This is a genomic window from Psychrobacter sp. PAMC 21119 (assembly GCF_000247495.1).
Taxonomy (GTDB): domain Bacteria; phylum Pseudomonadota; class Gammaproteobacteria; order Pseudomonadales; family Moraxellaceae; genus Psychrobacter; species Psychrobacter glaciei.
Window position 1 is genome coordinate 1 of sequence record NZ_AHVZ01000034.1, and the last position, 57671, is coordinate 57671.

At 43.6% G+C, this 57671-nt stretch carries 47 protein-coding genes and 2 CRISPR repeat arrays (1 of these 49 running past the window's edge); of the genes, 21 read left to right on the forward strand and 26 right to left on the reverse strand.

The features are described 5' to 3' along the window. The first annotated feature begins 558 nt into the window (after nucleotides 1-558). From RH96_RS11390 to RH96_RS11400, 3 genes are all read left to right on the forward strand, one after another. Nucleotides 559-1395 carry an amino acid ABC transporter substrate-binding protein gene (locus RH96_RS11390; RefSeq protein WP_010201058.1) on the forward strand — a complete coding sequence of 279 codons (837 nt, stop codon included), beginning with the start codon at nucleotides 559-561 and terminating at the stop codon, nucleotides 1393-1395. Nucleotides 1396-1448: 53 nt separating this feature from the next. After that, nucleotides 1449-2132 (forward strand): amino acid ABC transporter permease, encoded by a 684-nt coding sequence (locus RH96_RS11395; protein ID WP_010201059.1) that lies wholly within the window; start codon nucleotides 1449-1451, stop codon nucleotides 2130-2132. An 85-nt stretch (nucleotides 2133-2217) separates the two neighbouring features. After that, nucleotides 2218-2964 (forward strand): amino acid ABC transporter ATP-binding protein, encoded by a 747-nt coding sequence (locus tag RH96_RS11400; protein ID WP_010201060.1) that lies wholly within the window; start codon nucleotides 2218-2220, stop codon nucleotides 2962-2964. 190 nt (nucleotides 2965-3154) lie between these two features. On the opposite strand, the gene RH96_RS11405 is transcribed toward RH96_RS11400, so the two are convergent. The 5 genes from RH96_RS11405 to RH96_RS11425 all read right to left on the reverse strand — a co-directional run bounded on the left by RH96_RS11405 (nucleotide 3155) and on the right by RH96_RS11425 (nucleotide 7526). After that, complete coding sequence (locus RH96_RS11405; protein WP_010201061.1) at nucleotides 3155-4102, reverse strand: DMT family transporter; 948 nt, start codon at nucleotides 4100-4102, stop codon at nucleotides 3155-3157. A 187-nt stretch (nucleotides 4103-4289) separates the two neighbouring features. Continuing rightward, nucleotides 4290-5024, reverse strand: a complete 735-nt coding sequence (locus RH96_RS11410; protein ID WP_157999886.1) for a lysozyme inhibitor LprI family protein — start codon at nucleotides 5022-5024, stop codon at nucleotides 4290-4292. Nucleotides 5025-5040: 16 nt separating this feature from the next. Continuing rightward, a complete protein-coding gene (locus tag RH96_RS11415; protein WP_010201064.1) occupies nucleotides 5041-5688 on the reverse strand; it encodes an anthranilate synthase component II in 648 nt (215 codons plus the stop codon). Between the two features lie 62 nt (nucleotides 5689-5750). Beyond that, complete coding sequence (locus tag RH96_RS11420) at nucleotides 5751-7163, reverse strand: anthranilate synthase component I family protein (protein ID WP_010201065.1); 1413 nt, start codon at nucleotides 7161-7163, stop codon at nucleotides 5751-5753. An 87-nt stretch (nucleotides 7164-7250) separates the two neighbouring features. Continuing rightward, a complete protein-coding gene (locus tag RH96_RS11425) occupies nucleotides 7251-7526 on the reverse strand; it encodes a Trp family transcriptional regulator (RefSeq protein ID WP_010201067.1) in 276 nt (91 codons plus the stop codon). A 386-nt stretch (nucleotides 7527-7912) separates the two neighbouring features. On the opposite strand from RH96_RS11425, the gene pdxH reads away from it, so the two are divergent. After that, a complete protein-coding gene (pdxH, locus tag RH96_RS11430) occupies nucleotides 7913-8566 on the forward strand; it encodes a pyridoxamine 5'-phosphate oxidase (RefSeq protein WP_010201068.1) in 654 nt (217 codons plus the stop codon). A 144-nt stretch (nucleotides 8567-8710) separates the two neighbouring features. Here the strand turns inward: pdxH and RH96_RS11435 are convergent, their stop codons facing one another. The 7 genes from RH96_RS11435 to RH96_RS11465 all read right to left on the reverse strand — a co-directional run bounded on the left by RH96_RS11435 (nucleotide 8711) and on the right by RH96_RS11465 (nucleotide 16942). Next, a complete protein-coding gene (locus RH96_RS11435; protein WP_010201071.1) occupies nucleotides 8711-9997 on the reverse strand; it encodes an HlyD family secretion protein in 1287 nt (428 codons plus the stop codon). A gap of 89 nt (nucleotides 9998-10086) precedes the next feature. Continuing rightward, nucleotides 10087-11775 carry an MFS transporter gene (locus tag RH96_RS11440; RefSeq protein ID WP_026037320.1) on the reverse strand — a complete coding sequence of 563 codons (1689 nt, stop codon included), beginning with the start codon at nucleotides 11773-11775 and terminating at the stop codon, nucleotides 10087-10089. Between the two features lie 193 nt (nucleotides 11776-11968). Further along, nucleotides 11969-12604 (reverse strand): glutathione S-transferase family protein, encoded by a 636-nt coding sequence (locus RH96_RS11445; protein ID WP_010201074.1) that lies wholly within the window; start codon nucleotides 12602-12604, stop codon nucleotides 11969-11971. A 31-nt stretch (nucleotides 12605-12635) separates the two neighbouring features. Then, nucleotides 12636-13313, reverse strand: coding sequence for a type 1 glutamine amidotransferase domain-containing protein (locus tag RH96_RS11450; RefSeq protein WP_010201076.1), 678 nt, complete (start codon nucleotides 13311-13313; stop codon nucleotides 12636-12638). 174 nt (nucleotides 13314-13487) lie between these two features. Then, complete coding sequence (locus RH96_RS11455; RefSeq protein ID WP_010201079.1) at nucleotides 13488-14537, reverse strand: NADP-dependent oxidoreductase; 1050 nt, start codon at nucleotides 14535-14537, stop codon at nucleotides 13488-13490. A 319-nt stretch (nucleotides 14538-14856) separates the two neighbouring features. After that, complete coding sequence (locus RH96_RS11460; RefSeq protein WP_010201081.1) at nucleotides 14857-16068, reverse strand: iron-containing alcohol dehydrogenase; 1212 nt, start codon at nucleotides 16066-16068, stop codon at nucleotides 14857-14859. 271 nt (nucleotides 16069-16339) lie between these two features. After that, nucleotides 16340-16942 carry a TetR/AcrR family transcriptional regulator gene (locus RH96_RS11465; protein ID WP_010201082.1) on the reverse strand — a complete coding sequence of 201 codons (603 nt, stop codon included), beginning with the start codon at nucleotides 16940-16942 and terminating at the stop codon, nucleotides 16340-16342. Nucleotides 16943-17317: 375 nt separating this feature from the next. Here RH96_RS11465 and RH96_RS11470 point away from each other — a divergent pair, with 375 nt between their 5' ends. After that, nucleotides 17318-18802: an aldehyde dehydrogenase family protein gene (locus RH96_RS11470; protein ID WP_010201083.1), complete on the forward strand. Its 1485-nt coding sequence runs from the start codon at nucleotides 17318-17320 to the stop codon at nucleotides 18800-18802. 124 nt (nucleotides 18803-18926) lie between these two features. Here the strand turns inward: RH96_RS11470 and RH96_RS11475 are convergent, their stop codons facing one another. Beyond that, complete coding sequence (locus RH96_RS11475) at nucleotides 18927-19175, reverse strand: hypothetical protein (RefSeq protein WP_010201084.1); 249 nt, start codon at nucleotides 19173-19175, stop codon at nucleotides 18927-18929. A 487-nt stretch (nucleotides 19176-19662) separates the two neighbouring features. On the opposite strand from RH96_RS11475, the gene RH96_RS11480 reads away from it, so the two are divergent. The 4 genes from RH96_RS11480 to RH96_RS11495 all read left to right on the forward strand — a co-directional run bounded on the left by RH96_RS11480 (nucleotide 19663) and on the right by RH96_RS11495 (nucleotide 23588). Continuing rightward, nucleotides 19663-21045 carry a DASH family cryptochrome gene (locus RH96_RS11480; RefSeq protein ID WP_010201085.1) on the forward strand — a complete coding sequence of 461 codons (1383 nt, stop codon included), beginning with the start codon at nucleotides 19663-19665 and terminating at the stop codon, nucleotides 21043-21045. A gap of 69 nt (nucleotides 21046-21114) precedes the next feature. Then, on the forward strand, nucleotides 21115-21552 hold the full coding sequence (locus RH96_RS11485; protein WP_010201086.1) for a DUF3429 domain-containing protein: 438 nt from the start codon (nucleotides 21115-21117) through the stop codon (nucleotides 21550-21552). Between the two features lie 211 nt (nucleotides 21553-21763). Beyond that, nucleotides 21764-23005, forward strand: coding sequence for an NnrS family protein (locus RH96_RS11490; protein ID WP_010201087.1), 1242 nt, complete (start codon nucleotides 21764-21766; stop codon nucleotides 23003-23005). Between the two features lie 70 nt (nucleotides 23006-23075). Next, the gene (locus tag RH96_RS11495) at nucleotides 23076-23588 is read left to right on the forward strand and encodes an Rrf2 family transcriptional regulator (protein ID WP_010201088.1); all 513 of its coding nucleotides are present in this window, start codon (nucleotides 23076-23078) and stop codon (nucleotides 23586-23588) included. A gap of 113 nt (nucleotides 23589-23701) precedes the next feature. On the opposite strand, the gene RH96_RS11500 is transcribed toward RH96_RS11495, so the two are convergent. The 7 genes from RH96_RS11500 to csy1 form a co-directional block, all read right to left on the reverse strand. Beyond that, nucleotides 23702-24448 (reverse strand): hypothetical protein, encoded by a 747-nt coding sequence (locus tag RH96_RS11500; protein WP_010201089.1) that lies wholly within the window; start codon nucleotides 24446-24448, stop codon nucleotides 23702-23704. Between the two features lie 462 nt (nucleotides 24449-24910). Then, nucleotides 24911-25657: a hypothetical protein gene (locus RH96_RS11505; protein WP_010201090.1), complete on the reverse strand. Its 747-nt coding sequence runs from the start codon at nucleotides 25655-25657 to the stop codon at nucleotides 24911-24913. A gap of 146 nt (nucleotides 25658-25803) precedes the next feature. Continuing rightward, nucleotides 25804-26745 (reverse strand): dienelactone hydrolase family protein, encoded by a 942-nt coding sequence (locus RH96_RS11510; protein WP_010201091.1) that lies wholly within the window; start codon nucleotides 26743-26745, stop codon nucleotides 25804-25806. 204 nt (nucleotides 26746-26949) lie between these two features. Next, a CRISPR array of direct repeats spans nucleotides 26950-28719; the repeat unit is 28 nt; unit sequence TTTCTAAGTCACCTGAGCGGTGATGAAG. Between the two features lie 98 nt (nucleotides 28720-28817). Beyond that, nucleotides 28818-30045: a CRISPR direct-repeat array (repeat unit 28 nt; unit sequence TTTCTAAGTCACCTGAGCGGTGATGAAG). 178 nt (nucleotides 30046-30223) lie between these two features. Further along, entirely contained in the window at nucleotides 30224-30841 is a 618-nt protein-coding gene (gene cas6f, locus RH96_RS11515; RefSeq protein WP_010201099.1) for a type I-F CRISPR-associated endoribonuclease Cas6/Csy4, read from the reverse strand. A gap of 3 nt (nucleotides 30842-30844) precedes the next feature. Further along, nucleotides 30845-31888, reverse strand: a complete 1044-nt coding sequence (gene csy3, locus RH96_RS11520) for a type I-F CRISPR-associated protein Csy3 (RefSeq protein ID WP_010201100.1) — start codon at nucleotides 31886-31888, stop codon at nucleotides 30845-30847. A gap of 85 nt (nucleotides 31889-31973) precedes the next feature. Next, on the reverse strand, nucleotides 31974-32921 hold the full coding sequence (gene csy2, locus RH96_RS11525; protein WP_010201102.1) for a type I-F CRISPR-associated protein Csy2: 948 nt from the start codon (nucleotides 32919-32921) through the stop codon (nucleotides 31974-31976). Continuing rightward, nucleotides 32918-34276, reverse strand: a complete 1359-nt coding sequence (gene csy1, locus RH96_RS11530) for a type I-F CRISPR-associated protein Csy1 (protein WP_010201103.1) — start codon at nucleotides 34274-34276, stop codon at nucleotides 32918-32920. The genes csy2 and csy1 overlap by 4 nt, the downstream gene beginning before the upstream one ends. A gap of 312 nt (nucleotides 34277-34588) precedes the next feature. On the opposite strand from csy1, the gene RH96_RS11535 reads away from it, so the two are divergent. Together RH96_RS11535 and RH96_RS11540 are read left to right on the forward strand one after the other, a co-directional pair. Beyond that, on the forward strand, nucleotides 34589-34870 hold the full coding sequence (locus RH96_RS11535) for a type II toxin-antitoxin system RelE/ParE family toxin (protein WP_010201104.1): 282 nt from the start codon (nucleotides 34589-34591) through the stop codon (nucleotides 34868-34870). 10 nt (nucleotides 34871-34880) lie between these two features. Further along, nucleotides 34881-35234, forward strand: coding sequence for a HigA family addiction module antitoxin (locus RH96_RS11540; protein WP_010201105.1), 354 nt, complete (start codon nucleotides 34881-34883; stop codon nucleotides 35232-35234). A 5-nt stretch (nucleotides 35235-35239) separates the two neighbouring features. Here RH96_RS11540 and RH96_RS14650 read toward each other — a convergent pair whose 3' ends face one another. The 3 genes from RH96_RS14650 to cas1f form a co-directional block, all read right to left on the reverse strand. After that, the gene (locus RH96_RS14650) at nucleotides 35240-36397 is read right to left on the reverse strand and encodes a hypothetical protein (protein ID WP_051000751.1); all 1158 of its coding nucleotides are present in this window, start codon (nucleotides 36395-36397) and stop codon (nucleotides 35240-35242) included. Between the two features lie 85 nt (nucleotides 36398-36482). Next, nucleotides 36483-38801, reverse strand: coding sequence for a type I-F CRISPR-associated helicase Cas3f (gene cas3f, locus RH96_RS11545; RefSeq protein WP_051000752.1), 2319 nt, complete (start codon nucleotides 38799-38801; stop codon nucleotides 36483-36485). Beyond that, nucleotides 38802-39797, reverse strand: a complete 996-nt coding sequence (gene cas1f, locus RH96_RS11550) for a type I-F CRISPR-associated endonuclease Cas1f (protein ID WP_010201107.1) — start codon at nucleotides 39795-39797, stop codon at nucleotides 38802-38804. It abuts the gene before it with no gap. 501 nt (nucleotides 39798-40298) lie between these two features. Here cas1f and RH96_RS11555 point away from each other — a divergent pair. The 9 genes from RH96_RS11555 to mmsB all read left to right on the forward strand — a co-directional run bounded on the left by RH96_RS11555 (nucleotide 40299) and on the right by mmsB (nucleotide 53759). Beyond that, the gene (locus RH96_RS11555) at nucleotides 40299-41432 is read left to right on the forward strand and encodes an MFS transporter (RefSeq protein WP_202801464.1); all 1134 of its coding nucleotides are present in this window, start codon (nucleotides 40299-40301) and stop codon (nucleotides 41430-41432) included. A 209-nt stretch (nucleotides 41433-41641) separates the two neighbouring features. Beyond that, nucleotides 41642-43312 carry a fatty acid--CoA ligase gene (locus tag RH96_RS11560; protein WP_010201109.1) on the forward strand — a complete coding sequence of 557 codons (1671 nt, stop codon included), beginning with the start codon at nucleotides 41642-41644 and terminating at the stop codon, nucleotides 43310-43312. A 245-nt stretch (nucleotides 43313-43557) separates the two neighbouring features. After that, a complete protein-coding gene (locus RH96_RS11565) occupies nucleotides 43558-45603 on the forward strand; it encodes a propionate--CoA ligase (protein WP_010201110.1) in 2046 nt (681 codons plus the stop codon). A 160-nt stretch (nucleotides 45604-45763) separates the two neighbouring features. Beyond that, nucleotides 45764-47152, forward strand: coding sequence for a GntP family permease (locus RH96_RS11570; RefSeq protein ID WP_010201111.1), 1389 nt, complete (start codon nucleotides 45764-45766; stop codon nucleotides 47150-47152). Between the two features lie 531 nt (nucleotides 47153-47683). Continuing rightward, nucleotides 47684-49168 (forward strand): CoA-acylating methylmalonate-semialdehyde dehydrogenase, encoded by a 1485-nt coding sequence (locus RH96_RS11575; protein ID WP_010201117.1) that lies wholly within the window; start codon nucleotides 47684-47686, stop codon nucleotides 49166-49168. A gap of 176 nt (nucleotides 49169-49344) precedes the next feature. Next, nucleotides 49345-50505: an acyl-CoA dehydrogenase family protein gene (locus RH96_RS11580; RefSeq protein WP_010201119.1), complete on the forward strand. Its 1161-nt coding sequence runs from the start codon at nucleotides 49345-49347 to the stop codon at nucleotides 50503-50505. A gap of 105 nt (nucleotides 50506-50610) precedes the next feature. Continuing rightward, nucleotides 50611-51393 carry an enoyl-CoA hydratase gene (locus RH96_RS11585; RefSeq protein ID WP_010201121.1) on the forward strand — a complete coding sequence of 261 codons (783 nt, stop codon included), beginning with the start codon at nucleotides 50611-50613 and terminating at the stop codon, nucleotides 51391-51393. A gap of 57 nt (nucleotides 51394-51450) precedes the next feature. Then, entirely contained in the window at nucleotides 51451-52683 is a 1233-nt protein-coding gene (locus tag RH96_RS11590; protein WP_010201122.1) for an enoyl-CoA hydratase/isomerase family protein, read from the forward strand. A gap of 140 nt (nucleotides 52684-52823) precedes the next feature. Then, entirely contained in the window at nucleotides 52824-53759 is a 936-nt protein-coding gene (gene mmsB / locus RH96_RS11595; protein WP_010201123.1) for a 3-hydroxyisobutyrate dehydrogenase, read from the forward strand. Between the two features lie 89 nt (nucleotides 53760-53848). Here the strand turns inward: mmsB and RH96_RS11600 are convergent, their stop codons facing one another. Then, the gene (locus RH96_RS11600) at nucleotides 53849-54607 is read right to left on the reverse strand and encodes an IclR family transcriptional regulator (RefSeq protein WP_010201124.1); all 759 of its coding nucleotides are present in this window, start codon (nucleotides 54605-54607) and stop codon (nucleotides 53849-53851) included. 618 nt (nucleotides 54608-55225) lie between these two features. Between RH96_RS11600 and RH96_RS11605 the strand changes: the two genes are divergently transcribed. Further along, entirely contained in the window at nucleotides 55226-56107 is an 882-nt protein-coding gene (locus RH96_RS11605) for a hypothetical protein (protein ID WP_010201126.1), read from the forward strand. A 143-nt stretch (nucleotides 56108-56250) separates the two neighbouring features. Here the strand turns inward: RH96_RS11605 and RH96_RS11610 are convergent, their stop codons facing one another. Then, nucleotides 56251-57045, reverse strand: coding sequence for a 4'-phosphopantetheinyl transferase family protein (locus RH96_RS11610; RefSeq protein ID WP_010201127.1), 795 nt, complete (start codon nucleotides 57043-57045; stop codon nucleotides 56251-56253). A gap of 172 nt (nucleotides 57046-57217) precedes the next feature. After that, nucleotides 57218-57671, reverse strand: partial view of a peptidoglycan-associated lipoprotein Pal gene (gene pal / locus RH96_RS11615; protein ID WP_010201128.1) — the 3' portion only. Its footprint extends 65 nt past the window's final position; 454 of the gene's 519 nt are visible here — the last part of the coding sequence; its start codon lies beyond the right edge, outside the window — the gene reads right to left on this strand; its stop codon occupies nucleotides 57218-57220.

Genomic DNA, 57671 nt, shown 5'->3' on the forward strand with positions numbered 1-57671 from the left:
CCCCTGTGTGCCTTGGCAGTCTCAGCTTTCACAGTTGGGTGACACAACTCCTATCCCCTGTGTGCCTTGGCAGTCTCAGTGTTATTGTCATGGACAATGCCACCTTCCACAAACGGCTTGATACCAAAGTACTTCTTGAAGAGGCAGGACATACTATTTTATGGCTGCCTCCATATAGTCCAGACCTAAATCCTATCGAGCAGATGTGGGCTTGGGTGAAAAGAAAACGTAAGGATTGGCAAATAGATTGTATAGATACGCTGTTCTTTTATTTTCTTTGGATCTGTGATTGCTTTACTTTGCCTTGACTATATATCCATAAGCTGGTATTTAATGAGCAGCAATTACTATTTATTGAATAGTAATAGGATTTGGACAAGCGTTAAAAATTCAAAAATAAACTAGAAGTAGCATTGAAAAATCGCCTAAATAACCTCAAATTGGGCAGTCAAAGCCGAATATTGCAGGGCAGTTTATACTGTTCTCTTGTGCCGGCTTTCCCTATTTATTAGCTTTATGCGTTTTCACTTTATTCATTCACTCTTATAAGGACGTCTTATGAAACGTCGTACTCTTTTAGCCCTTGCCGCCAGCACTATGTTCCTTGCCGCTTGTGGTCAATCTACTACCAACGAAGCCGATACCACGGCAACTGATAGCGCTGCAACAGGCGGTTCTGATTTGCTACAGCGTATCAATAATGGCGGCACCATCAACGTCGGTACAGAGGGTACTTATCCTCCGTTCACGTATCATGATGAGAGTGGCAAACTAACGGGTTATGATGTCGAAGTGACGCGCGCAGTGGCGGAAAAACTGGGCGTAGAGGTTGAATTCAAAGAAACCCAGTGGGATGCGATGCTGGCAGGTTTGGATTCAAAACGCTTTGATATGGTGGCCAACCAAGTCAGCTTGACGACGCCTGAGCGCTTAGCTAAGTACGATAAGGCTCAAGCTTATAGCTGGTCGGGTGCGGTTGTATTGGCACCAACGGACGATAATCGTTATAGCTCGTGGGAAGGTCTAAAAGGTCTACGTACGGCGCAATCACTCAGCAGTAACTATGGTGAACTTGCAGAGCGTTACGGTGCAGAGATTGTCCCTGTGGATGGTATGGCGCAAGCAATCCAGTTGGTCAAACAAGACCGTGCTGACTTTACGATGAATGATAACCTTGCAATATTAGATTATCTAAAAAAATTCCCAGACAGCGCGCTTGAGATTAAATTGGTTGCTCCTGCTAGCGAGCAGACTGGTTCAGGATTAGTCTTGATTAAAGGCGATGATGCTGTCGTAGCAAAATTAAATGAAGCAATGGCTGAGCTACAAGCTGATGGTACGTTGACCAAGCTTAGTCAAGATTTCTTCGGTGCTGATATAAGTCAACAAAAATAATGCTAGCTTCTATAACCTCATGGATAGCTGAATTGCTGGCACTGTTGCCATTCATGGATCCGGATCGGGCGCAGATTGTCATCAATTCATTTTGGCCAATGCTCAAAGGCGGTATCTATTATTCGATACCGCTAGCGTTGATCTCATTTGCGATTGGTATGGCGATTGCGTTGACAGTGGCGCTGATTCGTATCATTCCGCGTGCCAGCTGGTCCCATGAGATTGTCTACAGGCTTGCTCGTATTTATGTGTCTGCGATTCGCGGTACACCGATGCTGGTACAGTTGTTTATCATCTTTTACGGACTGCCTAGTGTTGGACTGAAACTTGATCCGTTTCCTTCCGCGATTATTGCCTTTTCGCTCAATATTGGTGCTTACGCGTCGGAGACGGTGCGTGCCTCTATTTTGTCCATCCCAAAAGGACAGTGGGAAGCAGGATCGACTGTTGGCTTGACGTATCTACAGACTTTCCGCCATGTTATTTTACCGCAAGCACTACGAGTGTCGGTGCCGCCGTTGTCTAATACCTTTATCAGTTTGGTAAAAGACACGTCGCTTGCGTCATTGGTGCTCGTCACTGAGCTGTTTAAACAAGCGCAGATTATCACGGCTCGTAACTATGAGTTTATGCTGGTCTATACAGAGGCAGCGGTGATTTATTGGGGTATTTGTTTATTCTTGACCTTTATCCAAGGCAAGCTTGAAACTAGGCTCGATCGTTACGTGGCGAAATAGCGCCAGATAGCAATAGGTTAGTATGACATTGCTTACTGGCCTATTGCAGGATAGCTTTAGCATCATCAGCACAACAGGAACCTTTATGATTCAAGTCACCAATATTCACAAAGCCTTTGGTAGCAATCAAGTGCTCAAAGGCATTGATTTGACCATCGAAAAAGGCAAAGTGGTCGTGATATTAGGACCATCTGGGTCAGGTAAAACGACTTTTTTACGTTGTCTTAATGCGCTGGAAATTCCAGATCAAGGCGTGATTGCCTTTGACGATGACAGCCTTACGGTCGATTTTGCCACTAAACCTAAGAAAAAAACCTTGCTCGCACTGCAACGTAAGTCAGGTATGGTTTTTCAGTCTTATAATTTGTTTCCACATAAGACAGCCATTGAAAACTTAATGCTTGGACCAACAGTGGTGCAAGGACAAAGTAAAGCGCAAGCCCGCGAGCAGGCAGTGGTCTTGCTGGAGAAGGTTGGTCTGTCAGATAAAGCCGATCTGTATCCGTTTCAGCTATCTGGTGGTCAACAGCAGCGTATTGGTATTGCTCGTGCGTTAGCTATCGAACCGTCGTTATTGTTATTCGATGAGCCAACGTCTGCGCTTGATCCAGAGCTGGTACAAGACGTCCTTGAAACTATGAAACAACTGGCGTCTGAAGGCTGGACGATGGTCGTAGTCACGCATGAGATTAATTTTGCCCGTGATGTCGCCGATCATGTGGTTTTAATCGAAGATGGTGTTGTCGTCGAAGAAGGCAGTGCCAAGCAGTTGTTTGAGGATTCAAAGCATCCTCGTACGCAAGCATTTTTACAGCGTATTGATCAGAAGTAGGCTTGAGATAATTCAACAGACCCTAGTTCTTCTTATCGTAAAGTGTTCGTCTTTAAGCGATGAAACCAAAAAGCCCCAATCATGATGTCATGGTTGGGGCTTTTTTATAGAAACGGATAGAATGTATTTTAAATGAGCAAGCAAGAAAAATTGATATCAGCAGTCCTAATATTTGAATGTTCAACAGACCCTATATCTTTTGCCGTTGTTTTAACCAACGAGGTACGCGCGTAGCAGTACCGTTCAACACCGCATTTAATAAAGCCGCGAGCAAAATAAGCGCCACGCCCAGATATTGAATCCAAGACAAAGATTGATGTAGTAACAGCACTGCAAGGGCAATCGCAGTCAACGGTTCAAAAATCGTAAAGACTGATGCGCGAGTGGCGGGTAATTTTTCTAACGCTTTCATGTATAGCCCGAAAGGCACCACGGTACCTAATAACGACAACCCTAAAACATAACCCCAAGTCAGTAAAGGTAAAGTGAGTAGCTGCTCATAGGTATTATAGGTGTCAGGCAAGAATAGTAGTACACCAGCACTAATGATAATGGAGGTAAAGAATACCAAAGGGGCAGGGTGAGCATCGTGCATCGCGCGCTTGCCCAACACACCATATAAGGAGTAGCACATTCCTGCTGACAAGCCGAGTAAAATACCCCAGTTGACTTGCGCTTGCTCGCCCAGCATCGTTAAGCCGACACCAAACACCGCCATTAATGCCAGCAAGACTGATTTGCGAGTAATGGACTCACTAAGTAAGAATTTTGAAAATAATAAGCTAAAAACGGGTGCGGTATATAGCAAGGCGACAGCAGGGCCAGCACCGACGTAAATCACCGCAAAAAAATAGCATAACGACATACCAAGCACACCTATTAAAGACTGGAGCGCCAGTCCGAGCCACTGCTTCGCACGCAGTTTAATCAGGTGTGGCCACAGTTTTGGTAGCATGGCTAAAATGATAAATGCCGCCGTGACGATGCGTAATATGGTCACTTGCCAGCCGCTAAAGCCAATCTGATTGAGATAGGTGGAAAATATGCCCAACGTGCCCCAGCAGACAGCTGCCGTAATGATTTGGATAGTGCCTATCCATGATTGCCGCGCTGACATGACGCTATCGGTGTTTGCCATATTATTTTCTTCTTATTATCTAAGTGACACAAGGTTTTGTAAGATTGCCAGCGACTCAAGTCAAGCGCCTGAGCAATACTGAAAGTCGCGCAAATAACAAAAGACAACCTGATGAAAGGCTGTCTTTTGTTTGTTTTTTAGTCTATCACTAAAAGAGAAGAAATGGCTACTAGGGCGTACCCTAAATTTAATCAATCCACAAAAACCACGCTTGTTCTCGGGTATCATTTTGCTGAATAAAGCACACTTTTTCAGCTTGGGTTCTTGGTTGATGTTTGACGTCGGCACCACAGTCTTTTGAACGCTGCTTTATCCATTGTAGCTGCTCTTGTTTTAAATCGTCTGCCATCTGTTTGCCATATAGCCGTCTGACCGCCTGCCGTGTATTAGTGTAGCTACTATTTAATGCTTGGTCAGATGTTTTATACATCGTATCAATTAGTTTGGCTTGCGAGACCAATGGCAAATACGTGCGGTTTTCTGTGTAGAGAAAAGTATCGCTATCGGTTGTCCAGTTACTGGTTATGTATAGCTCATTATTTAAGGGATCTATAAGTCCGTTGAAGTCTTCACCCTTGAAAGTATAGCCCTGAAACCCACAAGGGGTCACGCCATCTTTGCATAAGCTATGCTTGGTCTTAGCAGGATAAAGCTTAATGGCATATGGTGATTTATCCAGTCTTTCATTGAGCAGTTTCGTTTGCAATAACTGTCCTAAATCTGGAGCGACCAATAGCATGTCATCGCAAGTCACATGCCCTTCTGTGCAGCCTTCATAGAGGTTCAAACGTTGACCTTGGATGTCCATACCTAATATAAATGTTGCTTCTAAAGGTGCTACGGCTGAGCTAAAAGAAGCGGCTAACATTAGGCCAGAGAACAGTGTGATACGTCTGAGTGAGCAAGCTGCAATTAAGGACATGACAAACATAATGGGTTTATACCTGCATTAAAAAATTACTCAATAGACGCTTAGCACCTTCAGTGGCAAATGACTCAGGGTGAAACTGTACGCCTTGAATTGGATAATCTTTATGCGCCAATCCCATAATCTCATCACCGGTCAATGCGGATTCATCAAAGCTCAAATCCGCACGGCTGTCATTGGCGACCACAGATGTGATCGTAAGGCAGCTTGGTATGGTATCGGCTTTTACGATCAGTGAGTGATAACGCATAATCTCAAGCTCTTGCGGCAAGCCTTGATAGATACCTAAACCATTATGGCGAATCGATGAGACTTTACCATGCATCGGTACGCTGGCACGCACCACATCACCACCGAACACATGAGCGATACCTTGCATACCCAAGCAGACGCCTAGTAGTGGGACGGTTTTACCCAGTGTCTCGATGACCTCGCTACAGATACCAAAGTACGCTGGATCATCAGGGGAGCCAGGGCCAGGTGAAATGATGATTCTATCCAGATTCATCGCTTGCACATCTGCTAAGGTAATCTCATTGTTACGTTTAACGATGACGCTGGCTTCTTTATCACTGTCTAAGGTTTGCAAAATCTCGCCCACATATTGGTAGAGATTGAAGGTAAACGAGTCGTAGTTATCAATAATTAAAACATTCATGGGTCATAAACTCTTTAATAAAATATAGTCAATTTACGCAGTACGTTTGGTATCAGTTATGATTACATAAAGCTGTCTAATACAACTTTCATCGCAGACAGTTTACGCTGAATCTCTAAGTATTCATCGGCTGGGTTTGAGTCATAAACGTTGCCACCACAAGTTTGGGCATAGGCAGACTCACCACTGATAAATAGGCTACGAATAGGAATGGCAAAGATACAATCACCATTAAAATTAAACGACCCTAATGCACCGCCATAAGCACCGCGTCCGTCTGGCTCTAGCTCATTAATCACTTTGATGGCTTCTACTTTAGGCGCGCCTGATAATGTGCCAGCGGGGAAATTGCTAGCAAGGGCACTAAACATATCCTCGTTAGGGTGCAAGATACCGACGATTTCAGAAGAAATGTGCTGTACATGAGAGAAGCGTTTGATATCCATCAGGCTACGTACTTTTACCGTACCAAATCGTGCCACACGGCCGATATCGTTACGATGTAAGTCGACCAGCATATTGTGTTCAGCAATTTCTTTGTCGTCGTTGAGTAGTGCGCGAGCAAGCTTACGGTCTTCGATCACATCGACGCCGCGCTTGGCAGTTCCTGCGAGTGGATAGGTTTCCATTTCACCTTGGCGCAAGCGGAATAGCAACTCAGGGGAAGCACCAATGATGCACTGCTGAGCGAATTTCATAAAATACATGTGCGGTGATGGGTTTACGGCACGCAGCTTTTCATAAATGGGCATCTTGTCACCGGCGATACGATATTTAGACTTAAAGCCTACCTCACACTGAAAAATACGCCCAGCGATGATGTCTTCTTTGACTTGCATGACGACATTGGCATGCTCCTCTTGACTCATACCATCACCTAGGAACTCGACTGTGGGCAGCTCATAGCTAGGAGTTGCCTCATCGAGTAGGGCTTTGATTTGCTCAATACGGTTTTCTTGCTGAGCGGTCGGGTAATAAAAATAGAAGATTTCCCCCGTCATTTTATCTAACGTCAATCCATCTAAATACACGCCAAACTTAAATGGCTCAAAATCTTCGCTGGCTTTTGCATTTAGGCTGGGTTCAAAGAAGTTCACGCAGTCATAACCCAAGTAACCGACCAAACCGCCACTTTGATCGCGAGCGATGACATGCTGCGGCGTTATTTCGCGCAGCAGCTGGTAAGGGTTGTCAGTTTGATAACGGCTGGTTTCAGCGGTTTTATTATCGGTAATGGCAAGCGTAGTGCGGTCTAATGCTGCGATGGTCGTGACAGGATCAAAACCTATCGCATGATGGCGTGAGATATGGCTGTCTTCGCCCAATGATTCGAGCAAATAGCAGGTATCAAAATCGCTCTCGATGCGTTTGAATAACGCAAAGAAATCAATATCTTGCGTGAGCTTAATACGCTTTGGTTTGCTTGGAATATCAATAGGAGCAGGCTTGGTCTGTATGCGAGTAATAGAGGTCATAACAAAGTCCGAAATTCATCAAATGTGTGTCGATTAATAAGTAAGAAAGTAGCAATTAAAAAAGTGGATAGTGCTGAAATAAGTGGCTTAAGAGCGGCTTCTATGAGTGGTCAGCAACGCGCTCACGTCATGGCTTTGCTTGGCCTTGGCACCGCGAGAGACAGTGGCGATACCAACGCCTAGCTGCTCAGAGATATCACGTTGCGTGATGCCGCGATCAAGCAAGTCAAAAATGCGAATACGGTTGGCGATGTCGTGCTGCTCTTTATCTGTCAGCAGTGCGCTGAGCAGCTTGTCGATATCTGAGCTATCAGTACAGTTCGTCAAATGTTTCACTAAGCTATGATAAGGATCGGTAGTCATAATAGGTAATCTTAGCCAAAGAAAGTAGATAAATCGCTCTCAAGCAATTTTTCGCTGAGAACTATCTTGTTTCAGTATTCTAGTACAGTAGTACAAGAAACACAAGTGCTAGACCATATTGTTATTATTGATCAAGACAATCATTAGGGCGTGTCTTCAATTCACTCGATAGTCATCTGAATGGGCTAAAAATGGCTAAATCTTGCCAAACATCGTCAAATAGCTGGTTAATATCCCGATATTATCTGCGCTATTTTTCTTGTTTGACTGCAATTTATCTCATTTTTATCACCATTTTTGAAATGAAGATACGCCTTAATAGTCTCGATAAATGGGTCATTAAAAAGGGCTTAATAATATAACGCAATCAAGGAATAGTTATGAGCATGGACTTTACCGATCAACGTTTATCGTACGAAAAAGGCGCTCTTGACCAGCAGTCGATTCCTACATCACCATTTGAGCTATTAAAAAGTTGGATTAGCGATGCGACCGAGCAAAAAGTGCAAGAGCCTTATGCGATGAGCCTTGCTACTTGCGGGGCAGACAACAAGCCCAGTGTGCGTATTGTATTAATGCGCGAGATTACTGAGACTGGTGTGGTATTTTATACCAACTATGAAAGTGCTAAAGGTCAAGATATCGCTGAGAACCCCAATGCAGAAGTGCTGTTCTTTTGGCATGAGCTTGAGCGGCAAGTCCGTATCAGTGGTAGCATTGCAAAAATAGATGCCAATAAGTCAGCTACGTACTTCCAAAAGCGTCCACACGACAGCCAAGTAGGCGCATGGGTCAGCCAACCACAAAGCGGTGAAGTTGCTAACCGAGAAGTTATGGAACAGACCTTTGACCAGCTACAAGCTGATTATCCCGAAAACAGCCAAGTGCCAACACCAGCGTTTTGGGGTGGCTATGAGATTACGATTCAACAAATTGAATTTTGGCAAGGTCGTGCCAACCGCATGCATGACCGTATTGTGTACACCCAAGATAGCAACGAGGACAAGGCAGGTTGGACAACTAAGCGCTTATTACCTTAGATGTTAAATCAATAGGTATAAGGCTGATAGATGTCAGCTTGTTTTAACGCTAAACAAAAACCCCTTTAAATCCCTTTATACTGGTATTTAAAGGGGTTTTTTATGCAGAGGCGTACTTAATATGCCCCAGTTTTTCGCTTTAATCTAGCTTTTTACTTTGATATTAGTATCTACATCGACAGAGACCGACATACCAGGACGTAATTGAGCAAGCTCAGCCTGATTTTGATCTAAGTCAATGCGCACGGGGATACGCTGGGCAATTTTAATATAGTTGCCAGTCGCAGGGTTTGCCGCGCCTGCGCTAAATTCACTACCAGTCGCTGGTGAGATATTGCTGACATGACCACTGAATTTGGCACCACCAAGCGCGTCAACATGGATAGTTGCAGGTTCACCAACTGCCATATTAGCGACTTGCGTTTCCTTAAAATTCGCGATAATCCAAACGCCTTTAGGAACGACATACATCAGCTGGGTGCCAGCACTAACGTATTGACCTTCTTTGACACTGACCTGACTCAACTGTCCCGCTTCAGGCGCGGTGATGATGGTATTGTCTACATTAATTTGTGCTTGCTTGAGACCTGCTTCAGCATTTTTTATGTTCGCGTCCAAAGAGGAGCGGCTGCCACTGGTTTTTTTGCGGTTCTCACGAGCTGCTTGTAAATTAGCTTCAGCTTGCTGGACGCCTGCCTGTGCTTGCGCAAGTTGTGCTTTTGTATGAGCAACTTCTGCCTTTGATACTGCACCGATAGCATCCAAACCTTGATATCGATTGACATCTTCACGAGCACTTTCGACACTCACTTTGGCACTATATAAGTCAGCTTCACGTGCTTCAATTTGTGCTTGGCTTGATTGAGTATCTTGAGTGTTGCTAGAGCGGTTGGTAACGGCCACTTCTATATTGGCCTGCGCTTGCTCAAGCTGTTGACGGAAGCTACGATCATCAATTTTTATTAGTAAGTCACCCGCTTTTACGTTGGCAAAATCCTGTACGGCTACTTCGGTGACGTAGCCGGATACTTGCGGGCTAATAATGGTGGTTTGTCCTTTTACAAAGGCGTTGTTGGTTTGCTGCACAGTAGGTGTGAAGGGTGGCAGCTTCCATGCATACAAAATCAATGCCACACCAATGACAATCATTACAACCAATAATCCTAAATTCAGATAGGATTTTTTCTTTGGCGACCAGCCAGTAGCCGCTGCGATAGGTTCTTTTGGTGGCATAGGCGTCTCATCATCTGAGCCTTTTTGTATGTCAGTAGCTGGATTTGCCTCAGAGGTATCCGTTTGCTCTCTTATAGGATCTTGGGCAATTTCGGCCTGATTGGTATCGGTATTTGACGCAATACGTGCGTCTGTTATGGGAGCATCAGTTGACGTCTGAGGTGTTTGATTCAGTTCACTGGGTTTCTTTTGGCTCATGACGCGCTCCTAAATGTTTAATTAGCAAATACTTAAACGGTGTGGCGATAAATCAATAAAGTGAAAAATCACTCATGCAATAAAAGGCGTTATTTTGGTTCACGCATTTTTGCAATAACAGCAAGCTCTTTGGCCAGAGGATTGCGTTTGTGATAACGATAGTAAAAATAATTGAGCAATAGCATAGCAGTAGCCACAGTTGATAGAATGGCCATGATAAAAAACAAATCACCATAAGCGTAGACTGTTGCTTGGCGCTGAATACCTTGTAATACTTGGCTCACTGCTCCAACATTCGCTTGTGCTATGTCTGTCGTTTGCTGAGATAATACACTACGAGTACCCGCAATTTGGGCACTGAATGCAGGATCACCCAAATTCAGTGAGCTGACCATATCTGCATAATGCACTTGCGTACGAATGGTTGTAAATGCCTGAATTGCCGCCGCACCTGCCAAGCCGCCCACCGTTTGTGAAATACCAAAAATAACGGAGAAACTAATAATATAGGCAGGACCACTGGCAATCGCACGCAAAAATCCTTCAAAAACCAGAGGCCCCATAAAGTACACCGCGGCAAATGCAATCAAAAATTGGCTGAGATAAAACATGTAAGGTGCAGAATTGATAGACACACCCACATCCATCCAAGAACCCACGGCAATCAATGCCACGGCAAAAATAACGGGTCGACGTAAATCCATCGGATTGGTGCTAAAAATACTAATCACCAAAGCCAACACACTGGCAGCCAATATGACCGCATAAAAAGTAATGAGCTGATCATTACCATAGCCTAAGTTGGCAAGTAATCCTGCCGCACCGACATTTTGCTCAGACAGCAAAATTCGCATGACCGCGCCCGTAATCATAAAAGCGATTATATTGCGGCTACGCATCCAGCGAACTTGTAGCATTGGGTTTTTGCGATGCGTTTCAATCCATAAGGCGATGCTGATTCCCACAATGGCAATCATCAGTGGATAGACAAGCCAAGGCGTCGTCCACCATAAAATCCTACCTTGTACCAAAATGACCGCTAATGCAGCCAGACCGCTCGCAAAAAACCCAAAGCTGAGAAAATCGAGTTTCTCAAACACTTTTTCTGTATTACCTGGTGGTAGCTCTAAGATGTTAATCAGTCCAAAGCAAATCAGCGCCAAACCAAATTGGAATAAAAATAAGTTTTCAAGCTGACCATCGATGGTGAGGTAGGGCGAGATGATGCGTGATAGTGGAATACCGAACTGTACCAAGCCAAAGCCCAATATGAGGCCACTAGTACGTTTGACGGTTGGCATACCTTGCAAGCAATAAAATAAGCCCAATATGGTCATGCCACTGGCCACCATACCGCTAAGTCCCCTTGCGACAATCTCTAGGTAATAGGGCTCGATGCCAATGTTGGGCGTATCTAATAAGTGACTACTGATCAGCCACTGTAGACTCGTGGCGGCTAACAGAAAAAATAGGGTGATTTTACTAAACAGTGACATGCCAAATTGTTGGCGAATTTTGTACAGTAGAACGGTGATACAGGCATTGGTCATATTGTAGCTGACAGATATCCAACCCCCTTCGGCGGGCGTTAACCCCAATTGGCCTTGAATTTGAGTGAGATTTGCGACAAGTAGACCGTTTTGGAAGCTGGCTGTGAGACCAACGAAAATTCCAATCAGTAAATAAAATACTTTACGGCGTGCAGGATGGTCAGGGTTGGCTGGAGAGCCCACCATCATTGGTTGTTCGTGGGGTTTAAACTGGTATTCGTTACTCATGGTCGTATGATGATTTGTGTGAATGAATAGAGTAAGGACATGGTACAGCTCCCCTATGATTGGCGGCGTTAGCTGCGCGTGTCAGTAACTGATCTTAGTACAGTTATTAATGGAATAAAACAACAAAAATAGCCCAAGATAGACTTGGGCTATTTTATCATATTTTTTATTGAGCATTTATTATGAAGCATGTTTACGCTTGCTTTGACTCGTCATGCTCAGCTTCAAGATTCATCGCACGTTGATAGCTATCAAGACTGGCCAGCTTTTCAGCATATTGTTTAATATGTGGATAAGCGTCTAGTTTTTGACGTTGAGCAAGAATGATCAAGTCAAACGACAGCATAAAATCAGCACCGCTCAATTTATCACCCACAATAAACGACTTACCCTCAACTGAGGTGTCTAGATATTTGAACAGTCGGGTTTTTTCTATCTCTATATAACCGTTCAAAAACTCATTGTCATTGATACCTGCTTTTTTGGTAAACAATTCAAGCATCAATGGCAACATCAGCGAGCTTTCAGCAAAGTCAATCCACTGTAGATAATGCCCATAATCGGCGCTATCAGGAGCAGGTCGCAGACGATCTGGCGCAAAGCGTTCGATCAATAGCTCAGTAATGGCCCCTGACTCCGAGTATATTTCACCATCCATTTCAATGACCGGTGATTTACCAAGAGGGTGCACAGCTTTTAAGCTATCAGGTGCCAGATGCGTTTTAGCATCGCGCTGATGACTGACGATCTCATAAGGGACGCCAAGCTCTTCTAAAAGCCATAAAGTACGTAGCGACCGTGATTGGTTGAGATGGTGTAAACGAATCATAATAGTAGCCTTTTTTACTTCGTTAATTGGATCAACCGTTAAGCTTTGCCATTAGACGCTTAGCTGCTTCTTCTGACGATGCTGGGTTTTGACCTGTGATTAACAAGCCGTCTTCTACCACAAACGATTCCCAATCAGCCGCTTTTTCGTAATTACCGCCATTGGCTTTAAGCGCATCTTCTACTAAGAAAGGCACTACATCCGTAAGGCCAACTGCGTCTTCTTCTGAATTGGTAAAACCAGTAACGGTTTTGCCTTTCACTAGGTACTCACCATCAACTTTGACGTTTTTAAGCGCGGCAGGAGAGTGACAAACAAAAGCAACAGGCTTATCTTGTTTTACAAAGGTCTCGATCAGATTGATAGAGTTTTCATCAACTGCCAAATCCCACAATGGGCCGTGACCACCAGGGTAAAAGACTGAATCAAAGTCTTCTGCTTTCATATCAGCCAGTTTTTTGGTGTTGGCTAAATGCTCTTGAGCGTCTTTATCATCTTTAAAACGGGTGGTATCTTTTGTTTGCGCATCTGGTGTGTCGCTACTAGGATCTAGTGGTGGCTGACCACCAGCAGGAGAGGCGATCGTGACATTGGCGCCAGCATCAAGAAAAGCATAGTAAGGTGCGGCAAATTCTTCTAGCCAAAAACCTGTTTTCTTACCAGTATCGCCCAATTTATCGTGTGAAGTTAGTACCATTAAAATATTCATGATTGTCCTTATTTATTATTAACGTTGTTTTTAAATGATTGATGGTTAGCAGCCATCTTTAACCAATCGTACTTAGTCAATAATAGCGATGACTGCCAATAGTATTCATGGTTAAGATGTCATTTTCAGTGGTTGTCTTAACAAATTATGTTGTTAACTCGTTATCTAACCGATTTATTCGACATCAGATACTTTTACGACGGTCTTACCAAAGTTATCACCATTGAGCATGTCAACGAAGGCATTCGGTGTGTCATCCAAGCCATCAGCAATATATTCTTTGGTTTTGACATCACCTGATTCTACCCATTTGCTCATGGTTTCTAAAAATTCTGGGAAGTGATCGCCATACTCTTCAAAGATGATGAAGCCTTTGACGGTTAAACGGTTGGCCAATACTTGACCCATTAGCATACCCAAGCGGTCTTTACCGTCAGGTAAGTCAGTGGCGTTATATTGTGATACTAGACCACATACTGGGATACGGGCATGCGCGTTCAATAGTGGTAATACTGCATCGAACACTTTACCGCCAACATTTTCGTAATAGATGTCGATACCATCTGGACATGCTGCTTTTAGTTGCTCAGCGAAATCATCGGCTTTGTGATCGATACAGACATCAAAGCCAAGTTCATTGACCGCAAAATCACATTTTTCTTTGCCGCCTGCGACACCGACAGTGCGCAGACCATATTGATTACCCACTTGACCAACCGTTGCACCGACAGGACCAGTAGCCGCTGCGACAACCAAAGTTTCGTCTTTTTGTGGTTTGCCGATATCGGTCAAACCCATATAACCAGTAAAGCCTGGCATACCTAACACGCCTAAGCCGTAAGACGGGTTTGACATATTTTTATCAAGCTTAAGGACACCTTCGCCATCGCTGACACTGTAGTCCTGCCAGCCTGAATTTGATACGACCAAATCACCGACAGCAAATCCATCAATATTTGACTCGACCACTTGAGCGACTGTGCCGCCCATCATAACATCACCAACTTCTAAGGGATCAGCGTAGCTTTTGGCATCGCTCATACGTCCGCGCATATACGGGTCTAATGATAGATAGACCGTACGCAGTAGCATCTCATTGTTATTGGGTGGTGGGATGTCGCTGGTAGCCATGTCAAAATTTTCAGCTTTTGGCTCACCAGTAGGACGACTGGCCAGTTTGATTTGACGATTTTTTTGTTGGTTTTGTTGTTTTTCAAAGCTCATAGTAAAGCTCCTTTTTTATTTATTGAGTGTTGATTGTCAGTTAATGACTAATACTTAGAAACTTAACTGTTTAATCATTGGGTATTGCATAGCCGTTTTTTAATAGTTATTGGCTAGTTACTGATTGAAAACTAATTACTGATTAAGAGGGCAGTAACTACTCACTGTTGAATAGTTACTGTTATTTTCATGATAATTTTATTTTGACGATACTTTTATCTTCACGACAATATCATTTCGGATAGTGTCACTTAAAGGAGGACAATCACAAACAAATACTATTTAACCTAACATCACATTTGTTTGCTGTATTCGTTGGTTACGAAGCCTTGCTAGTAACCGCACGGTCCAAGATACGACGTGATACGTCAAGATCGTTTTTGCCGTGCTCACCCAGTTTGACCATGTTATGTACTTCAAGCTGTTTGATGATTGGATCAATGGCTGATTCAGTCAAGTCAACGTCTTCTAGGCTAACTGGCAAGCCAAGCTCGCGGAAGAAGTTTTCGGTATGAACAATGGCCGTTTCGATGATGGCATCGTCGTCTTGATCTGTATCAGTAAGGTTCCATACATTACGTGCATACTGAAGCAATTTCTCTTTTTTGCTTTCTTTTAGCTCGCGCATCACTGATGGTAAAACGATGGTTAATGTACGTGCATGATCGATGGCGTGCAATGAAGTCAATTCATGACCAACCATATGCGTCGTCCAATCCTGTGGCACACCAGTACCAATCAGACCATTCAGTGCCATGGTCGCTGTCCACATGATGTTTTTACGCGTTTCCATGTTTTCTGGGTCTTTTTTGACTGCTGGACCTTCTTCAATCAGAATTTTCAGCAAGCTCTCAGCAAAGGCATCTTGCACTTTTGCATTGACTGGATACGTTAAGTATTGCTCCATCACATGGACGAAGGCATCGGCAACGCCGTTCATTACTTGACGCTCAGGCAAAGTCAATGTCTTAGTAGGATCTAAGATTGAGAACTTAGGGAAGGCAAGTGGGTTACCAAACGGTAGTTTTGCTTGGCGTTCGCTATAGTTGACAACGCCGCCAGAGTTCATCTCTGAACCAGTCGCTGGAATCGTTAAGACTGCACCTAGATCAACGGCAGAGTCGATATTTCTGCAATAGCTTGTCAAGGCATCCCATGCTTGATCGCGTGAGACAGTACCGTCTTCTTCTGTTAATGAAGCCACAAGCGCCACGAACTTACTGCCATCAATGACCGAACCACCACCGACTGCTAATAAGAAATCAATGTTGTGCTCATTCACCATGTCAGCAGCTTTTAATAGTGTGACGAATTCTGGATTTGGCTCAATACCACCAAACTCAAAGACAGTACGGTTTCCGCTCGCAGACAAAGCATCTTTTACTTCGTCTAATGTACCAGTGCGCTGTGCTGAACCGCCACCATAAGTAATAAGAACACGGGCATCAGTAGGAACTAGATCTGATAATTGCTCGATTTGACCTTCGCCAAAAACGATACGTACTGGGTTGTAATATTGAAAGTTATTCATAATTTTCCTAAAAGTTGTAGAGTGTATGTCTGAAATTAAAAGCTAAAATTCGTGATGCTTGTTTTAAACATCTGCAGGCATTGTACATTAATTAGACCGGTCGTCTAGTATTTTCTTTAAATAATTACAAAAGTATCGTAAACCAAATGATATGAATCCAATGAACTGTTATTTACTATTAAGGTACTTTTCACTTAAGGCGCTTTTCATTGAAAACACCTAGTGATGAGAGTGGTGATTTAGACTAATGATTGACAATAGCTAACGGCCGTTAGCGCCCCATTTGCGAAGTCGTCATTTGCCAGACTTCCGCAAGCGGCGTATTGGTTTGACTGGTCTTAGCGATTAAGCTGGCTCCGAGCCATGCAAAATACCAGCGCTTAGCCATACTCTCAGCAGCGATATTGTCAGGCTGTGGTACAGAGCCATCGACCCAGCCCGCTTTTATTTGTGTGGCTAGCCAAGTGACAGTCTGCTGATAGCCAGCATTTAACGCCTCACGCATCGTCTCTGACATGTCTGCCACCTCGGCGCTAAGCTTGACGACCAAGCATTTCTCGTGGTCACAGCCATTCTGTTGGGTGTCGTACCAATTCTGAAAATAGTTATACAGTTTTTGCTGCGCACTCACATCTTGCACGCCGATCGCTTCTAAACGATTCTTATAATTGACAAAATAGTGACTGATAATCGACTCGCCAAAGGCTTCCTTTGAGGCAAAATAATGATAAAACGAGCCTTTGGGTACCCCTGCAGTATCCAATATTTGCTTGATACCAACAGCGGTAAAGCCTTTTTTGGCTATTAATTGGTAGCCAGTCGCAAGTAAATGAGCTTTGGTATCAGGTGTAGTAGTGTCTGTTATGTTAGACATAGGTAGGATGTTCTCCTTTAGTGGCAGTATATATAAGATAGTCAGCGTTCATTTAAACGTCATGTTGATAGCGTATTGTAATAGGATATATTTATAGGTGTTACGTTTTATCAACAATATTTACTGACAAAGTAGTCTTGTTTTATTGATAGCTATGGTAGCATTAGACCAGTCGTCTAGCAAGGTAGGTTTTGTTGTTATCCGTTATCACAGCGTCTCTATTCTAATTGATGGCTTTTAACTAATTGTTTAACCATAACTTCACACTTACTACTTATAAGATATGCTTTTAATTAAGATATCTCCGACTTAATAATTTTATTCAAATAATCGAAAATAAACATTCAGCACAACAAACCAAAAATAAGGCTAATTATGTCAACCAACAATACAACTACCAGTGCATATACTGACTTCCATTTGCAGTTCATCGCTGGTGAATGGCAGACAGGTAAGGACGATAGCAGCAATACTAATACCAATCCCTATAATGGCGATACGCTTGTAGAAATTCAGCAAGCGACCAAAGATCAGCTTAATGAAGCATACGATGCTGCGAGCCAAACTCAAGAAGCATGGGCTAAGCAAACGCCTGCAACGCGAGCCGCAGTGTTATATAAAGTGGTCAACATACTGGATCAGCGCCAAGAAGAAATCGTTGATTGGCTAATCAAAGAGTCGGGCAGCACACGTATCAAAGCGATGGTCGAATTCAGTGCGACGCGTGCGATTACCCTTGAAGCAGCGACGTTCCCTAACCGTGTACATGGTGAGATTCGTCCATCGAACACGCCTGGTAAAGAAAACTTTATTTATCGTGAGCCTATCGGTGTGGTAGCAGTTATTAGCCCATGGAACTTTCCGCTACATTTGACTCAGCGCTCTATCGCACCAGCCCTAGCGCTTGGTAACGCAGTGGTGCTTAAGCCTGCTAGCGATACGCCAGTGACCGGTGGTCTACTGCTAGCCAAAGTGTTTGAAGAAGCGGGTCTACCAAAAGGTCTATTAAACGTAGTGGTCGGCTCAGGTAGTGAGATAGGCGATGCAATCGTTGAACACAAAGCGCCAAGCCTAGTGTCGTTCACAGGTTCGACTTCAGTAGGCAAACATATCGGTGAGTTAGCGAACGGCGGCGAATACATTAAACAAGTGGCACTTGAGCTAGGCGGCAACAGTCCATTTGTTGTACTAAAAGATGCTGACATTGAGCAAGCGGTAAAAGCAGCTGCCTTTGGTAAATTCTTGCATCAAGGCCAAATCTGTATCGCGATTAACAGAGTCATCGTAGAAGATGAGATATATGATGATTTCGTGGAGCGTTTCTTAGCACACGTCAAAACATTAAACGTCGGTGATCCTAATAAGCAAGACACCGCTGTTGGTCCAATCATCAATGAAAAACAAGTCAAATCACTCAAAGAAAAAATCGCTAAAGCGCAGGAAGAGGGCGCAAAAATGATATTAAGTGGCGAGATTGAAGGCCAAGTCGTACCACCGCATATCTTTACTGAAGTGACTCGCGAAATGGACCTATCACGTAATGAAGTGTTTGGACCACTGGTCGGTATCATCCGTGCCAAAGACGAAGTCGATGCACTATCGATCGCCAATGATTCTATGTATGGTCTGTCTAGTGCCGTGTTCACTGCTGATATGCAAAAAGGTCTGCGCTTCGCTCGCGGTATCAGAGCTGGCATGACCCATATCAATGACATCTCGGTCAATGATGAAAGCAACACGCCGTTTGGTGGTGAGAAAAACTCAGGCATCGGCCGCTTCAACGGTGAATGGGTACTAGAAGAGTTCACTAGAACACATTGGATCTCAATGCAAAATGAGCCACGTGAATATCCATTCTAATTGTCTTAAACTAATTATTACATCTAGCTGATAGCTAATAAAAAAGACCGCTTTGATAGCGGTCTTTTTTTGTGTGATGTTCAGCATTTTACTGAACATAATGTATTTGAAATTGGTCAATTACTCATCTGGCATGAAAGCCCAGTAATCCTTCAATCTCTTCAATAGTCATGCGTCTTACCAGTGCTTGTTCTTCTACTGACAAGCGATTGGTATGTTCTTTTATCATCGTATGAATACTCCGTGATATCTCAGAGGTAGTCGCGTAATACATTTGAGGCTGCTCTTTTGTCAGTCTCATCAAAAATCGATTGATAAGTTTACGCTTTTCATCTGATTTATTTTCTTCAGTCGTAGTATTATTTTGAGTCATGATGTTCTCCTAGAGGTAAGCCATTTAAGCAGTCAGACACATGAGAGTCAATGCTTATAAGTGGTTTCTGGGGCTGAGCGCATTGCCTTACAAGTATTAGGCTAGCATCAAAGCTGAATGCCAGGGCGTGTTGAACATTCACAAATAGGCACTGCTGATCGCTAAAACTGTTTCAGACAAGGCGTAAAACGACGGTAATGCTCATGCCTTAACTAGGTTTACAACGCACTGCTTATATAGATCTGGGGGGCAGTTTTAGCATCAGCTCAAAGAGACAGAACTATTTTTTGCCATTTCATGGTTAAAAATAGACGCTTAGAATGACTAAACTTACTATTTTTAACGTCGAACTGTCTAAAAAATAGTCTCTGTCAGAGCCATGGTCGAATGTTCAACACGCCCTAAGTATGTGTTATACCGTATATGATATTTTAAGATTAAAAATTAAAAATAATAAATCATCGCTAAACAGCCAGAAGGATAGGGTATGTCAAATCAAGCAGTGAACAACTCAGAGAATAACAATGTCACATTGGTACTATTTCATAATGACTTGCGGGTAGCGGACAACGCAACTCTGCTAAAAGCATCTGAAATATCCACTAAAGGCAAATTGTTGCTAGTTTATGCGTCATCGTTGACAGATATATTAGATAGTAAAGACCATTACGATGCCTATCGTTACGACAGTATTGGCCAAGCCCGCCAGCAGTTTTTGCATGAGAGCTTGGCTGATTTAAATGCGTCACTGATACAGCGTGGTAATAGGTTGCTGTATTTACAGAAAGGCAATGAAGCATTGAACGTCTTTACTCAGTTGAGTAATCTAATAGCGCAGCAACAAGTGACAGATATCTGCATCAGTCAAACGGCAGATTATAATCAAAACAAAGTATATGACCTTCTACAGGCGAAATATCCAGAGATACATTGGCATATAGATACAACAGCTACTTTATTTGATGAGTTGCCGTTAGAGCAGTTGCCCAAAAGCTTTACGCAGTTTCGTAAACAAATAGAAAGTGATTATGATTTGCTGCATGCCGAAAAAGACATAGCGATTTATCCAACGCCAGAATCACTTGCTCCATTGCCTGAAAGTATGCAGAGTAGGGACGAGTACTTTTTTGAATCTCAGTTGTCTAATCAGGCAGGGCGTGATGAGCCATCACAGCAGCCATCCAGTTTTAGAGGTGGGGAGTTAAATGGCCTCAAGCACTTAGATGCTTATTTCTGTTCCGATGCACCCAGCACTTATAAAACAACCCGAAACGCGTTAGATGACTGGACACATTCTACGAAGTTCTCCGCTTGGCTTGCAAACGGCTCGCTGTCTGTAAACACAGTATTGAATCGTCTACGTCGCTATGAGCGCGATATCATCGCAAATGACTCTACTTACGGGATATGGTTTGAGCTGCTGTGGCGTGAGTATTTCTACTGGTATGCTACTACCCATAAAGAAAAACTATTTTGGTTTAAGGGCATCGCTCAGCACGCGCCTTCAACCCAATTGGACGAAAATCTGTTAGCGCAATGGAAGAGTGGTACAACACAATATCCTATCGTCAACGCTTGCATGAATCAATTGAGTACGACAGGCTATATGTCGAATCGCGGGCGACAACTGGTTGCTAGCTGCTTTATCCATGAGCTAGGGCTTGATTGGCGTTACGGGGCAGCTTACTTTGAGCAACATCTTGTTGATTACGATGTTGGTAGCAATTGGGGTAATTGGCAGTATCTGGCAGGCGTGGGTGCTGACCCAAGAGGATGTAGGCAATTTAATCTCAACAAACAAACCCAGCAATACGATCCAAACGGTGAGTTTATCCGTCAGTGGCAAGGCAACACTCAAAAGAGTGATTAATGTATGTTGAAAACTTCCACTCAACAGGTGACAGCTATTATTAGATTAATCATAAGATAGGTTCGAACAATGAAAAAACCCAGTCCTTATTTGACTTTTGCAGGTGTTATTCCATTTATAGCCTGTGCATTTTTATTGATGATAGACGTTGTTACCGTGCCTATACTTGGCTCAGTAGCCAATATATTGAGTGCTTATGGTCTAGTGATTGCATCATTTATGGCAGGCGCGCATTGGGGTAATCATTTAGATTTAGCTGATGGCAATAAGTGGGCTGTTAGGCTGCCTATATATAGCAATGTGATTGCGCTTGGCCTTTGGCTTGGTTTTTTAATCTTATCAGCCATTAGTTTTATTTGGCTATTAGTGATTGGGTTTATAAGTCTGTTGGTTATCGATTATAGTCTGCATCGAGTGCAGATTATCAGTCATGCTTATTTTAAAGTAAGGCAGTATGTCACGGCGATAGTGGTCGTATCGTTAGTCATCGCGGCATTACAGTTGTAAGTGGTATTGACTAGGTCATGGCCAAATACTAGCTAAAGAACAGCCAGCTTGCTTTCTCTATTTTTATACTTGGGACGCAGATTTTAGAGATTCCCGTAGGCACTACACTTTAATGGATAGAATATTTCAATAATCAGACTAAATAACTATAACATTCATTTAAAATGAATGTTATAGATGAAGCCATCTATATTCTTTTAAGAAGATGGTTATGCAATCTATCAAGTTACCTAGCAAACCACCAAGCTCTCCGCATCCTATTCTTAACCTCAGCTTTCGCATATTTTTCAGTGCTGCTGCGCTATTTGCTGTGGCAACGATGCTGCTATGGGCTTTTGTGTTTACTGGTCATACAAATATCGATGCACAGGTATTGAACCCGTTGTATTGGCATGGTCACGAGATGATTTATGGTTATGCACTCGCAGTGATTGCTGGGTTTTTGCTAACCGTGGTGAAGACTTGGACAGGGGTGATGATGCCGCATGGTTATAAGCTGTTAGGTATCTTTGTCTGTTGGCTAATGGCGCGTTTAGCATGGTTGGCTTTTGGGCTTGGTGTCGCTATTGCGGGGAGTAGTGTGTGGTTACTATATGCAGCGGCACTATTTGATATGTTGTTCATCGGAGCGATGGCCTTTGTCATATGTCGTGCAGTGCTACAAGTTAAGCAATATAAACAAATGGGAATTTTGGCAAAGCTGGCGCTATTAACACTGGGCAACGGGCTGTGCTACTGGGGCATTATCAGTGCTGATATGGCCATTACCAGAGTAGGTATATATCTAGGCTTTTACTTAATCATTGGTCTGGTATTGACCATCGGGCGACGGGTCGTTCCTTTCTTTATTGAACGCGGATTAAGTGGGAATAGTACAGACAATGTAACGCTACGTAATAGTAAAATTCAAGATATCGCCAGCTTAGTGTTTTTCTTCGCTTTTTTTATGACTGATTTGTTTTATCCTAATAAGTACTTGCTGACGATCACGGCACTTGGCGTAGCCGTGGTCAATATCATTCGTTTGCTAGGATGGTATAATCGCGGTATTTGGCAAAAGCCATTGTTGTGGTCATTGTATATTGCGTTTTTAGGAATGTGTCTGAGTTTCTTATTGTATGCATTACAGCCTTGGCTAGGTTATCCGCACAGCATCGCTATGCATGGACTGGCGATTGCTGGTGTTGGTATGATGACCGTGGCGATGATGACGCGGGTATCGCTTGGACACACGGGTCGCAGTATTCATCAACCACCAAGAACCGTCAATGTTATGTACGGTTTGATGGTATTGGTATTTATCAGCCGAGTGTTATTACCGCTGGTCGATATGAGTCATTATCTATTATGGATTATGGTGGCTCAAAGCGCGTGGATTGCTTGCTTTGTATTATTTTGCATCAGTTATTTGCCGATGTTGACACGACCGAGACCAGACGGCTTATTCGGGTAATGTGCTTTAGCTCATCAATGTTGAAACCGTAAAATTTTAATACTCTCAAAACAGACAGGAGCGTGAATCAATGCGATTAACCAATTATAGTGACTACGCACTGCGCTCATTAATTTACTTAGCAGTGAAGCCAGATCAGCACTCATTGGCTAATATCAGTGACATAGCAGACAGCTATCATATCTCTAAGAGCCACTTAACCAAGATTATTCATCAGTTGGGTCAGCTCGGGTACATTGATAGCGTCCGTGGCAAAAATGGCGGTATTCGGTTGGCGTACGCCCCAAAAGATATCAACTTAGGCGTACTGATTAAACAAATCGAACCAGATTTTGCGTTGGTAGAATGTTTTGCCGCGCAGTTGCCCAATACCGAGACAAAACCTCATTCAACAGGCTTACCCATCACCTTGATAGCGGAATCAGCACCGACGCCTGCTTTGGGCTGTGTAATTAGTCCAGTCTGCCAATTAAAAGGGGTGTTTTTTGAAGCGCTCACCGCATTTATTAATGTGCTCGAGCGTTATACATTGGCAGATATTCTGAACAATGAAGATGAGCTGGCGACATTGCTGTTTCGATAATCGCATGTTTTATAAAGTCATTGGCTTAAAAAACGGGTCGCTACATTAGTAAATACAGTAATAGCGACCCGTTTTTATGTTTATCAAAGACGTCGGTCAAAATGCGATAAAAGCTATGCTGTTTCTAGTTTGGGACGAGCTTTCTTAATGGCTTTTAATAAGGCCTTTTCAAACTCGCCTTCTTTGAACTGAACCAGATAAGAATGCGCCGCGCAGAAATTGCGAACATCGCGCCATTCGTGTGCCAAGTTGGTCGCCCAATCGCAATATTGTGCACCAGAATTTGGCTCGTTTGTGAGGGCTTTTTTGGTAGTAGGGTGCAATATCAGCTCAGGTAATACTGCCTCTAGTAATTTCATTGGGGGACTCATAAAAGTGTCATCAACGTGTAAGCTCTGGCTGGCAGGGTGATAAGCCAATAAAGAACCTGCATGGATCATCTCGTTAGGCGAGATATAGTGGACACCTTCAGATAACGAAAATTTTAATTCAGGGTAGCGCTGTGCTACTGCTTCGCTCTCAACCAAATCCTCTGCCCACTTAATCTCTGGCATTTTTTTATGATGACGGCTGCTGCCATACATAGTGGCTTGCGGAAAGTCCTTTGCCATTTGTGCACAGTGTACCGTATGGAAGGGATGAACATTGAGCACGGCTTCAACATCTTGACCATTATTGGTTAGTGCCATGACTTCATCTCGAACGTCACCCGTCAAGGCGTAACTGTCCAAAAATATAAAGCGTCCCGATGCCAGCTTGACCAGTGAGCATTGAGTGCCGATATTTAGCACGCCACCTATGCGAAAGCTTCCGCGTATGTTCCAAAATCCTGAGCCTAAATCTATAATTTTGTCTGTCATAAATATTGTTCCTTAATTGATCAATGATGAGGTGTAGCAATTTAATAGGGTAGTTATGGGTGGCTATAAAAATAGTAAATCACTAAATATAAATCACTAAATATAAGTCACTAAATATAGTCAGTGAAAAGTAATATCGATACATTACGCACTACTGATATCATTTTTTTTGCTTGCTGTGCCTGTGCAGACAGAGGCTACAAAAAATTGATATCAGCAATATCGTCGCGTTTTGGGGTATTTTGACTATACAAGCAACTATAAATACCAAGATATGGATAATGACGTATGACAGGCGTAAAGTCTGTTATAAAAAGGATGTCAGAGAGGGCAATATTCCATCGACACCATGAGTTCAATAGAAATTGTGATGAACCACCCATATTTTTTCAGAATTTTTTGATGTTGATAGCTTTTTTACGCTTGTTATTTATTATTGTTTCTTGGATTTTTTTAAGTCATTCAAGCTTTTTCAAGCTCAGGACGGGCGCTGTCAATAGTAGCCAATAGCGCCGCTTCAAATTCACCTTCTTCAAACACTACTAAACCTGAATGCGCACTACAAAAATTACGCACGTCACGCCAGTCATGCGCCAAGTTGATGGCCCAATCACAATAATCTTTGCCAGCATTTGGCTCATCTTTGAGTGCTTTTATGGTTGTAGCATGTAAGTTTATACCTGCTTGTACCGCATTAAATCGCTTCGAAGGTGGCGTCTGGATGGTATCGTCGACATATAGACTTTGGCTAGCAGGATGAAATACCAAGAGCGAGCTTGAGTGCACAGAGTCATCAGGGGCAATATAGTGAATGCCTTTTGGCAGTGAAAATTCAAGCTCAGGATAACGCTCGGCGACCGCTGCACTTTCAACGTAATCTGCGCTCCAATTCACTTCTGGCACTTCCTTATGGTGACGTGCACTGCCATAAAATAGAGCATGTGGAAATTCTTTTGCTACTCGCGCACAGTGCACCGTATGAAAAGGATGCACGTTGAGTACCGCTTCTATGTCCTGCCCATTATTGGTCAGCGCCATCACTTGCGCGCGGACCTCCCCAGTGAGCGTATAGCTGTCTAGCATTACAAACTTTCCAGAGGATAGTTTGACCAATGCTGATTGATTGCCTATATCGATCATGCCTTGTCTGACGAACGAGCCGCGAATATTCCAAAAACCTGCACCCAAATCATGTATCTGGTCTTTCATTGTAGACAGTCTCCTTTAAGTCATAGCCAATTTAAAAGTCATCGCTAAATTTAAATTTTCTTAAGCCGTATTAAGTTTTCTTAAGCCATAATAGTACGCAAATAAAGGAGTAATTAAAGCAAATGTCACCATTCCTATACACCGCTTTACGAACAGTCTTTATAATCATAAGCGGAAATGCGAGGGTTCTTGCTGTAGTTTTCGTTGGCACATAAAAATTTATCGAAGCGTGTGTCATTATTGATATAGCGCTGCATCCACGCGATGCCAGGCTTACTCAGCAGTATCTCGTTAAAGCGGTAGGTTGGACAAAAATGACTGCCATTGTTCACCTCAATCTTCATCTTGGGGCCGGTGGCATTATGATAAAAAACGTTGGTATATTTCTCATTAGTGGCAATACGGTCACGCTCGCAGGCGATGACTAAAGTTGGTGTCTTTACCTCGCCATAGCTTTTGTCATGATAGGGTGCGAGTGGCATAATGGCTCGTACTGTGCTGCGCTCCTTTGCCAGCTTAAGCGCACCGCCACCGCCCATAGACCAGCCGATAGCGCCCAATCGCTTAGGATCTATCTTATTGCCAACGGTATCATCAGCAATTATGTGGTCTAGTGCGGCATTCAATTGAGCCGCTCTACTATCCGGATCGTCGTAGATAGAGTTGGTATCGATAGTGATAACGACGAATCCCCAAGAAGCCAAACGCGGTCCCCACCATTTGATAGCAGCCTCGTAAGACACGTAACCCGGAACCACAGCGATAGCACCTGACAAGCCGCAACCGATAGCATCGGTCGGGTAGTGAATCGTGCCACCACCGAAGCCCTTTGCTGATTGGCGCGCAACGTGTTTGGTACTGACAGAGAAGGGACCGTTATCACGAGTATCAGAAAGCGCCGCTGCCGTGATTGCGCTATCTGCAATACAGTCTGATGGCACTGTTGGTAATGTTGGCACTGTGGGTAATGCTTCGTTTGCTGAAATAGTCGTGGTTTCTGATAAGCTGACTTCAGCCAAAATTGGCATAGAAAAAATCAGCGCGCCCATGGCGATAGTGGCTTTTTTAAGCCAAGCATTTTTTATCATGATAAACAGTCTTTTGTATGAGGGTTGTGTCGTAATGAAGGGTTTTAAGTCACCTAAATTGATATTATAGCTATTGGCAAATCCTATTTAAAGGTGAGTAAGGATAAGTAAGTGTCTGGGAGGTACTTACCCGCAGCGAAAGGCGAAAAGCTATGCTTTGAGTAAACTGCGCATCTAAAATTGACATGCAATTTTTTAACGATGCTCATAAGTCACCTGAGCGGTGATGAAGACGGCTGACAGTGTTGCTAAGCTTGGCGTTTTTTTCTAAGTCACCTGAGCGGTGATGAAGAGAAAACACAGCGTTCGACTTGCTAGAGATTATTTCTAAGTCACCTGAGCGGTGATGAAGACGGCTGACAGTGTTGCTAAGCTTGGCGTTTTTTTCTAAGTCACCTGAGCGGTGATGAAGATCAAGTTGTTGCTGTCTTGTCTGCTGTGATATTTCTAAGTCACCTGAGCGGTGATGAAGTCTTGTCAGCAATGCGCTGTGCTGTGGCTTTGTTTCTAAGTCACCTGAGCGGTGATGAAGGCCTCCTTTTGAACGTGAACGTGGCAAGCGGTTTTCTAAGTCACCTGAGCGGTGATGAAGGCTGGTCAATGTACCCATTAATCCGCGACCTTTTTCTAAGTCACCTGAGCGGTGATGAAGATGACGGTCTTTGTTGTAAAGGCGCATCATATTTTCTAAGTCACCTGAGCGGTGATGAAGAGCGATATCACTATGACCAACTTCTTTACTACGTTTCTAAGTCACCTGAGCGGTGATGAAGTCGGAGTAGGAGTGGGAGTGGGTGTCGGAGTGTTTCTAAGTCACCTGAGCGGTGATGAAGAAAAGCTAGAAGCCAAGGAGCAACCTGAGAAATTTCTAAGTCACCTGAGCGGTGATGAAGACAATAAATCAAACGCTGTTCATTAACAGATATTTCTAAGTCACCTGAGCGGTGATGAAGATCTTAATAAGTCTTTAGACTTGATGAGTCAATTTCTAAGTCACCTGAGCGGTGATGAAGTCAGCTAACGCCTTAACGTGGACGTGGTAAGTTTTCTAAGTCACCTGAGCGGTGATGAAGTGAGCCATAGCTTGGATAATGCTGTGGTCATTTTTCTAAGTCACCTGAGCGGTGATGAAGATGCTACGCTTATCTGGCATCAGGCTCATTTTTTTCTAAGTCACCTGAGCGGTGATGAAGACTCTGCTGTTCTTCTTCATAGCTATGCACCATTTCTAAGTCACCTGAGCGGTGATGAAGATAGAACCCGGATACGCTTCTTTTGTTGAAACTTTCTAAGTCACCTGAGCGGTGATGAAGATGGTGTACGGCTAGATTCAACGCAGCCGAACTTTCTAAGTCACCTGAGCGGTGATGAAGTTACAGCTCTCAGTAATAATTGCAGCGTAAAATTTCTAAGTCACCTGAGCGGTGATGAAGATTCATCATAATGACCATAAGTAATGTAATCATTTCTAAGTCACCTGAGCGGTGATGAAGGTTAAGTATGCAGATTGGGCGTGGGAGCAAGGTTTCTAAGTCACCTGAGCGGTGATGAAGGATGACTGAATAATGCTATCACCCCAGCCTCGTTTCTAAGTCACCTGAGCGGTGATGAAGTTGCACAGCTCCCAAGCTATGTGGTTTTAACTTTTCTAAGTCACCTGAGCGGTGATGAAGAAGGTTTACATCCCACTGCTGCCTCATTGCTTTTTCTAAGTCACCTGAGCGGTGATGAAGCATTCCTTGACTGTAGACGACCTATTGTTGCATTTCTAAGTCACCTGAGCGGTGATGAAGAGAAATACCGAGCTAGCGAACTCTTATCGCTTTTTCTAAGTCACCTGAGCGGTGATGAAGTAGCCTCGTCGAACTCTAACAAGGTTTTACGATTTCTAAGTCACCTGAGCGGTGATGAAGAAATACGCCAGTTTCTCAGCGCGTCCTTAGCTTTTCTAAGTCACCTGAGCGGTGATTTCTTTCTATTCAAATTTACGTTGATATTCTCACTATCAGCAAATCCTATTTAAAGGATTTGCTCTTGCGCATCTAAAATTGACATGCAATTTTTTAACGATGCTCATAAGTCACCTGAGCGGTGATGAAGTTTCCTCGTAAGTCTGACAGTCTAAACAACACTTTCTAAGTCACCTGAGCGGTGATGAAGGTCATATTGCGAGAGAGCTTACAAAGGAATTATTTCTAAGTCACCTGAGCGGTGATGAAGAACCTATGTGCTTACGTCATGTCGATGTTTCATTTCTAAGTCACCTGAGCGGTGATGAAGCGTTAGGCAGCTTCTTTTTTCTTTTGCTGTATTTTCTAAGTCACCTGAGCGGTGATGAAGTAACCTTTAACGCTAAACCTGTAAAACTGGTATTTCTAAGTCACCTGAGCGGTGATGAAGTTAAATTAATCACACTAGGGAGTGATAAAGATTTTCTAAGTCACCTGAGCGGTGATGAAGTACTGGAGAATATTTAATGCCCGTCATTCTTTTTTCTAAGTCACCTGAGCGGTGATGAAGTGAATGGTCTTGATGGTAGCGACGGCGCTAAATTTCTAAGTCACCTGAGCGGTGATGAAGTATCCGAGGGAATAGGACTAACATCTTTTAAGTTTCTAAGTCACCTGAGCGGTGATGAAGGTAAATAATACCCCTCAGGTGGTGGGTTTTCATTTCTAAGTCACCTGAGCGGTGATGAAGTTACTTTCATGGCTATGCCAGTAAAGCTTGTATTTCTAAGTCACCTGAGCGGTGATGAAGTCGGTCATCGCTTGCCACCTTTTTTGTCGTGCTTTCTAAGTCACCTGAGCGGTGATGAAGGATGACGATGAGTATCAAGACATTATTTCTATTTTCTAAGTCACCTGAGCGGTGATGAAGCTACATCACCAAAATGCGAGGCGTTTTTGATTTTTCTAAGTCACCTGAGCGGTGATGAAGCGTGCCGCTTGTACCTGATTCGCTTAACTCGTTTTCTAAGTCACCTGAGCGGTGATGAAGCGCTGTGCATCAGGTTTGGTGTGAGCAATTAATTTCTAAGTCACCTGAGCGGTGATGAAGGTCATGTGCGACCACTATTCGGGCGTTTTCATTTTCTAAGTCACCTGAGCGGTGATGAAGATAGGTTATTAGGTAGCTCCTGATAACTGGTATTTCTAAGTCACCTGAGCGGTGATGAAGGTCAAAAAAGATTTTGTTGTTCTTATCGTTAATTTCTAAGTCACCTGAGCGGTGATGAAGCTTGACCTTGCATAATAAGGTGGATAGCTTATTTTCTAAGTCACCTGAGCGGTGATGAAGAGGAATTATACCTCGAAAAAATTAGCCATAACAAGGCATGGAGGGCAAAATACCCTAATTTACCCTCCATTTTTAGCCTTATCGTAACTATTTGATAAATAAGTAAATTTTTAAATAGCTCAAAAAAAGGGTTTTTACGCCTAGTTTTTGGGTAATTCGTCATTACCATAAGTACAAATCACCAATGCGGCACGGTGACGCTGTCAACTTTGTTGTTCATACCATAACTATTGAACGATCCTTTACAAGCGCTGTCAGTTACTTCTTGAATGATTGCCAGTTTATAGGGTTGTTGATTGGTCTCGCTTTTTAAGTTGATATGAGGGTAGGGCTTATTGTCCTGTTTGTGTGCAGCACAGTGTACAAGCGCTGCCTCTAAGCTGATGTCTTTGTATTTAGCAAATTCTTCAGCTTGCTTGAGCGGATTTTTTGGACGATAGCGGCTGACCACCAGATGACCTTTTGCCTTATCACCGACCTCACTAATACTTTTAATATGCACATAATCAGTTAGTCTTGATAGCCGACCATTGAGATTTAGTGTTTCTAAATCCTTTTGGCTGAGCGCAAACACTCGTAGTTTAAGTCCAAGCTTGGATGATTTGCCTTTATCATCATAGTGATAATCAGGAAAGCCAATACCGATTGACTCGATACCTTGCTTATTCTTAATGTCAGCCAAGCCAATATGCAATTGGGTGAATAATTTGCTCCAAATGAAATAAGGCGCAATATCAGGGTCAGGAATGATGGTTATTTCTTGGTAATGGGTCAAGCTTGAATATGAAGTGCTCATGAATTACTCCTTACCGCTGGCACCGAACACGCCGCCACGAATAAGCACGCCCATCACATAGTGTTGCTGGCTGGCATCTGGCGTTTCACCTTTGAGTACCCAGTTGTCAAATAGGCTATAAAAGTCCATTTTGTCTTTAGGCTGGCGGAATGCTGTACCCATAGTCGTAACCGCGCCATACGGTTCGATGGCAATAGGGAACTCGGCATTAGTATACCAATCATCAATAGTGCGAATGGCGTTGCTGACTTTTTGTGAGTGCATGCCAGCATTGTCCTCCGATCCTTTTCGATCACTGACACGGTATAGGACTTTGCTTTTTTTGCTGCCTGTGTCGAGTATCAATTCCTGCGACGGGTAGACCTCTTGACCGTAACCAATGATGGCACAAGCTTCTACGTACAGAATAATAAACGCATCATCATTTAGACCTGCTTTTATCCAGTCAGCTATTTGGTCGACTTTGGCATCACTTGCCTTAAAGTCCTTTAAGCCATAGCTCTTAGCATCATCTATACTGATGGTTTGGTCATTGCACTTTACAGTAACGCTGATTTTTTCTGCGCCCACACGGTTGCGCCACAGCCATCTGGCGTTCAGAATATTAATGGCATAGCGACGCGCCAATTCATCTAAGCCTTGATTTTCAACGTAATCGGTAACGACTTGTTGTAGGGCTTGTTGATAGTTTTGATCATTACAGACATTGGGTTTGCCTGTGAATGGCAATACTTTAAGACTAAAACGCGCAATGAGCGTGTCGTTGTCTTCGTTCAATGCTGCTGAATCCACAGTTTGTAGATTGGCTTTTTCAGTCTCGGCATCTAGCTTCGCAGGGTCAGTTTTATTAGGGTTTTTGAGACGATTGCTAATCGTGCCGCGCACTGATTTTTCTTTAACGGTCACGGGTGAGCGTGATAGCTTTTTGTCTGCATCTGTTGATTTGATATTAGCTTGGCTGTTGGTTTGCCATAAATAGGCATCTGAGACATCAAGGTTGCGTTCAAAGGCTAGAACGGAGGCAGTTTTCAGGGCTGACTTTGACATGTGTTTCTCCATAAAGGTTATTGTAACTGCATTAAAATTTAAAGTTTGAGGGTTATCCAAACGGTTACTGTTCAAACGAGCTTTATCAGTTGCCTTTATTCTGAGTCACTAAATAAAGGTTGTTAGCGTCATCATGGTGTTGGTACCAAAGGGCATCGGCTAGGTTGTCTATACGGTGAGGAAACACCCATTTACCCAGTCCATAGATGGACTCTACGTACTGGCTCGGGTATTCAGGGTTGCGTACATTTTGCATCATTCCTGATTCATAACACTCTGATATCGCTTGAAATCCTATCGGTATCGGCACCAGCCAGCCTTTACCTTGTTTGACAGATTGGGTCTGCCAACTGCTTGTCCCGTTACCATTATCGATGGGAGTATGATGTAAGGTAGCCGTTGCAATTAAAGCGTCCAAAGCACTGGCTTCAGGATTGCTTTTTCGTAATTGTTGGGTGATATCTGTAAGCTCTTGTTGGGCATTCATTAATATAAAAGCAGGTAATAATGACTGTGTTAACTCTTTTATTTCACTGTCTTTTACAAAGGTTACAGGCTTAAACCTATCCAGACCAATGACACTACCACCAGCCAAGCGCTGTTGTTGCACTTTAATATTGATCGTCTTTAAGAGGCAGTCTTGCTCCTCTGGTTCGAGATCATCCTCAGCATATATCCCAATGACTAATGAGACACGTAGATGACAGCGACCCTCTTCAATAATCGATGCGGTCTTACCTGACCTTAAGATAGGGTTACGGGTTTGATTAAAGGTGTACTCTTTATAGCTGGCTTCGCGATATATTTGTGGTTGGCATTCATAACAGCTGATCAAAACACCGTCTAAGCTTATCTTTTCAAGTTCTGGGATAGCGCTAATCTTACGGCTTAGTGCGTGAATAGCGCCTGTAAAACCAGTGATGGCTGGAAATCCATAAGTAATGGGGCTGGAAATGGCATTGGCATTTTGCACACGTATGTTTTTGATAAGAACGTAACCCACCAGCTCTTTGTCAGGATAGAGATAACTCATCGAAATGCTCCTTGTCCCAAACGCTTAGATTCTGTTAAGGCTATTTGCATCTCTTTTTCCCATTCATTGTGCTCTGGATCATCAAAATCATTTTTAATTTTTGGAAATTCCTTTTTCAGTAACTCCTGTAGCCAGCTTGCAAACTTCTTTTCGATCTCTCGTTGCCAATCGCCTTTTTCAAAGTCGGCTTTGAAGGTTTCTTCATCGGCTAACGCACCTCGATGCGGGTCGAGCCACAATTTTTCGGCATAATCGAGTTGATGGTAAGCTATCGACCATCCCGCAGGACGGTTAGTTTGGATGGTATTGGTGATCTTTAATATCTGTAACAATAAATCATCTAGGATAGACTTTCGAGCATCACGGAGGGTCATATTATTATGGTTGGCGGTGATGATTTTATAGAGTGCGTCTAACGTTCTGCGCGTCTTGTAAGCCATAGTTTTGGCATTAAAAATACTACGAGCATGTTTGCTAAAGGGCAAGGCTTCAGATTGAGTAAAGCTTGGGGGTAGGGACGGCAGCAAATAAGTTTTGCCTCTTTTTTTACTCATCAATTGACTGACACCTTGAGGGTTACTCCCACCAATGTTAAGCACCGCCAAATCATGAATAGTAAGATAGGGTTTTTGTTCCTCCGTCACTTTGCTCCTGTTCTTTTTAGCCAAAGCATTCTCATCTGAGAATTTAATAGTTTGAATATAAGTAAAAATATAATGTGTCAATGAAGCAGGATATAAAGGCGCAAGGCAAACATAGCTGTCTGCACTAGGAAACAAAATCTGCTTGTTGTACTCGTCTATAAAAGGGGTGTCAATATGGGCGATAACCAGCTTATAAAAGACGCTATTAATGTGATCAGACATTTTACTATCCGAATGAAATGCGCCTTTCAGTGCGGCGTTTTGATTTTTAATGAGGTCACCAATCGTTATATTGTCTACTACGATCGTTTGTACGAACGCAGCAAAAGGTAAGGCGGCGGCGTTACCACTAGCATCGATGATAGGATTAGCCAGAGAATGGTGACCAGAAAAAGGTCTGTCGTCAGAATCAGATAAAGGTACATATATGAGATTGTCACCTTTAGAGCTGGCATGAACGCCTTTGGATATATGCGTACCAAAGCTCAGCTGTGTACTCATCCAGCCACTGGCGTATGCCATCCATGTGTCTTGTGCGTATTTTTCTTCAGATTTTTTGAGTTCTGCTTCTATCTTTTCACTAGCTTCAACATCATTGTCTTGCAAAGCTTTTTCTAAGCCTTTTAGCATTGGCATGGCTTTTTTATCATATTGTGCGCTTAAGAAGCTATTAATAGCCTGCTTAATTTGCGCTTGGGTGATATTTTCCATTTCATAAACCTTGAGTTACAATAAAAATCATTTAAGTTGTATTGAGATTAGCATAGTTCTATAGATAACTTACGAGCGTTGTTGAAGAACTGCATATCAGTTTTAGACGTGCAAGAGAAAGTCCTTTCAGTAGAATTTTCTGAGTGATTATCCAGTAGGAAAATCGTAGATTTTCCCTTGCAACGAGCTGAACATTTCCCAAATATTCAGAATACCCTCGTCTCACACCGCACAGGTGACTTATCAAATTGCTATTACTTACGCATGGCGTTATTATATAGCCATGCCTTAGTTGTTCAAAGGACAATGATTATGATTGCCTCTTTTGCGGATAAGGCTACGGCAGCAGTATATTTTGGCAAGCGAGCCAGACGTATTGCCCCCGATATTTATAGCCGTGCAAGAGCTAAATTGCACATACTAGATATCACAGACAATCTTGACGACTTGCGGCTACCGCCAAGCAATCACCTCGAAAAGCTCACTGGTGATCGTGATGGACAATATAGTATTCGCATCAATCAACAGTGGCGCATTTGTTTTGACTGGCAAGAGGGTCACGCTGACAATGTCGAGATAGTCGATTACCACTAAGGAAATCCTCATGTCTATTACTATGCAAGAAGCCAAAAATATGGATTTTAGCGATGTTGCTGATACCACCTTACCTGATATCCCGCTACTTACACCCGGCGAATACCTCAAAACTGAATTCCTAGATGAGCTTGGTCTATCAGCGTACGCGCTTGCCCGTGCTACCCATATGCCAGACTCGCGGCTTAGCGAAATTATCAATGGCAGACGGGCGATCACCGCAGATACCGCACTTCGCCTAGCCAAATACTTTGGTATGTCAGCACAATTTTGGCTCAACCTACAGAGCCACTATGATCTTGAGATAACCCGCTTAGAAGTGGCAGAGGTTATCGATACTATCGAACCTTATGACATGGCGTAGAGCCATTAATAATAATTGTCTTTTATTAGCCCTTCATCTTTCCAACAGCCAAAGCGCTCATCGAATAGCCAGCCAAGCTTATTGTCATAAACCGAGACCACTGCAAACCTCGTGAGTATTGTATTAGGGCTAAGATCATCATAGGTGGATTGCACCTCTAGCAGTGCATTAACAAGACTATCATTCAACCAAGGTGTCACATTGGGGTTGGACAATGGGGTTGTGCTGGGTTTAATCACTTTGGTAGTAGATTCTGTAGCAGATAGTCCTTGTATGCGAGCTTGTTCAGCGTTATATACTAGGTAGTGCTGTCCATCCTCGTTATGTTCATAGATATCATTGGGTGCGCGGTCGTTGTCTAAAGATGATTTGAAAGTGGTTGGTTCGATTATATATTCAGTTTGTGGCTGACCCGTTCGGAACGGCGTCAGGCAACTTAGATGAACGTGCGAACGGTTTGAAGTATTGGGGTCTTGCCAGTAGCCGTTGACCACATTGGTTTTATCATTACTCATCAAGTCCTTCATGACTTTATGTTCAAGATCGCTTAGGTATCGCGCGCCATCACGCTCATTTTCAGGCACGTTATTGATTCTAGGTGTCGCATCAATACGCTGCAATTCAGTCTCTCTAAAAACATAATGACTATCGTGACTTGTCAATAAAAAGTCTGGTTGCTCAAATCCGGGCATCGTAAAGACGGGCTGCGCGCCCCCTCGATTGGACTGTTTTAATGCCCTAATATTGTATTGCATTAAGCTGATATTAGGCTTGCTAGCCACTTTGTCAGGACGATGTCGCCAAACGCGTCCAGCCAGTTGGATAATGGAGCGCATAGAGGAGGGTTCTACGATTGCCCAGTCATAATCATGGTCACGTCCCACTTCTGCCACAGCGGTAGCCAGTACGATAAATACATGATGAGTCTTATGAGCATATGCTTTGATAGCATCGGTAATATGAGCATAGTCAAAGATACTGGCTTCATTACTGCCATCACGCTTTAGGAGTGTATCAAGCTTCGTCTCTAAGCGATTACGCAAGATAAGCACTTGATTGGCGTGGTAGCAGCACAAATGGTATTGAGTGTTATCTGAAGCTGGTGTGTCATTGAGATTGAACATAGCCATCGCAGTGTTCATAAGCGGTTGAATATTTGCCATACGAATCAGACCAACACTCACCTGATGACGGCTGCTGTCACCATTTTCTCTGAGAATATGGTGATCATGGTGGAGTACATTTGCATTATTGCAATAATGCCGTCGCAACCGCTTCATAAAAGGCGATATGCTGCTCTTTTTGATACGTTAATGCTAACGTTAAAATATTTGCCTGTCGTCTAATAGGCTGCTTGCGAAGGTAGAGGGTTCTTTCAGTCACGAAATTACGGTGATAGTGCTTAAAATCATCGTTATTGGTACAAGGAGTAACAGTACAGCTGTTTTCATCAAACCAGCCACAAATAACTTTGGGAGTCGGTTTTTGTAATTGTGCGTTAAATAATTGTCTACCTGCTAAATAGGCCTCGAACAACCCTTGTAACAGATCAGGCGGCAAGGTTGCGGACGATAGCATCACTCTAGCGCCAAATAATCCTGCTAAATGTATCAATCTTGATAAAGCAGGCAAGTTTTTATGATCAAAATCATCTGGCTCATCCAAAATCAAATCACTACTTAGCAGCCGTAAAATAGGAGCGATATGTTTGCCTGCTCTTTTACCTTCAGAGGCTTGTATTAGATGGTCAATTGTACAAACGACGACAGGGGCAAATAACAGCTCTTGGGCTTTTCGACTTTCAATAACTGTGCCTAGACCCAACTCCTCATAATCTGCGATATCAATTTCGCTATCCACCCATTCATCTACTAACGAATTGGCAGACTCACTACCATATACGGACTCATAAATGACGGATTCATAACTACTTTGATAATCAGAGGAAGTGTCTATCTCGTTGTTTGTGTTGACATCTAGAGTATTATTGTTCGCTACGTTCTGATTAAGCTCAAATAGCTGTTTTTGTGCACTGCCACCCACTAAAACAGCAAGCTGACTGGCATTGAGTTGTAAGTCATTTCGAAAGCTTTGACCCGTCTGTAAGGTTAGCACCCTTAGACCAAGAGCAACGGTTATTCGTGCTCCTTTTTGGGGATCAGCCAATGCGTACATAATACGGGCATTACCAATCGTCTTGCCACCACCCGTTGAGGTCATATTTACCCCAAAAAATCCATGGTCCTCGCTTAGCTCACGATACTCGTAAGCTTGCTTAAAGGCTTTGTTTTGCCACTTAAAGCGCTTATGAGCCGTATTTTTAACCAAAGGATCATGTCCAGTTAATCGAGGTAAACCCTGATGAATGGCGGGTAGTGCGCGACAAAAATGCGCGGTAAATTCACTGACACCGATTAGATGTTCATCCAATGCTTGTTTGATCGCTTTGGTATGCTGATCAGTATTGGCAGCAAGCTTATTTTTAAAGTCATCACTTCCTTGTACACGTCGTCTGTCATTTGCATCAAGACTGGAGTAGTTATGATCTCCTATCATCAAACATAAACGTGACAGATGAAGCAAAAAAGGGTCACTAATGGCTTGCTTGTGCTCAATTGCTTGCTGACTAAGCTGTTTTAACTGAGGATGAATTATTGCTTTTTTCGCCCAGCGTTTTAGTTTGCGCTGCCATAAAGAGCTATAAATAACCAGCTCATCAAATTGCCAGAAATTTTCTTGCTCAGTAGCGCTCATTTCCTTAACGCTTTTTGGGTTTTTTACCCAGTAGTCATGAGCTTTTATTTTTTTCTGATAATAAGAAGATTGATTGCGCTTCAAATCTCGATGATTGGTTTTCAATAACCTTAAGTCATCTGTGCGCTCATTAAAGAAATATTTATCGATAGGTGGCAGGCGATGGTGAGTCACAATTAACCAAGCGACCCAGCCTGCTAATGGCGGTAATTGGTCTATCTTGGCTTGCTCTGTATCCTGTTGTAATATCTTTGGCGTAATAGTATTTGAGCTGAGATAATCAGGTAAATCTTGTACTCGGGTCAGCCATTGCTCATCAGTCTGGCAGTCAGTAATAAGCCATATAAATAACTTAAGTGACACCCATTCATGACGATAGGGATCGCCTTGAAAAGTAGAATGAAAAAGCTTCTTTTGAAAGCCAATGGTAGACTTGCCAATATCGTGTAATAGAGCGGCGATAGTGGCGATAATTTGCATGCTTTCTAATGATGTCCACTCATTTTCCCACTCTCGGTGCAACAAATTGCGTCTAGTCCAGTTAACAGGAACAATCCCAACGTCATTAAATCTACGCTTATTGCCTACTATCCATACTAGCTCTGTCAGCTGACGAGTTTTATTACGATGACAGCTAACCGCAGTAGACTTAGTAGCCGACTTGCGTAGCAGCTGCTTGACCGTTTTTAGCCCATCTTCTGTAATGGCAGTCTGCCAAACATTGTTACCAATGCGATTGGCAAAGGCATCTAAGATACGCCGCGTACGACTAAGCGATTTCTTTTCACATTGAGAGACAAAGGTGACAATCATTTATGCCTCCCAATTTGAAGTCATAGCAAGCTGTTTTACGACTTCAAACTGATAGTCCAAGGCTTTGTGTTTAGTAAACATATTGAGACACTCTTGTCTGAACTGCTGCTCACTGAGGTTCTCAGCAGCACAAATAAAAGCGAGGGGCAGCACCAGCGCGTCTTTTATAATATCGGCAATATCGAATACCAATGCACCACGCCGGGTTTTGCCATGCATCACCGCAAAGCCATGCGGAATACCCAACGTCCACGCTGTGGTTGCACCAAGACCGTAAGCCAAATAGTTGCCATGATTGAGAAAGCCATTGGCCTTATCAATGCCCTCATGCTCACGGGTAAAGCCATCATAGCCGGTATTTTTTGCGGCCAGCTTATACAGCTTCTTGGTAAGTCGTGCCTCAAGCTGTAGCAAGTGCATCACTTCTTGCTGTTGATTAATCTGACGGATATTATCTTTAAGGAGGGCTTGCACCGCATCAATATTGCTATCAAAGCCCCATTGTTTTAAGTCGCTATCTTTACTCCAAACCGTTTGTAGATAGGCGAGACGAGCGTGTTGCAAATGCTTGGCAGCGGTTAAGCGCTTTTCATCATCCCACCACCAACTCATCCAGCCTTGAATATATTCAGTGGGACGATATTCACTTTGCGGTGTCATCCACTCGACATAGACTTCACGTTCAGCACCCATAAATAACGGCGAGCCGCCACCGCCACAAAACCCAACCAATACGCCTGCTTGTGACAACAGTCGCATCGCTGCTTGAGTAATGGACGTCCCTGTACCAAGCAGTATTGAGGTAGTATTAGCAATAGGAATGTTATAGTACAGATTGGCCTTGTCGTCTTCGGTCAGATATAACACACGACCGTCTTTTTGCATGACGCGACAATGAGAGAGGTAGTAGATGTTGGCACGTTTTGAGTGCAAGATGGTTTTAAGATCTGAGCTGTCAAAAGCAGTGTTGGTATAAGGATTACTAGGCTTTGCCACATTGACTCCACAACCAAACGCTAACGTGTACGCTTGATATTTTATGTTGAGGTGATGGGTTTGTTTTTTTAACAAATTATTATGTTTGACTCAAAAACAACAACCAATTAATGTCTATAAAATTACCGTCTAATGCCAGTGTAAGAAACCAATCAATAAAAAACAAGGGTTGAGTCTACTAAGACGACAATTGCTGTCGTGACAGGTCGGATTTTTATTTTTAACGATCAAACTTACACTACAGTTCGAACGTTGAGCCTGCCAATCAATGTGCTACCATAACAAGCTTATTGTCATGAATATAAATGATGATAAGTGTCGGCGTTTATTGCCCTATTTCTCTCACCCATGCCCAGCTAAATCGCGTCTAACTGTCGTGGCATAACCAATAAAGTCAGCCTTCTTGTGAATCATTCTACCGACCAGACCCAAAGTACCGTCCCACAGCCTTCTGTCTCACCAAATCATTCAACGTCATGGGTTTTAAAGCTCACTTTTGGCTTGATTGGCATGTTCGCTTTTTTACAAGTGTATTCTATTCAAGCGGTGCTACCCGTCCTGATGGTAGATTTTGCGGCGACTGAAGTGCAAGCCGGTATGATCGTTGGGGCAACCGTATTAGCAATCGCTATCATGTCACCGTTTTTGGGCATGCTCTCTGATGCGGTCGGGCGTAAGTCATTTATCGTTGGTGCTTTGTTGTTTTTAGCGATACCGACGGCGCTCATTGCGCAAAGCCCTAGCATTGGTTGGATGGGTATATGGCGCTTCATACAAGGACTCTCTGTGCCCGGTATTACTGTGGTGACCATTGCCTATATCGGAGAAGAGTTTGAGGGACGGGCTGTCACTGAGTTGATGTCATTTTATGTCTCAGGTTCGGTATTTGGCGGCTTTATGGGACGATTTTTGCTCGGGCATTTACACGAGCTTATCGGCTGGCGTGCCGGCTATTATGTGATGGCAGCGATGACGCTGATAGGTGCGCTCTGGGTCGGTAAAATGCTACCCTCATCGCGTCACTTTGAGGCCAATCCGAACTTTCGCTCAGCGATACAGACGCTGGGTGAGCATTTGACCAATCGTTACGTGGTGACCGCCTGTTTGCTTGGTGCTTGTGTATTATTCTCATTAGTTGGCTGTTTTACCTTTATTAATTTGCACTTAACAGGCACGCCATATGAGCTCGGTACGGGTGCGCTGGCCAATATTTTTGCGGTGTACTTAATTGGGGTAGTCATTACGCCATTGTCCTCTACATTGCTACGTCGATTTGGTTCAGCACGAACCGTTCGGGTGGCCGTTATTGTGTCGATATTTGGGATGTTATTGACGCTGGTGACGCCACTTTGGGGTATTATTGTAGGGCTGGCGATTATGTCCTCTGGCGTGTTTGTCACTCAGGCGGCAACGATTAGCTATATTGCGGTCAATGTCAAAAAAGGTCGCTCGCTGGCTTCTGGCTTATACTATATGGGCTATTATGCAGGTGGCACTCTAGGGGCATGGCTATGCGGGATAGCGTACGCGCGCGGTCAATGGTCACTTACCGTATGGCTGTTATTATTCGTGCAAGTACTGGCATTATCGGTCGCTAGCTTTGGCATGATAAAAACCAAACCCCGAACCACTTAACCTATATATAGCTCGTCAAATATGACATAAAAATCACAGCTACTATCTTAATACTTACGTAAGCAGCCTTTACATGGTTGAGGTTTTTTCTTACTATCATTACAAGGTTTGTCGAGCATATTTTTTATTAAAATAATAATTTCAGTTCGCCTCAAACCCTTTAATAGCCATTAAAATTACTGTAAATAATTAACAAGGACGTCAGATTTATGTCAAATATCTATCACAGTGCGCCAGCTGCTTATGAGTTCCCATTACTGATTAAGCAGTTGTTAAACCGTGCCAAAACCGTCTCACAAGATCAAGAAATCGTTTATGCAGATAAAAAGCGCTTCACTTATAAAGATCTGTTTAATCGTATCAATCGCTTGGCCAATGTTTTAGCCGACCTGAATCTTGATACTGGTGATGTGGTTGCCGTTATGGATTGGGATAGCCATCGCTATTTAGAATCCTACTTTGCGGTGCCAATGTCGCAGTATATTTTGCAGACCGTTAATATCCGTCTATCACCAGAAAAGGTGCTGTACACCATCAATCATGCAAAACCAAAAGTGCTGATGCTGAACTCTGAGTTTGCCGCACTGGTGAAGGATTATCAGTTTGAAAACTCCAGTATCGAGCATATTATTTGGCTAGATGATAATGGCATGACGGTAGAAGGCGTTTTTGGTGATAACCAAAGTCGCGTAACGGGTGAGTATGAGGCATTGCTAGAAGCCGCTGATGATACTTTTGAGTTTCCAGATTTTGATGAAAACACGATTGCAACGACTTTTTATACCTCAGGCACCACAGGCGATCCAAAAGGCGTGTTTTTTAGTCATCGTCAGTTGGTACTACATAGTATGGCAGAAGCCGCCACGCTGGGTATGTTGCCGAACAAACAAGGCGTGAGTAACGGCGATGTTTATATGCCGATGACGCCGATGTTCCATGTGCATGCATGGGGTTTTCCTTTTACCGCGACCATGGTTGGTCTAAAGCAAGTCTATCCGGGACGCTATGCGCCTGATACTTTGCTCGATTTAATCATCAATGAAAAAGTCAGCATCACCCATTGTGTGCCGACGATTCTGCAAATGGTACTCAAAGAAGCGCAAGATCGAGGTGCCAGTTTTAATGGTCTAAAAATGATCATTGGTGGTTCAAGATTGACCGAAGGGTTAGCAAAGTCTGCATTGGCACAAGATATCGAAGTCTATACGGGCTACGGTATGTCGGAGACAGCGCCGCTCATTAGCCTGACAGAATTTAGCCTCAACGAGCCAGAAATGACGGAAGAAGAAGACATCGCTCGCCGTTGTATGACTGGTAAGCCAGTGGTTATGGTGGACGCCCAGATATGGAGTACAAGTAATGAGCCAGTTGGCACGGGTGAAGAAAATACGGGCGAGCTGGTATTGCGTGCACCGTGGTTGACCCAAAGCTATCTAAAAAATGACGATGCTGGCAAAGAGCTGTGGGAAAATGGCTATATGCATACTCAAGATATTGCCTATGTACGGCCTGATGGCTATATTAGAATCACGGACCGTCTAAAAGATGTGATTAAATCAGGTGGTGAGTGGATTTCATCATTAGAGATTGAGACGATTTTGTCGCTGCATCCATCAGTGGCTGATGTGTCGGTCATTGGCGTTCGTGATAAGCAGTGGGGCGAGCGCCCATTGGCATTAGTGGTGCTCAAGCCTAATGCTCAAGAGACCAAAGTCGAAGATATCAAAGCCATTGCTGAGAAAGCGGTAGAGCGCGGTATCATTCCTAAGTATGGTGTGCCCAGTCAGTTCAAGTTCGTTGATGAATTGCCCAAAACTTCTGTAGGCAAGCATGACAAAAAAGTCATGCGTGAGATGTATGCCGATCAGACCGAAGTATAACTTTACGTGTCTCATTATCTAAAGTCGTTAGCTGTTAAAGTATTTAAATGTTCATTATGATCGAACAGATTAAACGCTTAACAGTTGACCTTTATTGTTAGCTCTGCTACATTTTAAACCGATACATAATGTATCGGTTTTTCAGTTCTGGCACGGATGACCAGTACCTCATTACGATATTGTTTATCACAACTATATTCAAAACTATATTGCATCATATCTTGTTTACGCTAAGGACAGCTATTATGAGCGACCCAATCAACAACCAAGTGGCAACCGAACTTTCTGAAAATGGCCAAACTCCAGCCACTCAGATCCCGAGCTTTGCTGATATTTACCACAGCTCTATCAACGATCGCGAGCAATTCTGGGCAGAGCAAGCGAAACGTATCTACTGGCATAAAGAGCCGGAACAAATCCTTGATGACAGTAATTTGCCGTTTGCTAAATGGTTCGTCGGCGGTGAGACCAACCTCTGCTATAACTGTGTCGATCGCCATCTGCCTGATCGTGCTGAGCAAGATGCTTTTATTTGGCTGTCCTCAGAGATCAATCAAGAGCTAATAGAAACCTTCCCCACCGTGGCTGATGCTTTTAGCGATTTGGGCAATAACGTTGAGTTCTATACAGACTATACCAAGCGCCGCCTAACCTATAATGACTTGTATAAAGAGGTCAACTATTTCGCAGATGTGCTGCAACGTCATGGTGTTGGAGAGGGCGATCGAGTCATCATTTATATGCCGATGATTTTAGAGGCCGCTTATGCCATGTTGGCTTGTGCGCGTATCGGTGCGATTCATTCGGTGGTATTTGGTGGGTTTGCCGCGCACAATTTAGCCATTCGTATGGATGATGCCGAGGCAAAAATGGTCATCACGGTCGATGCTGGTCTGCGCGGTGGTAAAGTTATTAATTACAAAAACCTTGTCAATCAAGGGGTAGAGCAAGCGACAGCCAAGCCTGAGCATGTATTGGTCGTTGATCGTGGTATTTTACCTTTTGCAGCGCAAGCGATAGATATCGATTATGCGACTGAGCGCCGCATCAGCTGCGAGGCTAATGCCATCGTTGATCCCGTATGGTTAGAGTCCAATACCCCATCGTATTTACTTTATACCTCAGGTACTACTGGCACGCCAAAGGGCGTACAGCGTGACACGGGCGGTCATGCCGTGGCGTTAACGACCTCGATGGACTATATTTATGATGGTAAAGCTGGTGAGACCTTTTGGGCGATATCCGATATTGGCTGGGCAGTGGGTCACTCTTATACTATTTATGCGCCATTGTTGGCAGGTATGACCAGCGTCATGTACGAAGGTCTACCGCACCGTCCCAATCCGGGCATCTGGTGGCGTATCGTTGAGGCCAACAAGGTGAATATTCTTTTCACCGCGCCTACAGGTGTGCGTATGCTCAAAAAGCAAGATGAAACTTGGATGACACGCTATGATGTCTCTAGTCTTAAGTCTTTCTTTTTAGCCGGTGAGCCACTTGATCAGTCTACAGCGGATTGGTTAAAGAAACATCTGGGCGTGCCTATTTTAGATCATTACTGGCAAACTGAGTCCGGCTGGCCCATTCTAAGCAATACCCCAAAATTTGATGATAAACCGCACAAACAAGGCTCACCTGGTTATCCGATGTATGGCTATGATGCGCATGTGATCAATGAAAAAACAGGCGAGCGTTGCGCTGCGGGCGAAAAAGGCTTGCTGGCAATTACTGCGCCTCTACCACCTGGCTGCCTGACAACCGTATGGCGTAACGATGAGCGCTTTATTAGCAGCTACTTTAGTTTAGCTGATGGCAATGAGTACTCTACATCAGACTATGCCGTAACTGACGAAGATGGTTGCTTTTATATACTTGGCCGTACCGATGATGTCATCAATGTCGCTGGTCATCGGATTGGTACTCAAGAGATTGAGGAGGCGATTAGCACCCATCCTGAGATGGCAGAGTGTGCCGTTGTGGGCATTCATGATGAGCTGAAAGGCGAGTTACCCATCGCGTTTTGTGTGCTAAGAGACCACACCCAAGTGGCCACAACCGAAAACCGCTTTCGCTTTGAACAACAAATCATTGGCGCAGTCGTCAAGTCGCTTGGCGGCATTGCGCGTCCAGCAGCGGTTTATTTCCCGCAATCAGTACCAAAGACCCGTTCTGGTAAAATACTACGCCGCGCCATACGTGCGCTGGCCGAAAACAAGCCCACAGGAGATATGTCAACACTCGACAATCCAGCAGCGATTGATGCGATTAAGCAGTCTATGAAAGATTATTAGGAAATAATCAGCCTAGGTTTTTTGGTTAAAGTGTGCTAGATATTCAAAAATAGTCTCTGTCGGAGCTATGGTTGAACATCTGGCACACTTTAAGAGAATACCCAATTTTACCTAGCGCATTTCTACGACTTATTCGTTTGCGTTAAAGGAAGTTGCTGTTATGGATATTTTTGCCATTGTATTGTCTTTGGTATTGTTAATGTATTTTGCTTATCGAGGAGTGAGTGTTTTAATACTAGCCCCTGTTCTTGCCATTCTAGCTGTTGTTCTAAGCGGCGTTGGCAGTCAAAGCATGGGAATGTATACCCAGATATTTATGGAGGGGATGGGCAGCTTTGCGGTTAAGTACTTTCCCTTATTTTTACTCGGGGCTATTTTTGGCAAGCTGATGCAAGACTCAGGCTATGCTTATGCCATTGCCAAAACTTTAGTGACAAGATTAGGAGACAAGCATGCCATGCTATCGGTGGTATTGGCTTGCGCTATTCTTACTTATGGCGGGGTATCCGCTTTTGTGGTTACTTTTGCCATATACCCGATTGCCGCTGCTTTGTTCAGACACGTCAATATTCCCAAAAGATTGATACCGGGTGCGATTTGTATTGGTGCCTTAACACTGACCATGACCGCATTACCGGGTACTCCTTCAATTCATAACGCTATTCCCATGCCTTACTTTGAGACAGATGCATTTGCAGCCCCTGGATTAGGCATTATTGCCGCAATAATTATGCTGGGTGGCGGTATGTTATGGATGAGTCGCCAACTTCGTATTGCCCGTGTGAATAATGAAGGGTATGGCAATCATACTTTAAATGAACAAGACAGCCCTTCGAACAACGATATACCCAATTTCTGGCTAGCACTATTGCCCATTGTCATCGTTATATCAGGCAATTATGTCTTTTCAAAGATCATAATACCTTTGTGGAGCAACAGCTACTTAGCTGATGAAAAATTTGGAGGGGTAGAACTAAGCTCGGTCATTGGTATTTGGTCCATAATTCTATCGTTGGTTTTGGCTTGTATTTTTGTTATGGCATTTAATTTTAGAAAAATGGACAGTGTAAAAGAAAGTTTAAACAAAGGCGCTATGGGATCTTTACTGCCGATTTTTAATACGGCATCAGAGGTGGGCTATGGGTCTGTTATTGCGACGCTTGCAGGCTTTGCCATTATCAAACAGTACCTTATGGGGTTTGCGCCAGGCAATCCATTGATATCTGAAGCGATCATGATTAATGTTTTAGCGGGTATCACAGGATCAGCGTCTGGTGGGTTGGGTATTGCCCTAGAGATTATGGGCGCAAGTTATATGCAATTAGCAGAGCAGTATAATATTGACCCTGAACTGATGCATCGTATCGCTTCTTTAGCGGCAGGTGGGCTGGACTCATTACCACATAACGGGGCTATCATAACCATGCTCGCTATTTGTGGGCTCACCCATAGAGAGTCCTATAGAGATATCTTTGTGACGGCTGTCTTAGTCCCGTTGATAGCACTAATCACAGTGATTACCTTAGGAACAATGTTTGGGTCGTTTTAATCCTTTGTAGAATGATAGTTTGTTACCTAGAAACAAGGTAAACGCTCTAATTTATATATAAAATTTGTTTATATTGCTACTTATGTTGTTTTTTACTCATATTTCACCTTTGAGCTCATGGACTCTCATGGGCTTTTTTTGTTCCTAAATTTTACTCTGCGTGTTTAAGTTAGCGATAAATAATGGCTGATATAAATTTATGATGTCTATGTTTAACGTTCAGGTTTAAAGTTTAGGTTTAACGTTCAGGTCTAGCGTTCATATTTACCATCAAAATACCATTCGGAAGGCTAATAGACTTTTACCAGCGCCCATACTAACAAGGATATTTTTCTTTAGAAGGAAATCCTTTACTAAAACTTCAACAAAGCCCTTGACCCTAAAATTGTTTTATTGTTATAGTCAATAACGATACGTAATAAATCATTTTATAATTAATGTGATTTGTAGCAACCTATGAATTTTTAATCCTCCTCATAACTATAAAGATACCGTTACGCGGTAGTCTCGCAAACAAGATAAGGATATCTTATGCACCACGTTCAGCAGCTCATCAATGGTCAATTTGTTGATTCTAATACCAGCGAATGGATTGATATCACCGATCCTGCCACCCAAGAAGTCATTGCCAAAGTCCCGCAGACCACAGATGATGAGATTAACCAAGCCGTTGCTGCTGCCCAAGCGGCTTTTCAGACTTGGCGCAAAACACCGATTACCACTCGTGCTCGTATCTTTTTAAGATACCAAGCGTTGATACGCGAGCATATGGATGAACTGGCAGCAATCTTAACCGCTGAACAAGGCAAAACGATTGCAGATGCCCGTGGTGATGTATTCCGTGGCCTAGAAGTGGTCGAGCATGCCGCAGGTATTGCAAATTTACAGGTTGGCGATTTCGTCGAAAACGTGGCCTCAGATGTGGATACCTACAGTATTTGGCAGCCACTTGGCGTCTGTGCAGGCATTACACCCTTTAATTTTCCAGCGATGATTCCGCTTTGGATGTTCCCGATGGCGATTGCTACGGGCAATACCTTCATTTTAAAGCCTTCTGAGCAAGATCCGATGGTCACCATGCGTTTGGTTGAGTTGGCAGTCGAAGCGGGCGTACCCGAAGGCGTGCTAAACGTGGTACATGGCGGCAAAGTGACCGTTGATGCGATTTGTGACCATCCCGATATCAAGGCGGTTTCTTTTGTTGGATCAACCAACGTCGGCAAACACGTCTACGAGCGTGCCAGCAAATCAGGCAAGCGTGCCCAGTGCATGATGGGTGCCAAAAACCATGGCGTTATCTTACCTGATGCCAATAAAGAGCAAACGCTCAATCAACTAGCGGGTGCCGCCTTTGGTGCTGCTGGTCAACGTTGTATGGCGCTGTCAGTCGTGGTGTTAGTCGGTGCTGCTGGTGAGTGGATTGATGACATTAAAGCCAAAGCAGAAGGCTTAATCGTCTCAGCTGGTAAGCATGATAAAGACTTAGGCCCACTTATTTCTCCTGCCGCCAAGGCTCGTGTTGAGCATTTGATTGGTACGGGCGTAGAAGAAGGCGCTAGTCTGTTGCTTGATGGTCGCGGTATCACCGTCGAAGGCTATGAAAAAGGCAACTTCGTCGGGCCAACTATCTTTGATAATGTCACAAGCGATATGCAGATTTATAAAGAAGAAATTTTTGGTCCAGTGCTTTGCATTATGCGTGCCGCCAGCCTTGATGAAGCGATTGAGCTGCTTAATGCCAATCCACATGGTAACGGTACGGCTATCTTTACTCAGTCAGGTGCTGCAGCGCATAAATTCCAGCAAGACATTCAGGTCGGTCAAATCGGTATCAACTTGCCGATTCCTGTGCCGCTACCGATGTTCTCATTCTCAGGCTCACGTGCCAGCAAACTTGGTGATCTTGGTCCTTATGGTAAGCAAGCCGTTCAGTTTTATACTCAGACCAAGACGGTAACTGCGCGTTGGTTTGATGATGAGGCAAGCCGCGGCGTCAATACCACTATTTCAATTTAATCGTTAATCCGCTATACGTGTGGTATAGCGCCACTCATGTTTCATATGTTTTTTAATATCAAAGCATAATTTTGTGATGGTCGTTATGCCACTGCTATACTGTATAAACGATATTAAACGAATGACTCATCAAACCTGAGTCACCATATTTGCTTTGCAAGCACAAGGATGATCTTATGGATTTCTCATTGACAGACGACCAAATTGCCTTTCGCCAAACTGCCAGACAGTTTGCGCAAAAAGAGCTAAAGCCAAATGCAGCTGAGTGGGATCGCACCTCACATTTCCCAGTCGATGTTATCAAAAAATCAGGTGAGCTTGGGTTTTTGGGGCTGTATACCAATCCAGATTATGACGGTTTAGGATTACCGCGCTTAGATTCTGCTATGGTTTTTGAAGAGTTGGCATGGGGTGATACGTCTGTGGCGGCTTATATGAGCATTCATAATATGGCAGGCTGGATGATCGGTGAATATGGTAGCGATGTCCTATGCAAAAAATATTTGCCGAAGATGGTCAGCGGTGAATGGCTTGGCAGCTACTGCTTGACAGAAGCTAATGCTGGCTCTGATGCAGCCTCATTGCGTACCAAGGCTGATAAGCAAGGCGACCATTATGTGCTTAATGGGGAAAAAGCCTTTATCTCCGGTGCTGGTGAGACTGATGTATTAGTAGTGATGGCACGGACAGGTGGCGCAGGGCCGAAAGGCATCTCAGCATTCGTTATCGATGCGCATAGCGCTGGTATTGAATATGGCAAAAATGAGCATAAGATGGGCTGGAAAGCACAGCCAACGCGAACCATTAGCTTTAAAGACGTCAAAGTGCCAGCAGAAAACTTAATAGGTGAAGAAGGTCAAGGCTTTCGTATCGCTATGAAAGGCTTAGATGGTGGACGTATCAATATCGGTATCTGTGCAGTTGGTACGGCACAGTCAGCGCTAGAGACCGCAACCAATTATGTGCAGGAGCGTAGTCAATTTGGTAGCCAGATTGCCAGCTTGCAATCAGTACAGTTCAAGCTTGCTGACATGCTGACGCAAACCATTACTGCACGGCAAATGCTGTATTTGGCGGCTAGTAAAGTCGATAACAATGATGGGCAAGCGTCTACCTACTGCGCCATGGCAAAGCGTCTCTCGACTGACCTTTGTTTTGATGTCGCCAATGAAGCGCTACAGCTACACGGTGGTTATGGCTATCTAAATGAATATCCACTTGAGCGCCATGTACGAGATTTGCGTGTGCATCAGATTTTGGAAGGCACCAATGAGATCATGCGAGTGATTGTCTCGCGTCAGCTATTGCAGGACGATGCGTTGGATCAATTACGTTAACTGCATTAGTCAGCTAATCTGGCTTAGCTATGATTAGCTGCAGCTTTTGTACCTAGCGCCTAACCAATAAACCATACCAAATTCAGATAAAATAAAGGACTATTTATGACGGATTATACCAATCTCAAGTTATCGATTGACGGTCATACTGCTACTGTGACATTGAATAACCCGCCAGCCCATACGTGGACGATGGACAGTCTACCAGCGCTAAAGCAGCTGGTGACTGATCTTAACGCCAATGATGATGTTTATGCCTTAATCATTCATGGCGATGGTGAGAAGTTCTTTTCAGCGGGTGCGGATTTGAATAATTTCTCGGATGGTGATAAAGGCCGAGCAATAAGCATGGCCATCGCTTTTGGCGACGCGTTTGAAGCGTTGTCGGCTTATCGCGGCGTCAGTATCGCGGTTATCAACGGCTATGCCATGGGCGGCGGACTTGAGTGTGCGTTGGCATGTGACATTCGTATCGCAGAAGCACATGCACAGATGGCCTTACCAGAAGCTGGTGTTGGCTTATTGCCATGCGCGGGTGGCACCCAAAATCTAACAGCTTTAGTGGGTGAAGGTTGGGCGAAGCGCATGATATTGTGCGGCGAGCGTGTTGATGCAGATACCGCATTACGTATCGGCTTGGTTGAAGAAGTCGCTGCTAAAGGGGAAGGGCTACAAGCAGCACAAAAGCTTGCGCAAAAAGTCGCTAAGCAATCACCCGTTGCCGTCAGCTATTCTAAAACACTTATCCAAGCCGCTAGAAATACCCCGCCTGCGCAAAACCTTATCCATGAGCGCGAAGCTTTCGTGAAATTGTTTGATACCAACGATCAGCGCGAAGGCGTACAAGCATTCTTAGAGAAGCGCAAACCTACGTGGCAAAATAAATAGTCTGTAGGCATGTCTTGATATTTACTTTACTCATTTTAATTTTGGTAGGTCTCTTTTATGACAGCAGCAACAGAAAACACAGAACAAGCAGCGCCTGTATTGTTTAATACTGAACCGACAGAGTGTGGCCATCTTATTGGTATCATGACGTTAAATACTCCCAAATCACTCAATGCCTTAAGTGTTGAGATGTGTCAATTGTTATCACAACAGTTAGAGCAATGGCAAAGTGATGAGCACGTAATGGCGATACTACTAAAAGGGGCAGGCGATAAGGCGTTTTGTGCTGGCGGGGATATACGTAAACTCTATGACAGCATGTCTGCCAGTGCGCCAATGCCAAACCCTTATGCGACTGAGTTTTTCAGCCATGAGTATCGTCTATACCGCCAAATGCACTTTTATACTAAGCCATTAATACTATGGGGTGACGGCATTATTATGGGCGGTGGCATGGGATTGATGTCAGGTTGCAGCCATCGTCTGGTGACCGAGCGCACCCGCTTTGCGATGCCAGAAGTGACTATTGGACTGTTCCCCGATGCTTCTGGCAGTTGGTTTTTGCAGCGTATGCCAGCCAAAGCAGGTTTGTTCTTAGGACTAACGGGTGCGATGTGCAATGGTAACGACGCAATGTTGGCTAACCTTGCAGAGTATGCTGTCGCCAGTAGTGATTATGATGCCGTCATACAAAGTTTAAAACAGAGCGATTGGCAGGTTGCAGCTAGTAGTACGGATAAATGTGATAACAATAGTGCCTACAGTATCGTTAGCCGCGCACTGGCAGCACAGCCTGTTGCCGAGTTGCCTGCTAGTAAGCTAGCAACATACTGGCAGCCTATCCAGCAATTGATGAATAGCGGCGGTCTAGGCGATATTGATGCGCTCCTACAAAGCGACGAGGCATTGGCAAATCTAGATGCAAACTTTGCTGATGATAGCTGGACGCAGCGAGCAGTGACTACTTATCGCCAAGGTTGCCCAGTGACCGTTGCTTTGACCTATGCGCTTTATCATAAAGTCACAGATTTATCGATAGAGCAGGTTCTATATTTAGAAACCAATGTGGCGGTACATTGTGCGGCCAATCCTGACTTTAGAGAAGGCGTACGTGCGCTATTGATTGATAAAGATCGCAATCCGCAATGGTCGCGTTCATTAGCCGACTGTCTCAGTACCGAAGGTCAGAATTACATTCATCAGCACTTTGCGAACCCTTATTCTAAAGGCGAGCATCCCTTGGGCGATTGGTTGGGTGATGAGGCAGCAGGCAATCAGCTGGTGCGTTAAAGACTGGATGTGTCAATTCAATATAAATATTAAATATAAATTAAACTCAAATAAACAGCGTACAACTATATATGTAGCATTATACGTAGCAAGCAATGCCTGCACGTATGATCAATACTTAACCATCAAGGAATGATGAGATGAATACAAAGGATGTAAATGCCACCAGTAGCGATACTACTAAGCCAAATATTGCCTTTATTGGGCTTGGTAATATGGGCGCACCGATGGCAGAAAACTTGTTAAAAGCAGGTTATACACTATCTGTCTATGATTTGTCTGAGGACGCGACTCAGCGTTTACAGCAAGCAGGTGCTAGCGTGGCGGATAGCCCGAAAGACGCTGCAAGCAATGCGCAAGTCGTTATTAGCATGTTACCAGCTGGCAAGCACGTCCATTCTGTCTATCTTGGAGATAGTGGTCTGCTCGCAGAATTACCCAAAGGCACCTTGGTCATCGATAGTAGTACGATAGCCGCAGCTGATGCAAGGACGGTAGCAGAGGCGGCAAGTGAGCTTGGCATTGACTTCATAGATGCGCCAGTCTCAGGCGGTACGGGCGGTGCCATCGCTGGTAGTTTAACCTTTATCGTCGGTGGCAGCGACGATGCATTTGCCAAAGCAGAGCCGATACTAGCAGTCATGGGCAAAAACATCTTTCATGCAGGCGACCACGGTGCCGGACAAGTCGCGAAAATCTGTAATAATATGCTGTTAGGTATTCTCATGGCAGGGACAGCAGAGGCGATCAATTTGGGTGTCAAAAACGGCTTAGATCCAAAAGTGCTGTCAGATATTATGCTACAAAGCTCAGGTCGTAATTGGACACTAGAAGTCTATAACCCTTATCCGCAAGTAATGGAAAATGTGCCATCCAGTAATGGTTATAAAGGCGGCTTTATGAGTAAGCTGATGCAAAAAGATCTGAATCTTGCGATGCAAACCGCTCAGGATACCAATGTTGAGACACCAATGGGTGCCAAAGCGACAGAGCTGTATGAAGCTCACACAGTCGAGAATGGTGATAGGGATTTTTCTAGCATCATGGGTCGTCATGACGCATCGTTGCTGTCTTAGAAATACAAAGACTTATAGATAAAAAAAAGGTCTACGCTATGATATTAGCGCAGACCTTTTTTTGAGTTTGGTTTTGATTGTCAATGTTGTTAATTTTGTAGGTCATATACTAGCGTCTGTACATCCTGCGCGGCTTTTCGCAGTCGTGGTACATGGGTCAACAGCTCGTCTAGCGACACGCGTATGGTTGGTGCGTGCAGATATAATGAAGCCAGATAGCGTGACTTCTTGTCCAATATAGGCACAGCGACTGCCACCATCTCAGAGATAAACTCCTCGTTGTCGATGCCGATACCAGTATCGGCGATACGATCAAGCTCAGCATTCAATGCATCAATATCGGTGATAGTATTTTTGGTGAACTTATCTAGTGGCAAACCTTGCAATATTTTATGACGGCTAGTAGGAGACAATTGACTCAAATATAGCTTACCTGTCGCTGTACACCACATGGGTGATTTTGCCCCTACAGGGAGATAAATCTGCAATGGTAAGGTCGTTTGTGCACGGTTGGTATAAATCATATCCATATGATAGGGAATACCAATCCCGCAAGTTTCTTTAATTTCGTTAACCAGCTTTTGCAGGATCATCTGCCTTTCATTAAAGAATAGACGTTGTTGCCAGAGCTCAACACTCAGATTGCGTACCCGTTTGCCAGGGATAATACCGCCACCAATATCAACGGTCAAAAAACCATCATCAACCAAGTTTTGAATCAATCGATGGATGGTTGGTTTAGGGATATCTAACTCTTGTGACAGCTCAAGTGGAGAAAGCGGCTTAGAAGCATAGGACACCGCCTCGATGATCTCTAGCACACGGGTAATTGATGATACTTTAGGCATAAAAATGGCTCAATAGTAAGAAAAAAATAAGGCGGAGAACAGCAAAACGTTTAGAACGATGAGTGAAGCATTGGCAACGCTAACGTATATACTATATGCCTATCTAATTTAGCATAATATTAGCCTCAGACAAGCACTACTCACGCTATAATTAATCACACCATAAATAAACATACGATTATCAGTTCAATCTTATTTAAAATGTCCATTACACCGCAAATAGCAGAATCAGTAATAAAAGATACGTCAACTCACAAATCACAACAAACGGTAGTAATAAGCTAACTAACTACTATTGAGTTGGTTCAGCGGCTCATTCATCATAATGACATATTTTGTAATACCATCACATGAATATTAAGCCAGCTGATATTCATGTCTGTGCTCTTTAGTTACTTTGAGAGCGTTGTGTAACAGGAACATGAAGTTTTGCGGGTTAGTGTAGTAATTATTACAATTTCTATGCAATCTTTACATAATGGCAAATAAAAAGCGCGTCTATAGGGGTGACTTTTTGAGCCAAAATTGTTTTAATCTGCTCAACAAAATGGTGGTTTAAAAAAAAGCTAAATTATCATTTTTTACGGGCGAGTTATTTCACACTTTAGGAGAGTAATTATGAAACTTATTAAATTATCTGCAATCTCTGCTGCTATTTTAGCATCAACTGCAGCTTTAGCTGCTGAACCTGTTATCGTTGTTGACAGTGCTGATGCCGTCGTATACGAAGCTGAGCCTGTAGCTGTTGCTTACCAAGCTGAGCCTGCTTATGCATACAATGCTGATGCTGGTATGGTACGTAACACGACTGGTGCAGTTGTTGGTGGTACTAAAACTTTCTTTCAAACAGCTGTTAATCCAGCCGCTGTTAGCGCTGAAGTTGGTACACTAGGTTATGGTGCTAACGTTGCTTGGGCAATGAATGACAAAACTGAATTACAAGCTGGTTGGGCAGGTGGTGATGTAGCTGATCTTTTCGGCGGTGACTTTGATGCTAACGGCGTAAACTACGACGTTGATTCTGATTTCAGCAACCCATACCTAGGCGTACAACTACGTCCTGCTGCTAACTGGTTCACTATGGGTGCTGGTATCATCGTTCCTGACAACGATATCGACGTGACTGCTAATGCGGATGGTGGTATAAGCGGTTTTTATGAAGTGGATGATGTTAAATATGATGCTAATGGTGTTAGCCTTGAAGGTACACTAGAGCACCGTAACAAGTTGGCACCTTATGCTACTATCGGCTTCCGCCCTAACATTAGCAAGAACTGGGGTGTGTTCGGTGAGATCGGTGCAGCATATATGGGTAAAACTGATGCTACTATCACTAGCTTAAATCCTGATCAAGCTCTTCTTGCAGAAGATTCTAACGGTACTCCTATTGTAGGACTTACTGGTAAAGATTTAGCAGCATCAGCAGAGCAAGAACTTGAAGAAGAAAACTACCTAGAGTGGTTACCAATTGTTAAACTTGGTGCAACTTACCGTTTCTAATCTAATCACAGTCTAAGCACTGTATTTAGATTAAGCGTAAAAAAAGGCGACCTTCGGGTCGTCTTTTTTCGTCTAAAATAAAGGGGAAGGATTATCTGTAATAAAGGGGAAGTCTTATCTGTGGAGGTTGTTGCAAATACTATTTAAAAAACGATAACAGTTTGCTGAGAGGGCAAAATGACAATGCAATAGCTAGCCTTATTATCGCTGATAACAGATAAAGAAGCGTTTTCATTGACGATGTTGATCAGGTTAGGCATTAAGTAGGAATAATCCACTCCTAAGCCTTGTGCTAATTTATATTGATAAACCTTGATAAAACTTTCTTTTATTTGCCATAGCAGCTTAGTGATAGCACTACGCTCACATGTGGGTAATGCTTGTAATGCAGCAGTTTCATGAGGATGATAAAAACGCTGCGCCACATGCCATGCAACCTCATTGGTTTCTATATCGATCCCCACGGCATGACGACGACTGATGACTACTGCGATATAATTGCTTGGGGTTATATTATTGTTATGCTCAGAATCTTTACCGCTATCATTTCGATGACCCATATCTGTATGACTGAAACATACATAATGTTGACTCTCAACCAGTCGATAGGGGAAGCTTGATTCATCTAAGGTATCAGTGATTTCTAACTTATTGAGCAATGCTTTTAGCAGTAACCGAACGCCTTTACGCTGCCGTTGACGTTGGTTGTGAGCAAATTCTTTTACGGATAACTGGCTTTGCAAGGGGTGGTAATACCAGTTAATACGAGATATTTTATGAAAATCCGTATTTAGGACATGAGGAACTGATAAGCGTGTCGATTTACCCCATATAGCTTTAGTGTTTACATACAGCGGTTCGCTCACTTGTGCGGTTGCACACCATGTCATCGGATCGAGCTGAGTGTACTGAATGTGAGTTAACGGTAAGGTTGGCATTGTTTATATTTAATAATCATTAATGGGTTAGCTCTTTTTAGCATAAAAAGCTTGGGAATGAGTGATTCCGTTATCTTAGCGCAATAAAAACTCAAAAGCCCAGCAATATTAATATTACTGGGCTTTTATAAAGCGAATGACGCTTTATTGATTGTTATCAGTTGTACCGGTTTTAGTAAGACAATTCAGCACGGCGATTCTGTGCATAGGCGTCTTCAGTATTGCCGGCAGCAGCAGGACGCTCTTCACCATAACTGATGACACGGATATTGTTGGCAGCAACACCTTGCGCAGCAAGGTAGTTACGTGCTGATTGGGCACGACGTTCACCAAGGGCAATATTGTATTCACGGCTACCGCGCTCATCGGTATGACCAGCGATCACGACACCAGCGGCTGGGTTTGAGCTCAACAAGCCTGCGTGTTGGTTCAAGACGCTGGCCGCTTGTGAGGTGATTTCACTGCTATCAAAGCCAAAGTAAACAACCGCTTGCAGATTCTCAGCACCAGTAATAACCGCGCTTGAATTGTCTACAATAACGGCACCGTTGTAGCCGACTTGACCACCTGGGATGCCTAATGGCGCAACCACGACTTCAGAAGTAGCACGTTTAGTCGCACAACCA

Bases quoted from the DNA above. Each gene is read 5' to 3' on its own strand.
- RH96_RS11495 (WP_010201088.1), top strand. From the start codon at position 23,076: ATGCGATTAACCAATTATAGTGACTACGCACTGCGCTCATTAATTTAC.
- RH96_RS11475 (WP_010201084.1), bottom strand. From the start codon at position 19,175: ATGACTCAAAATAATACTACGACTGAAGAAAATAAATCAGATGAAAAG.
- RH96_RS11420 (WP_010201065.1), bottom strand. From the start codon at position 7,163: ATGACCTCTATTACTCGCATACAGACCAAGCCTGCTCCTATTGATATT.
- RH96_RS11455 (WP_010201079.1), bottom strand. From the start codon at position 14,537: ATGAGCTTTGAAAAACAACAAAACCAACAAAAAAATCGTCAAATCAAA.
- RH96_RS11570 (WP_010201111.1), top strand. From the start codon at position 45,764: ATGGATATTTTTGCCATTGTATTGTCTTTGGTATTGTTAATGTATTTT.
- RH96_RS11440 (WP_026037320.1), bottom strand. From the start codon at position 11,775: ATGAGTAACGAATACCAGTTTAAACCCCACGAACAACCAATGATGGTG.
- RH96_RS11470 (WP_010201083.1), top strand. From the start codon at position 17,318: ATGTCAACCAACAATACAACTACCAGTGCATATACTGACTTCCATTTG.
- RH96_RS11450 (WP_010201076.1), bottom strand. From the start codon at position 13,313: ATGAATATTTTAATGGTACTAACTTCACACGATAAATTGGGCGATACT.
- RH96_RS11610 (WP_010201127.1), bottom strand. From the start codon at position 57,045: ATGCCAACCTTACCGTTAACTCACATTCAGTACACTCAGCTCGATCCG.
- RH96_RS11585 (WP_010201121.1), top strand. From the start codon at position 50,611: ATGACGGATTATACCAATCTCAAGTTATCGATTGACGGTCATACTGCT.
- RH96_RS11390 (WP_010201058.1), top strand. From the start codon at position 559: ATGAAACGTCGTACTCTTTTAGCCCTTGCCGCCAGCACTATGTTCCTT.
- RH96_RS11395 (WP_010201059.1), top strand. From the start codon at position 1,449: ATGGATCCGGATCGGGCGCAGATTGTCATCAATTCATTTTGGCCAATG.
- RH96_RS14650 (WP_051000751.1), bottom strand. From the start codon at position 36,397: ATGGCAAATATTCAACCGCTTATGAACACTGCGATGGCTATGTTCAAT.
- csy3 (WP_010201100.1), bottom strand. From the start codon at position 31,888: ATGTCAAAGTCAGCCCTGAAAACTGCCTCCGTTCTAGCCTTTGAACGC.
- RH96_RS11540 (WP_010201105.1), top strand. From the start codon at position 34,881: ATGTCTATTACTATGCAAGAAGCCAAAAATATGGATTTTAGCGATGTT.
- RH96_RS11480 (WP_010201085.1), top strand. From the start codon at position 19,663: ATGTCAAATCAAGCAGTGAACAACTCAGAGAATAACAATGTCACATTG.
- csy2 (WP_010201102.1), bottom strand. From the start codon at position 32,921: ATGAGTTATCTCTATCCTGACAAAGAGCTGGTGGGTTACGTTCTTATC.
- RH96_RS11535 (WP_010201104.1), top strand. From the start codon at position 34,589: ATGATTGCCTCTTTTGCGGATAAGGCTACGGCAGCAGTATATTTTGGC.
- RH96_RS11565 (WP_010201110.1), top strand. From the start codon at position 43,558: ATGAGCGACCCAATCAACAACCAAGTGGCAACCGAACTTTCTGAAAAT.
- RH96_RS11435 (WP_010201071.1), bottom strand. From the start codon at position 9,997: ATGAGCCAAAAGAAACCCAGTGAACTGAATCAAACACCTCAGACGTCA.
- RH96_RS11510 (WP_010201091.1), bottom strand. From the start codon at position 26,745: ATGATAAAAAATGCTTGGCTTAAAAAAGCCACTATCGCCATGGGCGCG.
- RH96_RS11410 (WP_157999886.1), bottom strand. From the start codon at position 5,024: ATGTCCTTAATTGCAGCTTGCTCACTCAGACGTATCACACTGTTCTCT.
- pdxH (WP_010201068.1), top strand. From the start codon at position 7,913: ATGGACTTTACCGATCAACGTTTATCGTACGAAAAAGGCGCTCTTGAC.
- RH96_RS11400 (WP_010201060.1), top strand. From the start codon at position 2,218: ATGATTCAAGTCACCAATATTCACAAAGCCTTTGGTAGCAATCAAGTG.
- RH96_RS11425 (WP_010201067.1), bottom strand. From the start codon at position 7,526: ATGACTACCGATCCTTATCATAGCTTAGTGAAACATTTGACGAACTGT.
- RH96_RS11490 (WP_010201087.1), top strand. From the start codon at position 21,764: ATGCAATCTATCAAGTTACCTAGCAAACCACCAAGCTCTCCGCATCCT.
- cas6f (WP_010201099.1), bottom strand. From the start codon at position 30,841: ATGAGCACTTCATATTCAAGCTTGACCCATTACCAAGAAATAACCATC.
- RH96_RS11405 (WP_010201061.1), bottom strand. From the start codon at position 4,102: ATGGCAAACACCGATAGCGTCATGTCAGCGCGGCAATCATGGATAGGC.
- csy1 (WP_010201103.1), bottom strand. From the start codon at position 34,276: ATGGAAAATATCACCCAAGCGCAAATTAAGCAGGCTATTAATAGCTTC.
- RH96_RS11605 (WP_010201126.1), top strand. From the start codon at position 55,226: ATGAAACTTATTAAATTATCTGCAATCTCTGCTGCTATTTTAGCATCA.
- RH96_RS11460 (WP_010201081.1), bottom strand. From the start codon at position 16,068: ATGAATAACTTTCAATATTACAACCCAGTACGTATCGTTTTTGGCGAA.
- cas3f (WP_051000752.1), bottom strand. From the start codon at position 38,801: ATGATTGTCACCTTTGTCTCTCAATGTGAAAAGAAATCGCTTAGTCGT.
- RH96_RS11580 (WP_010201119.1), top strand. From the start codon at position 49,345: ATGGATTTCTCATTGACAGACGACCAAATTGCCTTTCGCCAAACTGCC.
- RH96_RS11505 (WP_010201090.1), bottom strand. From the start codon at position 25,657: ATGAAAGACCAGATACATGATTTGGGTGCAGGTTTTTGGAATATTCGC.
- RH96_RS11560 (WP_010201109.1), top strand. From the start codon at position 41,642: ATGTCAAATATCTATCACAGTGCGCCAGCTGCTTATGAGTTCCCATTA.
- RH96_RS11485 (WP_010201086.1), top strand. From the start codon at position 21,115: ATGAAAAAACCCAGTCCTTATTTGACTTTTGCAGGTGTTATTCCATTT.
- RH96_RS11600 (WP_010201124.1), bottom strand. From the start codon at position 54,607: ATGCCTAAAGTATCATCAATTACCCGTGTGCTAGAGATCATCGAGGCG.
- RH96_RS11500 (WP_010201089.1), bottom strand. From the start codon at position 24,448: ATGACAGACAAAATTATAGATTTAGGCTCAGGATTTTGGAACATACGC.
- RH96_RS11465 (WP_010201082.1), bottom strand. From the start codon at position 16,942: ATGTCTAACATAACAGACACTACTACACCTGATACCAAAGCTCATTTA.
- mmsB (WP_010201123.1), top strand. From the start codon at position 52,824: ATGAATACAAAGGATGTAAATGCCACCAGTAGCGATACTACTAAGCCA.
- RH96_RS11415 (WP_010201064.1), bottom strand. From the start codon at position 5,688: ATGAATGTTTTAATTATTGATAACTACGACTCGTTTACCTTCAATCTC.
- RH96_RS11445 (WP_010201074.1), bottom strand. From the start codon at position 12,604: ATGATTCGTTTACACCATCTCAACCAATCACGGTCGCTACGTACTTTA.
- RH96_RS11590 (WP_010201122.1), top strand. From the start codon at position 51,451: ATGACAGCAGCAACAGAAAACACAGAACAAGCAGCGCCTGTATTGTTT.
- RH96_RS11575 (WP_010201117.1), top strand. From the start codon at position 47,684: ATGCACCACGTTCAGCAGCTCATCAATGGTCAATTTGTTGATTCTAAT.